At 50.0% G+C, this 56264-nt stretch carries 63 protein-coding genes, 1 other RNA gene, 2 pseudogenes and 1 riboswitch (1 of these 67 running past the window's edge); of the genes and pseudogenes, 26 read left to right on the top strand and 40 right to left on the bottom strand.

From position 1 onward, the window contains the following. Positions 1 to 135: the end of an HAD family hydrolase gene (locus V7723_RS07905; RefSeq protein ID WP_335683911.1), read on the top strand. Its footprint begins 570 nt before the window's first position; only the last 135 of its 705 coding nucleotides appear in the window; its start codon lies off the left edge, out of view; its stop codon occupies positions 133 to 135. Between the two features lie 30 nt (positions 136 to 165). Here V7723_RS07905 and V7723_RS07900 read toward each other — a convergent pair whose 3' ends face one another. Next, positions 166 to 969, bottom strand: a complete 804-nt coding sequence (locus V7723_RS07900) for a pentapeptide repeat-containing protein (protein ID WP_335683910.1) — start codon at positions 967 to 969, stop codon at positions 166 to 168. Positions 970 to 1166: 197 nt separating this feature from the next. Between V7723_RS07900 and V7723_RS07895 the strand changes: the two genes are divergently transcribed. After that, positions 1167 to 1808, top strand: coding sequence for an HAD-IA family hydrolase (locus V7723_RS07895; RefSeq protein WP_335683909.1), 642 nt, complete (start codon positions 1167 to 1169; stop codon positions 1806 to 1808). Between the two features lie 26 nt (positions 1809 to 1834). Next, positions 1835 to 2780, top strand: a pseudogene (locus tag V7723_RS07890) (NAD(P)H-dependent flavin oxidoreductase). 5 nt (positions 2781 to 2785) lie between these two features. Here the strand turns inward: V7723_RS07890 and V7723_RS07880 are convergent. Beyond that, the gene (locus V7723_RS07880) at positions 2786 to 5032 is read right to left on the bottom strand and encodes a CHASE2 domain-containing protein (RefSeq protein WP_335683906.1); all 2247 of its coding nucleotides are present in this window, start codon (positions 5030 to 5032) and stop codon (positions 2786 to 2788) included. A 283-nt stretch (positions 5033 to 5315) separates the two neighbouring features. Here V7723_RS07880 and V7723_RS07875 point away from each other — a divergent pair, with 283 nt between their 5' ends. Further along, positions 5316 to 9374 carry a VWA domain-containing protein gene (locus V7723_RS07875; RefSeq protein WP_335683905.1) on the top strand — a complete coding sequence of 1353 codons (4059 nt, stop codon included), beginning with the start codon at positions 5316 to 5318 and terminating at the stop codon, positions 9372 to 9374. Here the strand turns inward: V7723_RS07875 and V7723_RS07870 are convergent. The 16 genes from V7723_RS07870 to V7723_RS07795 form a co-directional block, all read right to left on the bottom strand. Beyond that, complete coding sequence (locus tag V7723_RS07870) at positions 9371 to 10234, bottom strand: adenylate/guanylate cyclase domain-containing protein (protein WP_335683904.1); 864 nt, start codon at positions 10232 to 10234, stop codon at positions 9371 to 9373. The two genes, V7723_RS07875 and V7723_RS07870, sit on opposite strands and share 4 nt — an antisense overlap. 26 nt (positions 10235 to 10260) lie before the next feature. Then, positions 10261 to 10605 (bottom strand): hypothetical protein, encoded by a 345-nt coding sequence (locus V7723_RS07865; protein WP_335683903.1) that lies wholly within the window; start codon positions 10603 to 10605, stop codon positions 10261 to 10263. A 21-nt stretch (positions 10606 to 10626) separates the two neighbouring features. Continuing rightward, a complete protein-coding gene (locus tag V7723_RS07860; RefSeq protein WP_335683902.1) occupies positions 10627 to 11505 on the bottom strand; it encodes a haloalkane dehalogenase in 879 nt (292 codons plus the stop codon). 129 nt (positions 11506 to 11634) lie between these two features. Next, complete coding sequence (locus tag V7723_RS07855; protein ID WP_335683901.1) at positions 11635 to 11790, bottom strand: hypothetical protein; 156 nt, start codon at positions 11788 to 11790, stop codon at positions 11635 to 11637. 114 nt (positions 11791 to 11904) lie between these two features. Further along, positions 11905 to 12117 (bottom strand): DUF4169 family protein, encoded by a 213-nt coding sequence (locus tag V7723_RS07850; RefSeq protein WP_335683900.1) that lies wholly within the window; start codon positions 12115 to 12117, stop codon positions 11905 to 11907. Positions 12118 to 12203: 86 nt separating this feature from the next. Further along, positions 12204 to 12434: a ribbon-helix-helix domain-containing protein gene (locus tag V7723_RS07845; RefSeq protein ID WP_335683899.1), complete on the bottom strand. Its 231-nt coding sequence runs from the start codon at positions 12432 to 12434 to the stop codon at positions 12204 to 12206. 16 nt (positions 12435 to 12450) lie between these two features. Then, the gene (locus tag V7723_RS07840) at positions 12451 to 14073 is read right to left on the bottom strand and encodes a fumarate hydratase (RefSeq protein ID WP_335683898.1); all 1623 of its coding nucleotides are present in this window, start codon (positions 14071 to 14073) and stop codon (positions 12451 to 12453) included. 56 nt (positions 14074 to 14129) lie between these two features. Next, positions 14130 to 14627: an SspB family protein gene (locus tag V7723_RS07835; RefSeq protein ID WP_335683897.1), complete on the bottom strand. Its 498-nt coding sequence runs from the start codon at positions 14625 to 14627 to the stop codon at positions 14130 to 14132. Between the two features lie 110 nt (positions 14628 to 14737). Continuing rightward, positions 14738 to 15069: a transfer-messenger RNA gene (gene ssrA, locus V7723_RS07830) on the bottom strand. Positions 15070 to 15089: 20 nt separating this feature from the next. Beyond that, entirely contained in the window at positions 15090 to 15614 is a 525-nt protein-coding gene (locus V7723_RS07825; protein ID WP_335683896.1) for a dihydrofolate reductase, read from the bottom strand. A 2-nt stretch (positions 15615 to 15616) separates the two neighbouring features. Beyond that, positions 15617 to 16411 carry a thymidylate synthase gene (locus tag V7723_RS07820; RefSeq protein WP_335683895.1) on the bottom strand — a complete coding sequence of 265 codons (795 nt, stop codon included), beginning with the start codon at positions 16409 to 16411 and terminating at the stop codon, positions 15617 to 15619. 249 nt (positions 16412 to 16660) lie between these two features. Beyond that, positions 16661 to 16999, bottom strand: coding sequence for a DUF1491 family protein (locus V7723_RS07815; RefSeq protein WP_335683894.1), 339 nt, complete (start codon positions 16997 to 16999; stop codon positions 16661 to 16663). A gap of 10 nt (positions 17000 to 17009) precedes the next feature. Then, a complete protein-coding gene (locus V7723_RS07810) occupies positions 17010 to 17219 on the bottom strand; it encodes a hypothetical protein (RefSeq protein ID WP_335683893.1) in 210 nt (69 codons plus the stop codon). Continuing rightward, the gene (locus tag V7723_RS07805) at positions 17216 to 17788 is read right to left on the bottom strand and encodes a DNA-3-methyladenine glycosylase I (RefSeq protein WP_335683892.1); all 573 of its coding nucleotides are present in this window, start codon (positions 17786 to 17788) and stop codon (positions 17216 to 17218) included. Before V7723_RS07805 ends, V7723_RS07810 begins: the two co-directional genes overlap by 4 nt. A 19-nt stretch (positions 17789 to 17807) precedes the next feature. After that, on the bottom strand, positions 17808 to 18536 hold the full coding sequence (locus tag V7723_RS07800) for an MBL fold metallo-hydrolase (protein ID WP_335683891.1): 729 nt from the start codon (positions 18534 to 18536) through the stop codon (positions 17808 to 17810). Between the two features lie 11 nt (positions 18537 to 18547). Further along, positions 18548 to 18919 carry a VOC family protein gene (locus V7723_RS07795; RefSeq protein WP_335683890.1) on the bottom strand — a complete coding sequence of 124 codons (372 nt, stop codon included), beginning with the start codon at positions 18917 to 18919 and terminating at the stop codon, positions 18548 to 18550. A 262-nt stretch (positions 18920 to 19181) separates the two neighbouring features. Here V7723_RS07795 and V7723_RS07790 point away from each other — a divergent pair, with 262 nt between their 5' ends. Both V7723_RS07790 and V7723_RS07785 read left to right on the top strand, forming a co-directional pair. Next, a complete protein-coding gene (locus V7723_RS07790; protein WP_335683889.1) occupies positions 19182 to 19673 on the top strand; it encodes a 2TM domain-containing protein in 492 nt (163 codons plus the stop codon). 326 nt (positions 19674 to 19999) lie between these two features. Then, the gene (locus V7723_RS07785) at positions 20000 to 21124 is read left to right on the top strand and encodes an aromatic ring-hydroxylating oxygenase subunit alpha (RefSeq protein WP_335683888.1); all 1125 of its coding nucleotides are present in this window, start codon (positions 20000 to 20002) and stop codon (positions 21122 to 21124) included. A gap of 21 nt (positions 21125 to 21145) precedes the next feature. Here V7723_RS07785 and V7723_RS07780 read toward each other — a convergent pair whose 3' ends face one another. Together V7723_RS07780 and V7723_RS07775 are read right to left on the bottom strand one after the other, a co-directional pair. After that, complete coding sequence (locus V7723_RS07780) at positions 21146 to 21928, bottom strand: HalD/BesD family halogenase (RefSeq protein ID WP_335683887.1); 783 nt, start codon at positions 21926 to 21928, stop codon at positions 21146 to 21148. A gap of 11 nt (positions 21929 to 21939) precedes the next feature. Beyond that, complete coding sequence (locus V7723_RS07775) at positions 21940 to 23220, bottom strand: tetratricopeptide repeat protein (RefSeq protein WP_335683886.1); 1281 nt, start codon at positions 23218 to 23220, stop codon at positions 21940 to 21942. Positions 23221 to 23373: 153 nt separating this feature from the next. Here V7723_RS07775 and V7723_RS07770 point away from each other — a divergent pair, with 153 nt between their 5' ends. Then, entirely contained in the window at positions 23374 to 23787 is a 414-nt protein-coding gene (locus V7723_RS07770) for a GFA family protein (protein ID WP_335683885.1), read from the top strand. Between the two features lie 8 nt (positions 23788 to 23795). Here V7723_RS07770 and V7723_RS07765 read toward each other — a convergent pair whose 3' ends face one another. Next, positions 23796 to 24293, bottom strand: a complete 498-nt coding sequence (locus V7723_RS07765; RefSeq protein WP_335683884.1) for a GNAT family N-acetyltransferase — start codon at positions 24291 to 24293, stop codon at positions 23796 to 23798. Positions 24294 to 24434: 141 nt separating this feature from the next. Between V7723_RS07765 and V7723_RS07760 the strand changes: the two genes are divergently transcribed. From V7723_RS07760 to V7723_RS07750, 3 genes are all read left to right on the top strand, one after another. Then, the gene (locus V7723_RS07760) at positions 24435 to 25304 is read left to right on the top strand and encodes a class I SAM-dependent methyltransferase (RefSeq protein ID WP_335683883.1); all 870 of its coding nucleotides are present in this window, start codon (positions 24435 to 24437) and stop codon (positions 25302 to 25304) included. 305 nt (positions 25305 to 25609) lie between these two features. Continuing rightward, complete coding sequence (locus V7723_RS07755; protein WP_335683882.1) at positions 25610 to 26662, top strand: DUF481 domain-containing protein; 1053 nt, start codon at positions 25610 to 25612, stop codon at positions 26660 to 26662. Positions 26663 to 26750: 88 nt separating this feature from the next. Further along, positions 26751 to 27950: a serine hydrolase domain-containing protein gene (locus V7723_RS07750; RefSeq protein WP_335683881.1), complete on the top strand. Its 1200-nt coding sequence runs from the start codon at positions 26751 to 26753 to the stop codon at positions 27948 to 27950. Here the strand turns inward: V7723_RS07750 and V7723_RS07745 are convergent. Further along, positions 27947 to 28534: a TetR/AcrR family transcriptional regulator gene (locus tag V7723_RS07745; RefSeq protein WP_335683880.1), complete on the bottom strand. Its 588-nt coding sequence runs from the start codon at positions 28532 to 28534 to the stop codon at positions 27947 to 27949. The genes V7723_RS07750 and V7723_RS07745 overlap by 4 nt on opposite strands. Positions 28535 to 28600: 66 nt before the next feature. On the opposite strand from V7723_RS07745, the gene V7723_RS07740 reads away from it, so the two are divergent. Next, positions 28601 to 29230 carry an NAD(P)-dependent oxidoreductase gene (locus V7723_RS07740; protein WP_335683879.1) on the top strand — a complete coding sequence of 210 codons (630 nt, stop codon included), beginning with the start codon at positions 28601 to 28603 and terminating at the stop codon, positions 29228 to 29230. Positions 29231 to 29261: 31 nt separating this feature from the next. After that, positions 29262 to 29771 carry an anthrone oxygenase family protein gene (locus V7723_RS07735; RefSeq protein WP_335683878.1) on the top strand — a complete coding sequence of 170 codons (510 nt, stop codon included), beginning with the start codon at positions 29262 to 29264 and terminating at the stop codon, positions 29769 to 29771. Between the two features lie 12 nt (positions 29772 to 29783). On the opposite strand, the gene V7723_RS07730 is transcribed toward V7723_RS07735, so the two are convergent. Next, on the bottom strand, positions 29784 to 30374 hold the full coding sequence (locus tag V7723_RS07730) for a LysE family translocator (RefSeq protein WP_335683877.1): 591 nt from the start codon (positions 30372 to 30374) through the stop codon (positions 29784 to 29786). Between the two features lie 140 nt (positions 30375 to 30514). Further along, the gene (locus tag V7723_RS07725) at positions 30515 to 31090 is read right to left on the bottom strand and encodes a flavodoxin family protein (RefSeq protein WP_335683876.1); all 576 of its coding nucleotides are present in this window, start codon (positions 31088 to 31090) and stop codon (positions 30515 to 30517) included. 145 nt (positions 31091 to 31235) lie between these two features. On the opposite strand from V7723_RS07725, the gene V7723_RS07720 reads away from it, so the two are divergent. Then, entirely contained in the window at positions 31236 to 31655 is a 420-nt protein-coding gene (locus V7723_RS07720) for a winged helix-turn-helix transcriptional regulator (protein WP_335683875.1), read from the top strand. A gap of 49 nt (positions 31656 to 31704) precedes the next feature. Here V7723_RS07720 and V7723_RS07715 read toward each other — a convergent pair whose 3' ends face one another. Further along, entirely contained in the window at positions 31705 to 32409 is a 705-nt protein-coding gene (locus V7723_RS07715; protein WP_335683874.1) for an SDR family oxidoreductase, read from the bottom strand. A gap of 116 nt (positions 32410 to 32525) precedes the next feature. Here V7723_RS07715 and V7723_RS07710 point away from each other — a divergent pair, with 116 nt between their 5' ends. Further along, entirely contained in the window at positions 32526 to 33386 is an 861-nt protein-coding gene (locus V7723_RS07710; RefSeq protein WP_335683873.1) for a LysR substrate-binding domain-containing protein, read from the top strand. Between the two features lie 6 nt (positions 33387 to 33392). Here V7723_RS07710 and V7723_RS07705 read toward each other — a convergent pair whose 3' ends face one another. Together V7723_RS07705 and V7723_RS07700 are read right to left on the bottom strand one after the other, a co-directional pair. Continuing rightward, entirely contained in the window at positions 33393 to 33890 is a 498-nt protein-coding gene (locus V7723_RS07705) for an RES family NAD+ phosphorylase (RefSeq protein ID WP_335683872.1), read from the bottom strand. 82 nt (positions 33891 to 33972) lie between these two features. Beyond that, positions 33973 to 34812 (bottom strand): SAM-dependent methyltransferase, encoded by an 840-nt coding sequence (locus V7723_RS07700; protein WP_335683871.1) that lies wholly within the window; start codon positions 34810 to 34812, stop codon positions 33973 to 33975. 221 nt (positions 34813 to 35033) lie between these two features. Here V7723_RS07700 and V7723_RS07695 point away from each other — a divergent pair, with 221 nt between their 5' ends. Then, the gene (locus tag V7723_RS07695) at positions 35034 to 35834 is read left to right on the top strand and encodes an ion transporter (protein WP_335683870.1); all 801 of its coding nucleotides are present in this window, start codon (positions 35034 to 35036) and stop codon (positions 35832 to 35834) included. 96 nt (positions 35835 to 35930) lie between these two features. After that, positions 35931 to 36548: a pyridoxamine 5'-phosphate oxidase family protein gene (locus V7723_RS07690; protein WP_335683869.1), complete on the top strand. Its 618-nt coding sequence runs from the start codon at positions 35931 to 35933 to the stop codon at positions 36546 to 36548. Between the two features lie 33 nt (positions 36549 to 36581). Here the strand turns inward: V7723_RS07690 and V7723_RS07685 are convergent, their stop codons facing one another. From V7723_RS07685 to V7723_RS07675, 3 genes are all read right to left on the bottom strand, one after another. After that, positions 36582 to 37265, bottom strand: coding sequence for an energy-coupling factor ABC transporter permease (locus V7723_RS07685; protein ID WP_335683868.1), 684 nt, complete (start codon positions 37263 to 37265; stop codon positions 36582 to 36584). 54 nt (positions 37266 to 37319) lie between these two features. Next, positions 37320 to 37527: riboswitch (cobalamin riboswitch) on the bottom strand. 120 nt (positions 37528 to 37647) lie between these two features. Continuing rightward, positions 37648 to 38358: an alpha/beta fold hydrolase gene (locus tag V7723_RS07680; RefSeq protein ID WP_335683867.1), complete on the bottom strand. Its 711-nt coding sequence runs from the start codon at positions 38356 to 38358 to the stop codon at positions 37648 to 37650. 55 nt (positions 38359 to 38413) lie between these two features. Further along, a complete protein-coding gene (locus V7723_RS07675; RefSeq protein WP_335683866.1) occupies positions 38414 to 39127 on the bottom strand; it encodes a cupin domain-containing protein in 714 nt (237 codons plus the stop codon). A 157-nt stretch (positions 39128 to 39284) separates the two neighbouring features. Here V7723_RS07675 and V7723_RS07670 point away from each other — a divergent pair, with 157 nt between their 5' ends. From V7723_RS07670 to V7723_RS07660, 3 genes are all read left to right on the top strand, one after another. Then, complete coding sequence (locus V7723_RS07670; protein ID WP_335683865.1) at positions 39285 to 39881, top strand: TetR/AcrR family transcriptional regulator; 597 nt, start codon at positions 39285 to 39287, stop codon at positions 39879 to 39881. Positions 39882 to 39961: 80 nt separating this feature from the next. Further along, entirely contained in the window at positions 39962 to 41209 is a 1248-nt protein-coding gene (locus tag V7723_RS07665; RefSeq protein WP_335683864.1) for a cytochrome P450, read from the top strand. A 287-nt stretch (positions 41210 to 41496) separates the two neighbouring features. Then, positions 41497 to 43395 carry a methyl-accepting chemotaxis protein gene (locus V7723_RS07660; RefSeq protein ID WP_335683863.1) on the top strand — a complete coding sequence of 633 codons (1899 nt, stop codon included), beginning with the start codon at positions 41497 to 41499 and terminating at the stop codon, positions 43393 to 43395. Between the two features lie 107 nt (positions 43396 to 43502). Here V7723_RS07660 and V7723_RS07655 read toward each other — a convergent pair whose 3' ends face one another. Continuing rightward, positions 43503 to 43889: a TIGR03067 domain-containing protein gene (locus V7723_RS07655; RefSeq protein ID WP_335683862.1), complete on the bottom strand. Its 387-nt coding sequence runs from the start codon at positions 43887 to 43889 to the stop codon at positions 43503 to 43505. 197 nt (positions 43890 to 44086) lie between these two features. Between V7723_RS07655 and V7723_RS07650 the strand changes: the two genes are divergently transcribed. Further along, on the top strand, positions 44087 to 44836 hold the full coding sequence (locus tag V7723_RS07650; protein WP_335683861.1) for an enoyl-CoA hydratase/isomerase family protein: 750 nt from the start codon (positions 44087 to 44089) through the stop codon (positions 44834 to 44836). A 6-nt stretch (positions 44837 to 44842) separates the two neighbouring features. Here V7723_RS07650 and V7723_RS07645 read toward each other — a convergent pair whose 3' ends face one another. The 4 genes from V7723_RS07645 to ygfZ all read right to left on the bottom strand — a co-directional run bounded on the left by V7723_RS07645 (position 44843) and on the right by ygfZ (position 48970). Next, positions 44843 to 46087: an MFS transporter gene (locus tag V7723_RS07645; protein ID WP_335683860.1), complete on the bottom strand. Its 1245-nt coding sequence runs from the start codon at positions 46085 to 46087 to the stop codon at positions 44843 to 44845. Positions 46088 to 46178: 91 nt separating this feature from the next. Continuing rightward, positions 46179 to 46652: a GNAT family N-acetyltransferase gene (locus tag V7723_RS07640; protein WP_335683859.1), complete on the bottom strand. Its 474-nt coding sequence runs from the start codon at positions 46650 to 46652 to the stop codon at positions 46179 to 46181. 64 nt (positions 46653 to 46716) lie between these two features. Further along, positions 46717 to 47571 carry an inositol monophosphatase family protein gene (locus tag V7723_RS07635; RefSeq protein ID WP_335683858.1) on the bottom strand — a complete coding sequence of 285 codons (855 nt, stop codon included), beginning with the start codon at positions 47569 to 47571 and terminating at the stop codon, positions 46717 to 46719. A 421-nt stretch (positions 47572 to 47992) separates the two neighbouring features. Further along, positions 47993 to 48970, bottom strand: a complete 978-nt coding sequence (gene ygfZ, locus V7723_RS07630) for a CAF17-like 4Fe-4S cluster assembly/insertion protein YgfZ (RefSeq protein WP_443024203.1) — start codon at positions 48968 to 48970, stop codon at positions 47993 to 47995. Between the two features lie 15 nt (positions 48971 to 48985). On the opposite strand from ygfZ, the gene pyrC reads away from it, so the two are divergent. Both pyrC and V7723_RS07620 read left to right on the top strand, forming a co-directional pair. Next, complete coding sequence (pyrC, locus tag V7723_RS07625; RefSeq protein ID WP_335683856.1) at positions 48986 to 50059, top strand: dihydroorotase; 1074 nt, start codon at positions 48986 to 48988, stop codon at positions 50057 to 50059. A 66-nt stretch (positions 50060 to 50125) separates the two neighbouring features. Further along, positions 50126 to 50371: a DUF6868 family protein gene (locus V7723_RS07620; RefSeq protein ID WP_335683855.1), complete on the top strand. Its 246-nt coding sequence runs from the start codon at positions 50126 to 50128 to the stop codon at positions 50369 to 50371. Between the two features lie 5 nt (positions 50372 to 50376). Here the strand turns inward: V7723_RS07620 and V7723_RS07615 are convergent, their stop codons facing one another. Next, entirely contained in the window at positions 50377 to 50694 is a 318-nt protein-coding gene (locus tag V7723_RS07615; protein WP_335683854.1) for a hypothetical protein, read from the bottom strand. Between the two features lie 182 nt (positions 50695 to 50876). Here V7723_RS07615 and V7723_RS07610 point away from each other — a divergent pair, with 182 nt between their 5' ends. Together V7723_RS07610 and V7723_RS07605 are read left to right on the top strand one after the other, a co-directional pair. Continuing rightward, positions 50877 to 51296: a hypothetical protein gene (locus V7723_RS07610; RefSeq protein ID WP_335683853.1), complete on the top strand. Its 420-nt coding sequence runs from the start codon at positions 50877 to 50879 to the stop codon at positions 51294 to 51296. 245 nt (positions 51297 to 51541) lie between these two features. Continuing rightward, positions 51542 to 52342: an endonuclease/exonuclease/phosphatase family protein gene (locus tag V7723_RS07605; RefSeq protein ID WP_443024202.1), complete on the top strand. Its 801-nt coding sequence runs from the start codon at positions 51542 to 51544 to the stop codon at positions 52340 to 52342. A gap of 158 nt (positions 52343 to 52500) precedes the next feature. Here V7723_RS07605 and V7723_RS07600 read toward each other — a convergent pair whose 3' ends face one another. Then, entirely contained in the window at positions 52501 to 52953 is a 453-nt protein-coding gene (locus V7723_RS07600) for an Lrp/AsnC family transcriptional regulator (protein ID WP_335683852.1), read from the bottom strand. 60 nt (positions 52954 to 53013) lie between these two features. Between V7723_RS07600 and V7723_RS07595 the strand changes: the two genes are divergently transcribed. Both V7723_RS07595 and V7723_RS07590 read left to right on the top strand, forming a co-directional pair. Then, on the top strand, positions 53014 to 53754 hold the full coding sequence (locus tag V7723_RS07595) for an AzlC family ABC transporter permease (protein ID WP_335683851.1): 741 nt from the start codon (positions 53014 to 53016) through the stop codon (positions 53752 to 53754). Further along, entirely contained in the window at positions 53751 to 54047 is a 297-nt protein-coding gene (locus V7723_RS07590) for an AzlD domain-containing protein (protein ID WP_335683850.1), read from the top strand. Before V7723_RS07595 ends, V7723_RS07590 begins: the two co-directional genes overlap by 4 nt. Positions 54048 to 54185: 138 nt before the next feature. On the opposite strand, the gene V7723_RS07585 is transcribed toward V7723_RS07590, so the two are convergent. The 3 genes and pseudogenes from V7723_RS07585 to V7723_RS07580 form a co-directional block, all read right to left on the bottom strand. Next, on the bottom strand, positions 54186 to 55301 hold the full coding sequence (locus tag V7723_RS07585; RefSeq protein WP_335683849.1) for a hypothetical protein: 1116 nt from the start codon (positions 55299 to 55301) through the stop codon (positions 54186 to 54188). Between the two features lie 65 nt (positions 55302 to 55366). Continuing rightward, a pseudogene (locus tag V7723_RS19775) lies at positions 55367 to 55588 on the bottom strand (glyoxalase); the annotation flags it as partial. A 94-nt stretch (positions 55589 to 55682) separates the two neighbouring features. Continuing rightward, positions 55683 to 56264: glutathione S-transferase family protein (locus V7723_RS07580; protein WP_335683848.1), on the bottom strand; the 582-nt coding region annotated here is incomplete at its 5' end.

Raw genomic sequence — 56264 nt, 5'->3', positions numbered from 1 at the left:
GCGGGAAGCTGGGGTGTGCACGTACCCCATGATTTAACATGGGCGCTGGAGCATGCCGCCGCACCTGTAACGGACCCAAAGTTCCACGAGATTACAGATTTGGGTAAGTTACCCGATCTTATTTATCAACTTTGAGAATATTGCTCTACACACTAAATGTCTTATTTACGGGCACATTTTGACAAGTAAGTCATTTGGTAAAACGGTTTTAGCGTCGCCGCAAGCAGGATCCAACTGTTCTTGTTCCAAGCCCTCAACATCGTCAAAGTTTGCACCAGACAAATTCGCCCCCCAGAATGTTGCATCTTCAAGCTCCGAGCCTGCCAGGTTAGCGTTGATTAGAATAGCCCTGTGAAAATTTGCACGGCGTAAATCGGCCTCTTGTAGGCGCGCATTTGTTAGATTCGCTCGGGAAAAATTGGCATCCCGCAACTCCGAATTCGTCATGGTTACATCGGTCATGTCGGCGCGTTTAAAGTTTGCCTCTGTAAGGTTGGCATCGCTAAAATTTGCTGCCTTCAAAAATGCTCTTTTAAAATTGGCTTTACGAATATCTGCTTTTTGAAACTTACCGCCTTCGATGTTCGCACTTTCGAAATCGGCACTTCTAAGATCGGTTTGTTTGAGGTTTGCACCTTTCATATTGGCTTTCTCAAGATCTGCACCCTGAACTATAGCGCTTTCAAGATCCGCATTTACCAAATTTGACTTTTCTAAATCAGCGCGGCGTAAATCGGCGTTGGTCAAATTGGCGTTTTCGAGAATGACTTCCTTAAGAATTGTATCGCGTAAATTAACGCCTTTTAAGTAAGCATCCGTGAAATTTTCGGATTGCAGCTTTGCGGCCCGTAAATCACAGCCTGCACAACTTCCTGTCTCCTTCAGCTTTTTAATATCATCAGAATCATATGCCATTGCTCCCGGTGCAAAAACGAAGAAACAAAATACAGACAGAACGGCGACTTTCATACGGATACTCCCGTTATTACAATTGTACGACTTTATACGATAAATCTTAACGTAATGAATTTTATTCGTATTTCAAAGCGTGATCATGTTTGACAAGGCATTTCACCGCTGTCACTATCCGACAAAATCAAGAATAACAGCATTTCACCGTATGATTTCGGGAGATTTGCACGCAGACAGAAAAGGCTCATTCCAACATGATTAAAGCTGTTCTCTGGGATTTCGGAGGGGTTCTAACGACGAGTCCATTCGATTCTTTTGCTCGATTTGAGAAAGAAAGAGGGTTGCCGGAAAATTTTGTCCGTCAAATTAATTCGACGAACCCGGATACGAACGCCTGGGCGAAGTTTGAGCGCAGTGATGTGACAATGGACGAATTCGACAAATTATTCGAACAAGAGAGTGAAGCGCTAGGGCATTCGATTGCGGGAATTGAAATAATCAAATTATTAGCCGGAAATGTTCGTCCTCGTATGGTTCAAGCTTTGAAGGCGTGTCGTGAAAAATTCAATTGTACGTGCCTTACCAATAATGTAGCCGCTGGAAAAGGACCCGGAATGACCCGCGACGCAATGGCGCAAGCTGAGGTTAGGGAAGTGATGGCATTGTTCAATCAAGTTATTGAATCAAGCAAGATAGGGCTGCGCAAACCTGATCCGAGAATTTATGAATTTGCTTGTTCTGAAATGGGTGTTGCCGCCGAAGAAGTTGTCTATCTTGACGATTTGGGCATAAATTTGAAGCCAGCTTCGGTTCTGGGAATGAAAACCATTAAAGTTGTCAGTGAAGATCAAGCCCTGAAAGATTTGGCAGAAGTTGTGGGACTCTCATTCGACTAAAGCCTACTCGAATTTAGGGGTAATAAATGAACCGCGTACTTGCACATACTGGCGCAAAATACCCGATAATTCAGGCGCCTATGGGCTGATCGCAAGTTCACCATTGGCTTCAGCTGTTTGCAATGCGGGTGGATTAGGGGTTATTGAAACATCTTTCGGTGAAACTGAGAACTGCATTCGAGAAATAAAAAATATGAAGGAGCTAACGGACGCTCCATTCGGCATAAACCTGCCACTATTGTTTCTCCGTGACGAAAGCATGATCAAGTTTGTCGCGGAATGTGGCGTAAAGTTCGTAACCACATCTGCCGGAAACCCAGCTAAATTAATCGAAATTCTAAAAGCTCACGACATCATTGTTTATCATGCGGTACCAACAGTTAAGGCGGCATTGAAGGCTGTAGAGGCTGTAGAGGCTGGAGTTGATGGTCTAATCGTCGAAGGGTCTGAAGAGGGCGGATTTAAAAACCCAGAAGAAGTTTCCACATTAGTCTTATTGCAAGCCATACGTGACAAAGTCGATGTCCCCATGGTTGCGGCAGGCGGAATTGTCGATGGTCGGGGCATGGCAGCTGTATTTGCGGTTGGCGCTGAAGCTGTGCAAATGGGGACAAGATTTGTGTCAGCTAAAGAAAGCCCGGTTCACGTGAATTATAAAAATGCGATTATCGATGCGGAAGACACTGGAACCTATGTTCTAAACAAAAAAAATGAACGCCTTGCATTCGTGCTTTAAAAACGGCACGAACTCTTTCCATTCATGAAGACGGGTTGATGCCAAAAGATACATTTGCACGCATTCAGGATTTATACTTCGGTGGAGATATGGAAGCGAGTGTCGGCTTGGCTGGCCAATCAGCAAGTCTTGTATTCGAACAGAAATCAGCAGCTGATATCGTCGAAGATACTGTTGAAGGGTTTCGTCAGATTACTGCGCGGCTTGGAGCGATGAATGCTGGGAATGGGTTTTAATTTTTCTATTTTTTCGTCGCTCGATAAACGCCATCCCAATCTGCGGGGGGCGGGGATAATATGAACTCGTCTATACGCGTTTTATACATTTCAGCGAATGTACTGAGCCTCGGATTGGATTCTTGCATAGCTTTTGTTAATTCTAGGGCTTCAACCCATTGTCGGGTGCGATAGAGCCCAAGAAACTCATCTATAAGTTTCTTGGCGTCAGCAAATTTCTGGTTATCACAATGCTCTTGATCACCAAGTAAGCCAAATATTCTCACGGCGTCCTGTTTGCCTTTAACGGCAATCAAATCAAGCTCTATCATTGCGTAACCCCCGAGACTTTGAGCGGTATTTTCGCCGATAATTATGCTGAAACCGTAATCCTTGGTTTGCCCTTCAAGCCTGGACGCCAGATTAACTGGGTCGCCCAATACGGAGTAGTCAAACCGTTGTTCCGATCCCAGGTTGCCAACAATGCAGGAGCCGGTATTCAAACCGATGCCAACTCGTAAGGGCTTAAATATGCGATCTTCTGCGACAGCTTCAATTTTAAGTTCAGCGTTGAGTTTGCTCAGCTGTGGGATCATCTGCAAAGCCGTATCAGCGGCATCTTTTGGATGCATTGGGTTATCGATGGGGGCGTTCCAAAAGGCCATAATGGAATCGCCCATATACTTATCAATTGTTCCATTGCGATCAAGAATTTCGCCTGTCATTGGCGTTAGAAATCGATTGATTAAATGCGTGAGGCCTTGCGGGTCGTTTTTATAGCTTTCGGATATGAGAGTAAAACCTCGAATATCGCAAAATAGGAAGGTCATTTCCTTTTCTTCTCCCCCCAGTACGAGACTTTCCGGCGAGGCAGATAGGCGATTGACGAGTTCCGGGGAAAGATAGAGAGCGAATGCCGTCCTAATTCGTGTGCGTTCCTGCTCTGTACTAAGATAAGTGGCGTAAACAAGCGTTATATATATCAACGTGGAAGCAAAAAGCGTGTAAGTGACATCAATTAAAACAGAGTGATAGATAAAGAAATAGGCCGAGGAAGACACAGCGATTGTACCCACGAGTAGGAGCAAGCCCAATGTCATTCGGGCGCCGGCAAGTGGGACGAGAATAATTAACGTTAGTCCGGTCAATAACGTTCCGATCCACTCGAAAAGCGCTACATATTCGGGGCGAAACATATAGGATTGAGTCCATATATTTTCGAGCAACTGCAAATGCATTTCTACACCAGGCAGGTTCGATGTGAGCGGCGAAGCCCGAAGGTCCTTCAAGCCAGTAGCCGATGTCCCAACAAGGACCATTTTTCCGGCAAGTCGCGCCGGGTCGACTGTATCATTGATGACATCTAACGCAGAAATGTACTGCTCCGGATCAAATTCCGAATACTTAATCCAGATACGACCTTTCGTATCTGTCGGCACCAGTGTCCCGGCAATTTTAAATCCAACAATGCCGTTATCATTGGTCTGAATGACTACATTTCGACCAGTTGCCACCCGCAACATATCAAGTGCCAGGGTTGGGATGATTTTATCGCCGACTTTGTTGGCCAGAGGTACCCTGCGGACGATGCCATCGAAATCCTGATCGAGACTAACCATGCCGCGACCGGCTGCGGCTTTATCCAGTATTTCAATATTTCCTATCAATGCAGGAAAGGTTTTCAAGAATGGCTTGGGATCTTTACCCAAAGCAGCAAAAGACGGAACGCGGTCCATACCGTAATTATTTGCGCCATCGATTTCAGGGCTTACTGAAATACCTAATACAACACGACTGGCCGCTATTTCGGTGGCGAAGATGTGATCAAAGGAAGGAAGTGTTGCAAGCTGCGCTTTTAACTCGTCGGAAAGGCCCGGAATACTCTGAGATACTTTGTCGGGTGATAATCTATCTGCCTCCGCAAATAAAATATCGAAACCTATAACCGCGGCCCCCTTTTGAGTAGCGTTCGTCACAAGCTGCGCCAGATACGATCGCGGCCAGGGCCATTGACCCAGATTTAACAAGCTATTCTCATCAATATCGATAACCACGACAGGACGTGGTTCTGTTGCTATTCGCGGCAACGATTGCTGATAGTAGTCAAACACGCGATCGCGGAAATTTGAGAGAAAAGGCGGATCATATATTTGAAGAAGCAACGCAGCTAACAAAACTAAAATCGCTGAAAAACGACCACTTCCCGCAAAAAACAACCATTTGGCAGGCCGGGTTATAACGTCGAATACTTGAGTGGTCGCTTCACTTGCCATAAATATTTGATCTCAATTGATATATACTACTTATTGCCTCAACTGATACTTTGCCACAATTAACTATAAAGTAGAAAAACTTTCATAAAATTTGTCCAAAATGTGGCGTATATCGAATATTCATGTTATAGTATTTATTATTACTAGTCTCTTGTACTTGCTATTTTATTGTAATCAAAAGAAATTTTATCTTTGAGAGACACCGCCGCGCCGCGCGTATAGCGTGGATTTTTTGCAACGAGACCAATTTGCGCGTGTGGGGCAAATTTGTAGGAATTTGATTGTGGACAATATTAATTACAAAATTCTGTCTGGAAAACAGCTTGCAGAATATGACGCACCCGACACAGGAAATCTTCGACTGGGTTCGGAAATTGCCCCGCTAACGGCAGAATTTTCCCGTGACGGTGTCGATCTTAAACTGTCCTCTGAAAATGGCGACTATATTACGATCAACGGATATTTCGCGTCTTTTCCCGGTGCAGACCTTTTGACAGAAGGGGGGGCAAAGATTACCTCAGACGTCGTTAGCAAGCTTGCAGGTCCGGGACCGCTAGCACAATCTTCGTCTTCGCAATCTGATGCAAACGGGCCTATCGGTGAGGTTACTGAACTAAACGGGACGGTAACAGCAAAACATATCGACGGCACTATAGATGAGCTGGTACCGGGGGCAGCAGTGTTTCAGGGAGATGTATTGGAAACCGGCTCGGATGGTTCCTTTGCCATCGTTTTTGCAGACGACACACAATTTTCAATGGGCGAGAATGGCCGGGCTGTCCTTGATGAAATGATTTACAATCCTTCGGGCGGTGATAGCACATTTGGTGTTTCTTTGTTGCAAGGTGTGTTTTCCTTGGTCAGTGGCCAGATAGCCAAGGACGATCCGGAAAATGTGAGCGTTAACACTCCCGTCGGAACAATTGGTATCCGCGGCACCAGTTGGTCCGGACATATCAAAAGTATCGGCGAAGAATCAGTCTTTACCTTATTTACCGGCGCCATTGTTTTTGCCAATGAAGGTGGTTCTCAACTCCTAAATATAGCAAACCAATCAGTCGCTGTAACGAGTTTTTCCAGCGCCCCAGGAAGCCCAGTTGTTCTAACGGCGGATCAGCTTTATACGATTTATGGCGATGCGCTACAGCTCGTTAATCCGAACTGGTTTGACGAAGAGAACAAATTTGATCCGACCCGGATAGAGCCAGAAGGCGGAAATCGATCTAACAGTTCAGGCGGCGGCGCTGACTTTCAACAATTTGCGGCGCTGGCTATTTCAGATGGTTTGGGTTCAAGTGGTCTTTTGGAATCTGCACCGCTTCTCGGCAATACCATATTGAGCCTGCAAGATATCGAAGCCATCGAGGGCGGCGTAAGTGACGGGCCTGACGCGAAAGTTTCAGTCAATACCATCAGAGATCCGGTGACAGGGAATATCATCTCTTACGAAGTTGTTATAGGCCTGGACGAGCCTTCCAACCTTCCAGTGACTATTACTTATGATGTCCGTCCGGGTACAGCGTCGGCAGATGATTTTGTTGTTGATGGTGACGGGACAGCGATCATTCCCGTGGGGCAGACTTCTACAAGCTTTACGGTGACAGTCTCAGATGACGACGTAATCGAAAATCTTGAATTTTTCGTTATCGAGCTTATCGGCGCGGACAATGCAAATATCAATTTTGCCTTTAAGGAAACAGTCGTTGTTATTGTAGATGATGATATTGGTGTCGTCCGGATCACCGGAGCGGCTTTGGATGGTGTCCCGATCAGTGGTGGCGAAGTAGGAGAAGGGGCCGGTATTCTTTCCTTTGAGCTAATATTGGACAAGGCCCTTGGTGCCGGTGCAACACTGGATATTGACTATATAATTTCGGGTTCAGCCTCTGATGGCAGTGACTATAGTGCAGATGCTATCAAAACGGTTACTTTCGATGGGGGAGAGGCCGGTCTTCCCGCCGGATCAACAGTCAGCGTCAATATACCGCTTTTGGATGATGATATTTTTGAAGGAACAGAATCTTTAACTATTTCAATAGTGGGAGCGTCCGACAATGTGGTCACGGACGGTGACGCAGATGTGCTTTCCATTGATATTATTGATGATGAGCCGGCGATAACAATAGAAAACCCTGACGTTGCGGATCTTGACGAAGCTGATACAGATGGCAATGTTGAAAATGGATCTCTCGGTGTCGTTGAAGGGACGCTGAGCGCTGTAGTTTTTGATGACCAGCAAACTGATTTTGCGGCATCAGAAGTATCTTCAGGCGGGTCACCGGTTGTCCTTACAGGACTTGGCACAGATACAGTTATCGGTACAGCCGGCGGTGCAACAATATTTACGATTGTGCTGTCTGAAGAGGGAACATATGACATGACCCTCGATGGACCTCTTGATCATGTGGATAGCTTCGGCAATGCTGTACCTCTTGTTGATTTTGATCTCGCTTTTACAGCATTTGATGAAATTGGAACGGCGGTTTCCAGCGTCCTTCGTATTGAAGTAAGTGATAGCGCTCCTGTTATAGGCACGGCAGAGAACGTTGTGTTGGATGAAGACGATTTGCCAGGTGGATCGGATCTCACGCCTGAGCCCTCAACAGCCACTGGAGTCGTCGATATCGATCTGGGATTAGATGGCGCAGGTTCGGTCACTCTAACCATCGATAATCTGCCAATCATAACCTCTCGTGGCGATGATGTGGAATATGATTTGACGACATTGGCTGACGGCGTAACGCAACGCGTGACGGCGGCGACTGTTCCAGAAGATGGAGCGCCGCGAAATGTTTTCACGCTTGATTTTGCGCCGAGTGGCGATGGAGATAACTACGGATATTCGATGACCTTGTTGGATGTTATTGACCACGGCAGCAATGGTGAAGACAGCCAATTATTCTCCTTTGGTTTCAATGCGGAAGATAATGATGGTACCAGCGCTTCGGGATCCTTTAGTGCGACAATTGTAGATGATGTTCCGTTGGCAAGTCCAGATGAGGTGGTTCTTGAGGCCCCTCAATTGCCGGCCTATAATCTCGTGTTTGTCCTGGATACATCCGGCTCCATGGGGCAATCCGTTAGCGGTGGAAGCGGCACGCGCATGGACGTGTTGAAGCAATCAGTGAGTAACTTACTCGGTGAATACGAAGACGTATCGCGCGGTGTTAATATTACGATTATTGGATTTGCCAGCGCGGCAAGTATTGTTTTTGAAGGTACATCAATTTCTGATGCTCAAGCTTTTATTAATGATACAGCCAATTTAGTTCCCGGGGGTGGCACAAGTTATGCTGCTGCAGTCGCGGATAATGAAACTGGGGCGCAAGGCATTTTGAATGAGCATTTGGCTGATTCAGATTTGAATGATTCAAATCATATCGCTTATTTTATTTCCGACGGCGCCCCAAATAATGGACAAGGCGTGCCAACTTCAGGCGGTAATGATTGGCAGACGTTTGTGGCAAACAACAATATTGAAGTTGTAGCGGTCGGTATTGGCTCGGGTACGGACACAGTCGAATTGGCCAAAGTTGAAAACGCTGGTGAAGAGCCCATTGTATTGATAGACCCAAACGATCTTGGAACTGTTCTCGTCGATACAATTCCAGTTGTAGAATCTGATAATGTTGTTAATTCTGGTGTTGTTGACCTTTTGGGGGCTGACGGTGGAACGCTGACGAGTTTGACTTACAATGCCGTGAATTATGACATCCCGCAAAATACCGACCCACTAGTAATTGAAACAGATTTGGGCGGAACCCTTTCCATCGATATGGCCGGTAATTATACTTATACGGCGCCGCAATCAGTTGATCCTGGCAGTGACGATAGTTTTGAATATTTCTTGACTGACGGGGATGGCGACACAAGTAGTGCTGTTCTTTCCGTGAATTTTGTTAATGAAGTCTTTGAGGGAAGTGGTGGTGCCGAGCTGTTGATCGGAAGCGCGGCGGATGACTTGATAATCGGAAATGGTGGGAATGACACCTTGCAGGGAAATGGGGGTAATGATTTCCTTGAGGGCGGTTCTGGCGAAGACGTATTTGCGATTACCGGAAACTATTTGAACGATCCCTCGGACCCAGGCTTTGAGATTACGATTTCAGATTTTGACACCGGTGAAGATACAGTGGATCTTGATCAGCTTTTTGATGTATTAGGAATCCTGACAGAAAACCGCGGGCAAGGCGATGCTTGGGATCTGAGTGAGATCGGCGGGCAGGCAGCATTAACATTTACAGCTGCGGACACGCCGATCGTCTTCTTCAGCAATCATCTAAATCCCGATAATCAGGTGCTGGATGATATCGCTAACAAAATTACAGTTGACGAATCCTAGGATAAGCCCTTGCGGTTCTTTTCTTTAAGTTCGGAAAATTTGCGTTCTTCCCAATCTTCTCCGACGGGACCTTTGCCGAAGACGGATATTGCGCGTATGGCAAGAACCAGTGCCATTGGCCCAGCGGCCCAGAAAAACCACCAGTAACCGCTTGAGGTGGCTGCATTTATAACGAACAAAAATACCGTTATGCTACCGTAAATCAAGGCAAGCCTGTAGAAAGCTGCTTGTTTCTTGACCATCTTACGAAGTCTCGTGTCCTCATCATGATCAGTGGCTGGACTGACGTTTTCGGGTTGTGCCTCAGTAGATATGGATGCTTGATTGTCGGCAGATTCATTGAGGGAAAGTGAGTAGACGGCTACGGGATCGGCAATATTCTTTACGGTCTTATTCCCCAGAAAGTCGAATGTCATGGGAAACTTGTTCTTAACTTGATCAAAAAGCGGACCAGAAATGCAGATCCCGCCGACTGGCGCCATCGCTTCTAGTCGAGCCGCTACATTAACACCCTCGCCAAAAATATCGTCACCTTCAATAATGACGTCGCCTAAATTAAGCCCAATTCTGTAGGGCATTTGGTCGGTTTTCGGAAGATTTGTGTTGTCCTTGTTCAATTTATTTTGAATTTCGATGGCGCATTGCATGGCTTTAACAGCGCTTGAAAAGTCAGCGACCAAACCGTCTCCGGTCATATTAACGATGCGCCCTGAATACTCGTTAATATATCGTTTGAAAATCTCTCGTGTTAGCTTCAGTCGATCTAGCGTCTTTTCTTCATCTTCGCTCATAAGTCGACTGTAGCCAACAACATCGGCGCATAAAATGGTTGTGAGCTTTCGATCCTGTTCAGATTTCATCGGAAATGATTCCTGCTGAATGTGAGTTAATGATCAGATGTTGATACAAACTTACTTTCAAGGCCAGTGGAAAAGGCAAGCCCTGCCGCTGTAATTATAATTTCTGTTTGCCAATTTTCGCGAACAAACCCTTTGCGTGACAAAGCCGTCCACACTGCTGGATTGTCGAGGCCGCTGGCATCTTTAGCTGCCACCACATATTGTCCGACATGCATATGGTTGCCATGACCATGTGGTAAACGAGTGACACGAATATCATTCGATTCAGCTATGGCTGCGGAACTGTCCGCATCCCGAGCCAGAATTTGAAGCAATACTAAAGTTTTACTTTGGAGTGGATTAAGTTTTATTTTTTTGGTCGGAGACGCCATGATTAGCCAATATTCCCTGGGTTAGATCTTCGTCACGAAATCGGCAATTGCCTGACCAATTTCGTCGGGACTGTCTTCCTGAATGAAATGTAGGCCTTTGACAGTTACTTCAGTTTGATTAGGCCAGCTGCGGCAGAATTCTCGTTGAGGCCCGACTAAAATAGACCCGGGATCTGCATTGATGAACAGCTTTGGGAGTTCCGTCTGACTGAGCCATTCGGAGTAGTTGTCGACGATCTCAACAACTTCTTCTGGCTCGCCAGCTATTGGTATTTGACGTGGCCAGGTCAATGTAGGCCTGCGGTCTTCCCCGGCATTGCGGAACGGCCGCGTATACTCCCGCTGTTCAGCATCATCTAATTTTCGGATAATAGAGCTTGGCAAAACCCGTTCAACAAAAATGTTTTTTTCAAGAACCAGCTCTTCTCCTGCAGGGCTACGGAATCCTTGAAAAATATTGCGGGCGGCTTCTGGCCAATTATCCCAGCTGGGGACAGAGCGGACAATACCCTCCATATAGGCAATGCCCTTCATGGCGCTTTGATTTTGATTTGCCCAATCGAAACCGAGTGCGGAACCCCAATCATGTATAACTAAAGTCACGTTCTGTTCGACTTCCAAATAAGCCAGTAACTCATGCAAAAAATTCCGATGTTCTATGAAAGTATAGCTATCCGGACCGCTGTCTTGAAGTTTTTCGGAATCACCCATTCCGATAAGATCCGGGGCAATTAGCCGGCCTTTACCTTCCAAATGAGGCATGATATTTCGCCACAAATACGAAGACGTTGGATTGCCATGCAAGAAAACAATCGGGTCGCCTTCGCCTTCTTCGATATAGGCCATTTTCATGCCACGGATTGTTGCAGATTTTTTCTTATATTTAGTTGCTGCTGTCATGATGCCCTGTCTTTTGGTTGTAGCGACGATCGAATTTAATTAATGATCATACCGCGACAGGACATTATTGCACAATAAAAGATGGCTTTAGATGTAAATTCGTCACGCTGATATTGGTTTCAGTCGAGCCTAATTCGAAGTTTTTTTGGCAGTTTTCTGATAAGAATGAACGACTTTTTTTACATCCTCAACTGTCAGCCCATCTCGTTTGAGGACAGCATGAATGATTGGGTCTTCCAGAATTTCCCGCAATGCAGGCTCTTTTTGATCTGGTTCGTTATTCATAAAAATCCCCGCGAGTTATTGAATTTGCTTTGCAATAACCACTTTGTAGACGAACGTTGAGTCAGCTTCGTGACAATATTTGTCTATTTTTAAGAAAAAAAAGTGAAGAAATGCCTAATTTTCAGCATTCGTATTGTCGTCAGTTTTTGGCTTGTTTTCCAGTTTCTTGTTATTAAGCTCTTTGGTATTCTGACGATACTGTTTTTCGTCTGATATGCGTTCCGCCTTCGTCCGGCCATGAGCCCGGCGGTTGTAGCTTGCTTTAGCTTTAGCTGCTTTTCGTTCCTGTTTTTTTCGGAATTGATTTAGATTGACGACATCGCCCATAGTGCTTGCAGCCTCACAAGAATTAAGCTTTCTAGATATATCTTAATATAGTGCTTGGGTAGAGTATTCCTACAAAAAATTTCGAGTCAATCAGGATTCGATAAAAGTCGGTGCTCCAAATCCTCAAGAACAAACAGCCGTATGGTACTGCTCATATTTCCCGATCTGGTTGCATCAATATTCGTGATCAGCTTATTCATGCTGATATTCTGGCGCAGGGCGATTTCCTGAAGGATATCCCAGAATTTATGTTCAAGTGAGATGCTCGTTTGATGGCCCGCTATGCGGACTGAGTGCTTTATAATGGTGCCGGGCATTGGCCCTTCTCATCTGTCAAAATTTTGGCCGTTTTGCTGCAAAAAAGTCGTTTCCTTTATCGTCCATGACAATGAAGGCTGGGAAATCAACAACGTCAATGCGCCAAATGGCTTCCATGCCGAAGTCTTCAAACTCCTGAACTTCAACTTTCTTGATGTTATCCTGTGCCAAAATGGCTGCTGGGCCACCGATGGATCCCAAATAGAATCCGCCATGTTTTTTGCAGGCGTCGACGACGGCTTTGCTCCGGTTACCTTTCGCCAACATAACCATACTGCCGCCTTCTGCCATAAACTGATCTACATAGCCATCCATACGGCCCGCGGTTGTCGGTCCAAAAGAACCTGATGCATATCCCTTCGGTGTTTTTGCCGGGCCGGCATAGTAGATAATGTGATCTTTGAAGTATTGTGGAAGACCTTCTCCATTTTCAAGCAGTTCACGCAATTTACGATGGGCCATATCACGGGCCACAATAATCGTGCCACTTAAGCTCAGCCGAGTTTTGATTGGATATTGTGATAGAGTCGCCAGGATTTCTTTCATCGGCTGGTTCAAGTCGACTTTAACCACATGGTCTTCTAGTTCTTCATTCGAGATCTCAGGTAAATACTGGGCTGGATTGGTCTCGAGTTGCTCCAGAAAGATGCCGTCCTTGGTTATTTTACCTTTGACTTGTCGGTCTGCTGAACAGGATACACCGATCCCCAGGGGAACACTTGCACCATGGCGAGGCATCCTGACAACCCGAACATCGTGGCAAAAATATTTACCTCCAAATTGAGCGCCAATACCGATGCCTTGTGCGACTTTGAGGATTTCCTGCTCCATTTCCACATCGCGAAAGGCGCGACCATATTCATTACCTGTCGTTGGCAGCTCATCATAGTATTTCGTTGAGGCTAGTTTGACCGTCTTCATGGTATCCTCCGCAGAGGTTCCACCGATGACGACGGCAAGATGGTAGGGTGGGCAGGCAGCTGTTCCAAGTTCGGTCATTTTTTCTTGGATGAATGGCACCAGCCTATCGGGAGTTAGCACACTAGGAACCGCTTGATGCAAGAAAGACTTATTGGCCGACCCACCGCCTTTAGCGATGAATAAAAATTCGTATTCAGCGCCATTTGTCGCGTATAAATCGATTTGCGCCGGAAGATTTGTCCCAGTATTTTTTTCATCAAACATGCTCAGTGGGGCGAGCATGGAATAACGTAAGTTAGTTTCAGTATAGGTTTTGTAAACACCGTGGGACAATTGTTCTTTATCAGTCCCATCGGTCCAAACAAACTGTCCTTTTTTCCCCATAATGATCGCATTGCCCGTATCTTGGCAGCCGGGTAGGACCATGCCCGCGGCAATATTCGCGTTTTTCAACAATTGTGTCGCCACAAATTTATCATTCTCCGAGGCCTCGTCATCCTTCAAGATACTGGCAAGTTGCTGAAGATGCTTAGGCCGCAATAGATGGGCCATGTCGCGCATGGCCTCGGCTGTCAGCAGTGAAAGAGCTTCGGGCTCAACTTTCAGAACTTCCTGTCCGTCGACAGTTATGGTCGAGACATGCGCGCTGCTCAGTTTGCGATAAGGTGTGGTATCTTCGCCAGTGGCGAACATTTCTTGATAGTGAAATTCGGGCATCAGGCAAATTCTCGATTAAACAAGAGGTCAGATATATATAGGTACTTTATTTTATGTCATTTCTTGCGAAAGGCATCAAGGGCAATGACTTCACCTTGTTTCTCAACAGGCTTGGTTTCGTCGTTGCCTGCATCGTCCGGTCTGTTCGTGGCATCATCGACGTGGTCATCGGCCGAGGTAATTTCTTCATTGGCCCCAGGCATAATTGACGTGAACTGCAATCCGAATTGAACGGAAGGATCTGCGAAGGCCGTAAGCGCATCGAATGGAATAGTCAGCGTCTCTCGCTTATGGTTAAAACTTAAATCTACGCTGAAATAGGTGGTCTCGACTTTAATGTCCCAGAATTGGTGTTGCAGAACAATAGTCATTTCATCTTGATAACGCTTCGATAAATGCTTGGGAATGGTAACGCCGGGGAACCGGGTTTTGAAAGTTATGTAGAAATGCTGGTCACTGGGAAGTCCATGTTCCGCGGCATATCTTAAGGATTCGCGAACAACTTCAAGAAGCGCTTTTTCAACCATTGAGTTATAATTGATGTCGTCTGCCATACCTTATCGTCGCTCCATTAGATTCGCGTCAACACTGAGGTCGTCTTTATTTGTTAATGCTACCTGCGATCTGTTCCAGATATCCTCCGGGTTTACAGGATGTCAATATAAGTGGAGGGGCTTCTGTTGCCAGGTGCCCCCCCGAACCCCGTGTAGTGCAATTAAGCAGCTACGGCAAATGCTTCGTTATTATCGTTAGCATTTATAAAATTGACCCGGTATCGGTGGTATCATGCCGAGCGAAAATAACATCTTTACTGCGCGCGTCGAGCCTATTTCGCCCCCATCAAAAATACAGGAAACCCGTCCCAATTCTGCATTTTTGGTGGAGGCGCCGGGTACCGCCCCCGGGTCCGCAACGTTTATTCCATGCAACGTTTATCGCCATAGTTGGTTACCCAACAGACGTAATATAGGGACTTTCTATCCTTTTTAAAAGAGGCCTTTTCACCAAATGACATGTTAAGGGTGAATTCGATCTAGAATTGTAAAACTATAATCAAACATGTCCTTTTCGGATTTTCCGTGAAATTCTCGAAAAACCTCTGCCCAATCGCTCTTTTCCAGCTCGGGAAGGTAAGTGTCCCCGCCAATTTCCGTGTGTACACGGGTTAAATAGAAGCGATCAATTTTTGGCAGGGCCAAGTGATAAATTTCAGCGCCTCCGATAACAACGATCTCTTGGGCATCTGCAGCTTGTGCAGCTGTTCTGCCCGCGGCGATAGCATCGTCAAGATTATGGGTGACAATACCGCCGTCTAGCTTGAATTCAGGATCTCGGGTGATAATTATATTCGCGCGCCCCGGTAGCAAGCCAGGAAGTGACTTAAAGGTTTTCCGTCCCATCAGGATCGGTTTGCCCAACGTTGTCTTCTTAAACCATTTCAAATCATTAGAGAGGCGCCACGGCAAATCATTTCCGGCGCCAATCACATTATTTTCTGACACGGCGACAATGGCAGAAAGGAAAGGATCGTCCTTGGTCAATGTTACACCGCGACTTTTGCTGGAATATGGGCTGCTGCCTCATATCCAATTAGATCAAAATCGTCATAGGTAAAGCCAAAGATATCTTGGATATCCGGATTGATCCTCATCGCCGGTAATATACCAGGAATACGGGCCAGCTGCAGGTTCGCTTGCTCAATATGGTTTGAATAGAGATGGGTGTCACCGAAGCTGTGAACAAATTCACCAGGCTCAAGATGACAAACTTGGGCCATCATAATCGTTAGTAAGGCGTATGAGGCGATGTTGAACGGTACACCTAGGAAGACGTCCGCACTTCGCTGGTACAGTTGACAGGATAATTTGCCATCCGCCACATAAAACTGAAACAGGCAGTGGCAAGGGGGTAGTGCCATGTTCTCCACTTCAGCCGGGTTCCAGGCACTGACAATAAGGCGCCGTGAATTTGGGTTGGTCTGTATCTGAGATACCAGGTTCTTAATTTGATCAATAGCACCGCCGTCAGCCGCGGGCCAGGATCGCCATTGCTGACCATAAACAGGACCGAGATCGCCATTCTCATCGGCCCATTCATCCCAGATACGAACACCGTTATCCTGCAAATATCGGACATTGGTATCACCTGCCAGGAACCAGAGAAGCTCATGGATAATTGATTTTAAATGTAGTTTTTTGGTCGTTAAAACGGGAAAACCTTTGGTAAGATCGAAGCGCATTTGGTGGCCGAAAATACTGTAGGTACCGACGCCGGTTCGGTCTGATTTTTGGGCGCCGGTGTCTTTCACTAGCCGAAGAAGATCGAGATATTGTTGCATCGAGATAGCGTTCCAAATCAAAGCAGTTCATGGGTCATGCGAAGATAGATCATTTCAGTCTTGAATGTCAGCCCTTAACGAAAATTTTCGTGAAAAAATCGAAATTATCTCAGTTGTAAATAGAAACCTGAACATAAGTTTACTTAACTTGATGAGTAAGATAATCTATGTAAGCTATTATAATGTATGTATTTTTACGTGCAAAGTAAATTAACCGGTTAAATAGTATTTGCCGTGACAAGAAGATATTTATTGAATTTTTTCATCGAGAAACGGCCGCCCATCCGGATCTTCGATTTCAAGTACCCAAAGGTCAGGGTCGTATTTGATTTGTTTTTCGATATAGCTATCAGCAACGGATTCTTCTACCCAATCTGGACCTGTACCTTTGAGCCATAGTCGACTGCCATCTTCAAAATTAGTGGCTGCAGAAAATACCATACAGCCGGGACCCAGGCGATTGACCTTGATCAGGACGGATCCGGCCGTTGAGTCGCCGCGACGGGTCACCATAACCGGGACATTAAAGTTGGCACATTTACGAATATGGGCTTTTACCCAAATTTCTGCTTTTAACCGAGGTTCCATTATGGATATCTTATTCAGATTTCAGCGGAGGTGCGAGGATCAATACTTCGTCACGCAGGCGAAGCATTTTATTGCGGCCATGAAGGTCGTCATTCTCTTCAAATCCTCGTGCCGCTTCTTGCAGGATCGAGGCAGCTTGCTCGCCATACTTCAAGACATAGTGATGAGCCACTAATCCGGTGAGGTCGTGTACTTCGCGGATTCTTTTCGAGGCACTCATGCCAGCAATTTCACTTCCGCGTGGCGAGGGCAAGTGACAACATGATCATTGATCATACCAACGGCCTGCATAAAGGCGTAAACAATGGTAGGGCCAACAAATTTGAAACCGCGTTTTTTAAGATCTTTAGAGATGGCCTGACTAAGCGGCGTTTCCGCGGGAACCTGATTCATGGATTTCCAGGAATTCTGGATTGGTTTTCCATCCAGATAGTTCCAAAGAAGGTTCGAAAAACCATCTTCTTTCTCCTCAATTTCCAAAAACAGTTTCGCACCGGCGATGGTGCCGAGGATCTTTGAGCGATTGCGAACGATACCGGCATCCTGCATGAGGGATTCAATCTTTGTATCATCATAGCGCGCGATCAGTTCGGGATTAAAGCCGTCAAAAGCGGCAATGAAATTTTCCCGTTTACGCAAAATGGTGATCCAGGACAATCCGGCTTGAAATCCGTCGAGGATAAGTTTTTCATACAAAGCCCGGCCATCATAAATCGGTACCCCCCATTCCTCATCATGATATGCCTTGTAAAATGGATCATCGCCATACCAAGTGCAGCCATCTGTCATTTGCATCCTCCTTTCAATTTCACGCGCCGTGAGACTTGAACCAGCTTTCTAACAGGATCCGGAAGCGGGCGCCATCGAAGCTTCTAAAATGTCCACCATGTACGACCCGCGGTTTCAGTGCTCGCAGTTTGACCATTGAAATATAGTAATCTTCTGTATTGGAGTGATAGACATTTTCTACAAGAGGTCCGTCATAGAGAGTGTCCCCGGAAAACAAAATACCCGTTGCAGCCTCAAACAAAGCAATACCCCCCGGAGAGTGGCCAGGTAAATGCAGGACCGTTAGCCGCCGATCTCCCAAATCCACCACATCTCCTTCGTCCAGATAACCGGTCACAGCCGCCGCCTTTACAACATAGCTTTCTGAACTGTAGGGAGCGGGCGGAAGTTGTTCGAAGATATCATCCGTCACATAGTCTTCAGCCAGAGTATTTTTCCGGGTTGGGTTTGCTAACAAATTAGCCTCATCCCGATGAGCGAGACGAGTTTCAAACTCGTGATGACAACCGATATGATCGAAATGGCTATGGCTAGCCACCGCCGTCAACGGTTTTTCCGTGACCAGAGGTACATGGGTACGGAGACTCACCACGCCCATACCACTATCAATGAGTAAATCCCGATCCCGCCCTCGCAGATGCCAGATATTGCACCGATAAAAGGGCTTGATAAAGGGTTCGCTGATTAGGGTGATGTCGTCGCCGAGCTTGCGTGTTTTGTACCAGTCATTTGCAGCTGTGCGAATCATAAATTTTTTCCCTACTCGACGTCGAAGCAGACAGCTTCAATCTTATTGCCATCAGGATCAAGGACAAATGCTGCGTAGTAATGTTCTTCATAGTCACGCTTTCCCGGCCCCCCATTGTCGGTGCCACCATTGACTAATGCTGCTGCATGAAATTTGTGAATAGATGCACGATCCGGTGCGCGAAAAGCCCAATGGAAACCCTGTGAATTGTTGGCGTCTGGCTGTTCCGACAACCAGAAAAATGGATTATCTCTGGAGGGGCCATAGGCGACAATTTCGCCGTAGTCGGCAACTTTCTTCAGGCCAATAGTAGGCAGTACCGCATCATAAAATGCCGTCGATTTATTCCGATCTGTAATACCGATGGAAACATGGTCAAGCATGGGAATCTCTCCTGATTAAATGTTCTTGTTTTGTTCTTTATACCTATCGTTCATTCTATTATTTTGCAAGCCAGTTTTTTGATTTTTATTCTGTGTTAGACAAGGCAGTTTTCAGAATTGGGCAGGGTAAAAGATATGAGGATATTCCATCGACAGGAGGGCTGGACAGCTGTTATTATACAGTCCTGTCACGACAGTGTCGTGGTCATTGGTGGCGCGGAACGCCTAGGTTCGGGCGCGGCATGCAGGAAACGGTGAACCCATGAATATTCAACAACGACGCCTTGATAAGGGATGGTCACAGGAATATCTAGCCCAGGTTTCGGGCTTAAGCGTACGAACGGTCCAGCGAATAGAAGGTGGACAACGTGCGGGATTGGAGACGCTGAAAAGCCTGGCTGCTGCTTTTGAAACTGATGTCGCCGATTTGGCGCAGGAGCCGAAACCAATGATTAAAAATAACCCCGAAAAATCTAAATCTAAATCTCAAACTCGAGACGACCAGCAGGCCTTGGAATATGTGGAAAATCTGAAAGGATTTCACCTTAACTGGATTATGGCTGCTATCCTCATTCCCTGCCTATATATATTCAACTTGTACGATTCTTCAGAATATCCCTGGATACTCTGGGTCATCGGTGGCTGGGGCCTTGGAATCGCCCTACATGCTGTTGTTGTTTTCGGGCAATACAAATTGCTCGGCCGCAAATGGGAACGTCAGGCACTTGATAAATACCGAAATCGCCAGGTGTGAACATCTGCACTACGCGGCTATGGACGAGGTGCCGACGGATAGGTGCATGGTAGGCAAAGATGTCGAAAGGTCACAAATAAAAAAAACGGCAGGGCCAGCATATGAATTTAGCGATGAATGACCATGATGTGATTGTTCGTATTTTAGCGTTAATAGATAACAAAACCACAGGTAAAGGTGAAAGCTATTGCCGGGGCCAGTTGGATATTATGGCTGTCAGGAACAATTTGATACAGAGGTGGTTATATTGCCGTACCAAGCTGCATGGACAGAAACTTTTCAACGCTGTAGAATTGGTAAAAATCACAAATAAGAAGAGTTAGTCCATGACCTATGTAATGAACGACCATGATGTAATCGACCGTATTTTTTCGCATATTGACAACAAAACCACGGATGTTGGTGAAAGTGTCTGGCGGGAGCCAGTTGAAAATTACGGCTCGCAAGAACGATTTGATGCCGAGATTGCGTTATTGCGACGTTTGCCGGTTCCCTTCTGCCCGTCCGCAGCGCTGCCTGAGAACGGCTCATTTGTGGCTCGCACAGCGGCGGGCACACCGTTGGTTGTCGTGCGTGGCGATGATGGTGTTGTCAGGGCATTCCGAAATAGCTGCCGGCATCGCGGTATGGCTGTTGCCAAAGATAGCGGCTGCACGCGGGCGTTTGTCTGTCCCTACCATTCCTGGACTTATGGTCTTGATGGAAATTTAAAGCATATCCCTGGTGCTGATGGATTTCCCGGTCTTGATCAGGCGACGCACGGTCTTGTGGCCGTCACGGCCGAAGAGCGGGGTGGATTGATTTTCGTCACTCAAGATGATCCGGTATCCAACGGCGCACTGGATGCTTTTCCTGAATTTTTTCAGCCCGAACAGGATATGTTCAGCCAAACGGAACATGTTGATGAAGCTAACTGGAAACTGATCGCGGAAACCTCAATGGAGGGATATCATATCAAGAGCCTGCATAACCGCACATTCTATCCTTACGGACTGGATAACATCAACATTGTGGAGAATTTCGGTACCAATTCGCGGATTATTTTCCCATTCCGCCGGATTAGCAAGTTGCGTGATATTCCGCGCGATGACCGGCGGATTAATGGCATGGCAACTTATGTGTATCAGCTGTTCCCAAATACCCATATGTCCATGCTATCCAGCCACACGCAGTTGATCATTTTAGAACCAATTTCACCCACGGAAACAAAGACATTTGTTTACCGTGTGCGTAATTTGAAAGCCGATGGTACACCAGTTGATCTGGAAGTGGCGGAGCGAGATGCAGAGTTCGTGAAATCGTCGGGTATTGAGGAAGATCGCGAAGCAGCACGCGCCATTCAGTTGGGGCTAGCGGCAAATGCCAATACTCATTTCACCTTTGGTCATTATGAGAAGGCCATTGTGCATTTTCATGAAAACCTGGACGCTAATCTGGCGAAGCTGGCATAAGGGCATTCGCGCGAGCAACTATTAACCTAGTCGACCAAAAAAAGTAAGCCGGGCTGATTCAGACAGAGCGATGTCCGGCTGACTGTTATATGCCAAAACAACCAGCATCCTTGTTGTTGATCCTTTAACCGGGGCGACGCGATGCAGGGAGTTGCGTCCGCGAAACAGCACCAGCGTCCCCGCAGGCATGGATAGAGTTTCTACTGTGCGTTCACCATCAAGAACTTTTCTGACGCCCTCGAAATTCATTTCCCCACTATCGGCGTCACGCAGATCTTTGACATATTCAAACGCACCACCAGCTTCTGGAGCCTGGATCATCAACGTAATCGCGAAGGCAGAATTATCAAAATGCCAACCCAGCTCTAGCCCGGCATCAGCATAATGCAGATTGATAGAGGACAGCGGGTCGGCGTACTCGTAGAGAGCTTCTTCACCTAGAACATCACAGAGAAAATCCTTAAACTTTTCGGCTTCATATAGAACGCGAAGTGGCGAGTCTGCTGGGACGACATCGTCGGAAATACATCCCTTGGAGGACAAAATTAACCGGTTGCGCGGATGATCCATGGCATAATCCGGATCCGGTGGCGTCAGGTAGACATTGTGGTGGTCATCGCAAAAATACGCTTGATCCCGATGGGCTTCTCCCTCCGCGGCGATGGTCTTGACGGTATCCGCCAATAAAAACTGCGGCATAACCAGTGCGCCGTCCTCGGCCAAAGTCGCCTTGCAACGAGACCTGAAATCTGAATCATCTAGTGGATAACGTTTCTGATCAATGAGGGTATCACTTAATTTCATATTGAAAATCCTTATCCGCCAGTGAGACCGGCAATATAGTCGGCGTTTGCAATATGTGGGCGGCGCATTGACAGGAGCCGCCGGGCTTCGTCTGCCTGACCATTCTTCATAAGGGCGATAAGGAGAGTGAATTCGACCAGATCGCGCTGAGCACGACTTCCCCCCAATCGTTCGTGCGAAGACATGATGGGAACCAATCCACTGATAACTGCGGGCCAGCTGGATTTAGCAAAATTAGCAAATACATCTGCTAGCACCTTGACCATATCACCGGCGGGGCCAGGCGGGTTATCCTGCAATTTTCGCAGCGCGATATCGTCCCCAGTAAGCGCATGAGCGATCGCCACATGAGCATCGGCGAAGCTGATGCCAGGATTGGCAAAAAAGGTAGAAGCGTACTGACTAAGTTCTTGCCATAAATCATCCCGCCGCGCCTCGCCTGCATATTCCGCGCGGAGCAAAAAGGCGGCCATATCGGTGACGACATTAACAGGTGGGCCCCACGCGAAGCCCGGACGGACGTCTGCTTCAACTATGCGCCACGCCGTTTCCGTATCCCCTGTTTCCAATGCCCAGAGGGCCTCATGCCAACTAAGGTGACAATGCAGGATACCTGCACGATCGTAGCGGGGGCGCCATTCCTTGAGGAAGGCAAGACCCGTGTCGATGTCGCCCACTTCATAATGGAAATGTGATTTATAATGGGCGGAATTGGCATTGTTGGGATTGGCCTGATAAGCCCGCTCCGTCGTAATTTCGGCCTGCGCCAGCTGGCCGATTTCTGTCTGGGCAAAGGCCAGGATGCTCTCGAACCACCAGTCATTACCATACGCCGGTTGCAGGGCAGTGAAAAATGCCAAACTTTCCGCCTCTCGTCCGGAACGGCCACTAAACCCGATCAGACTGAATACCCCGGCGCAGGGCTGGACCGCCATGGCATCGCGCGGATACTCCCGGATATGTGTATTGATTTCCGCGAAGGCCTGAGCGCCTCGCCCTTCAATCAGATGGCCAAGAATGGAGATATGGGCCTGTTCCCGGGCAGAAGCATCTGGTGCCAACGCGCGGGCGGTTTCCAGCGCGGCTCTGGCCTCCACAGGTCGGGCAATGGATTGTAAAAACCGGGCAAGCGCCACATGGGCCAAAGCAAAAGATGGATCTTCGGCGATAGCGCGCTCAAATGCCGCATCGCCACCCGCCTGTGCTTCCAGAAATAAATCAACACCGTCCACATAGGCGTCTACCGCCGCTTGCGAAGTTGAACTGACATTATTTCCGTACCGATCCTGCATATTTATTTCCCGTTCTTTTTCTGTCAGTTTCTCATTTTGATCCTAAATCACGGCAAAGTATATGTCACGTAATCTACATCCAGGGCGACATATTTGCCTTTTCCTGCCATCTTGATTTACACTCTGGAGAACGAAAAATCGGGAGGATGAAGAATGACCGAACCTTTTGACGGCGGCTGCTTATGTGGAGATATACGCTATCATTGTGAGGCGGAGCCCAAGACCATCTACTATTGCCATTGCAGCGATTGTCGGCGGATTAGCGGCACTGCCTTTTATACGGGCGTCGGGGTCGGCAAGGACGGATTTTCTGTGGCCAAAGGCACGGTCAAGCAATGGCATAAAAAGGCCGATAGCGGGAATGGCGTAACTCGATCCTTTTGTCCCACTTGCAGTGCGTCAATTTATCTTCAATTGGAGATGTTTCCCAATGTAATCTTTATTGCCGCGGGCAGCTTGGACGATCCGACGACACTCAAGCCGAATTTAGAACTCTGGACAACAAGCAAGGTTGACTGGGCAGAAATTCCGGGGGACATCATGAGTATGGAAAAAGCGGCTGGGTAAGACCTCCGTTAGCGATCGAGGACCCGCCCAAGCAATAATCCGTCTGTATACTCGCCGTTCGTAAAGGCATATTTGGGCATGACACCTTCTTCGACAAAACCGAATTTCTTGTAGAGACCGATGGCATTTAGATTGGTTGTCCAGACGGTCAGATGCAAACGGTTCAAGTTCATCCAATTATCCGCGAGATCGACAAGGTTTTGCATCATGGCGCTGCCGAGACCTTTACCATGAGCTTTATCATGCACCAACATCATATCTATCTCCCCTACATGGCGGTGTCTTGGAGAATGAGGATAGGTAATAAGTTCGGAATAACCGAAGACCTTGCCGTCCAGAAGCGCTACAAAGCGATACACTCCATCGTCAGGTTCAAGCCATTTTTCCGTATGCTGCCGCGATTGATGGGGCAGGCGCATGGTTCCTTGAATGGTGCCATTGCAAAGCATGATCTCATGAATGGCCTCAAGGTCTTCTGGAACCGCATGCCGGATTTTCACTTCCATAACGTTACCCTTTCTGTCAACGCCGCAGGCTATGCTGTGCAGGCGTTGAAGGCAATATTAAATCGGCGGGACAGGGCGGTATATGTCTGCCGAATTATCTGATAGGCTGCCGTTTCTTTTTTCCTTCCACAGGAGATCTGTATGTCCTCACCGACGCAAAAAAATGATTCAAATGCCATGGAAGACAGCTATTGGAATTCCGCAGCGGGTCAAAAATGGGTGGATTTTCAAGATGAAATGGACAGTCTTCTGGAAACGGTCAAGGATCAGCTTTTAGCGAAAACAAACATTGAAATAGGCGAGCATATTCTTGACATAGGGTGCGGTACTGGCGCGACAACTCGGGATGCGGCTGCTCTAGCGGGTGCGGGTGGGTCCGTAATCGGCGCTGATATCTCGGGTCTGTTGTTAGAATGCGCCCAGCAAGTTGCCATAGATCAGAACGCCGCCTCAATAGAGTATCTTTTAGTCGATGGGCAAACCCACGACTTCACGGAAAATAGTCTTGATGTGCTGATCTCACGGTTTGGCGTGATGTTTTTTAATGATCCTGTGGCGGCATTTACCAATATGACGAGAGCCCTAAAACCGGGTGGCCGGGTATCCTTTGTCAGCTGGTCTTATATGAATGAGAATCCTTGGTTTCGGATACCGCGAGACGTTGCCATCGATCGGTTGGGGGCCGTGGCCCCCGGGGATCCGCATGCACCTGGGCCCATGGCTTTCGCCGATTTAGACCGGGTTTCCGGGATTTTGAGCGATGCCGGGTTACGAGATGTAGTGGCATCCAGTGAAAAGATCGATCTTTTCTATCGGGGGACACTTGATGCTGCGACATATCTTGCCTGCAATGTAGGGCCGGTGATGCGGGTTGTGAAAGAACTGGGCGGCAGCCCGGATGATGTAAAAGCGATCAGCGAAAAAATTACGTCCGAGATGCAGAATTTTGTTGTGCCGGGTGGATTGTCCATACCGGCTAGCCTTAATTTCTTTTCAGCGCGCAAAGGCTGAAGCTTCAAAAGAGCGGATGAGTTTTGTTGACGATATATCGGCGCTGGAAAGCGTGAGGATTATACGATCCAAAAAAGTAGATTCGTGTGACGCACGACGTAGTGATTGCTGAAATCCGGCGACATCAAATTTATTGCTTCTTTTTTATCGTTGGCGCCCGAATGCCATCCGTAAGGGCAAGCTGCATTCCTGCGGCATCCACGTGTCAAGCGATGAGTTGTAATAATCATATTTGTCATCCGTCATGTTGACTTTCTTTTTTCATGCCATATTTTGCAGCTGCAACACTATTCCGTGGGGGGGATATGACAAGTACATGTAGAGGCGGTTTGTCCGCAATTTCACGCGCCGGGTTCTTTTCGGCAATTTTTTTGGCAACCTTGTTGAGTGTTTCAGCGGCGGCACAAGCTGATGAAGTCTTTCTGAAAAATGGCGACAAGCTTACCGGGACTGTGATCAGCAAAGCCGAAGACAAGTTGGTTTTCGAAACCAAATATGCCGGTAAAGTAGAGATCAACTGGGCCGATATCAGCCGTCTGACGACCGATCAGGCTGTTCGCATTCAGTTGGACGATGACAAGATGTTGGAAGGGCCGCTGACAGCCCCCGCGGACAACAAGCTCGAAGTGGTCGATACAGCCGCTGGCGCGAAAGCGATTGATCTGGATCAGGTCGCGGCCATCAATCCCCCGGATTTGTCCGGCCTCAGGTATTCTGGTTTTTTTAATATTGGACTCAAGAAGGAAGAGGGTAATACGGACGCCGAAACCTATCATGTTGACGGAGAAGGGACTTTCCGCTGGTCCGATGACCGGGTTATTATCGCGCTCAACGCTGATTACGAAAATAACGAAGGCGTTAACACCAAACAAACTTTCAATCTCTTCAACACCTATGATCACTTTATCGTTGAACAATGGTTTTGGAATAACGGTTTGTCGTTCGAGCATGACAAATATGCCGATTTACGGTTGAGGACGACCGCCACCACCGGTTTGGGGTATCAAATCTATGACACGAACAAAACCAGCCTGTCCATTCAGGCCGGCCCTGGTTATGTCTGGGAAGATTTTTATGACGGTGATAACTCTGACTATGCGGCGGCAATTTGGGCTTTGCGCTTTCGCCATGTGCTGAATGATGACTGGCAGCTGGAAGCCTTCCACAATCATCGTCTGACCCAGGGTCTGGAAAATACCGATGACTATGTATTCCTGTCGCAAACGGGTGTGCGTGTACCGATTTTTGATAATTTCCAAACCACACTTCAGGTGAATTTCGATCGGGATAATGCGCCGGGCGCCGGCGCTGAAAAGAATGACACAACCTATTTGTTGACTGTCGGTTACGCTTGGTGAGATAAACGGGCTGCCCGTTCGGCAGCCCGAATTTCCCCTGCAACGGATCCTAAGAAGAGATCTGAAGAACAAAATAGGCGAGATGCAAATGACCTCCCTCGACGTAGTTGATTCCCGGTTTGATTTCGGCCCCCTGCATGCGGCCATGCAGAAATATGTGGACAAGGAATTATTGGCGGGTGTGTCGTCGGCCGTGTTGGTGGGACAGGACCTGGTCGATGTTCAGTGCACTGGCTGGGCTGATCGCGAACAGCAAACAGAGCTCACCACCGATCATATCTTTCGCGTCTTTTCCAATACAAAATTGATGACGTCCATGGGTATCCTGATGCTGATGGAGGCAGGGCAACTGGCTCTCGATGATCCAATCGAAACATATTTGCCGCAGCTCGCCAACCGCCGGGTGCTGGAGCCGGACGCAACGGTTATCAGCCAGGCACGCCCGGCAACGCACGCCATCACAATCCGCCATTTGCTGACCCACCAATCGGGACTGACATACTCTTTCATGGATCCAGGCAGTTTGATTTCAAAACATTATACGGCGCTGGATATTGGCGGTCCGGATTATTCCAATTCGGACTTGATCGACATGCTGGAGGATGTTCCGTTGATGTTCGATCCCGGCAGCAATTGGGGATACTCTCATGCGACAGATGTGTTAGGGAGATTGATAGAAGTTCTGAGCGGGCAGTCTCTGGGCGCATTTTTAAAAGCCCGGATCTTTGATCCTCTCGCCATGATAGATACTGGCTTCTGGGTGCCCGAAGCTGATCAGGACCGGTTGGTTGCTCTGTACAAAGGGGCCGATTTGATGGCTCCCATGACACCGGGCCTGACCGCTGTAAAAGATTATCCAAAGCCGGATATTTATCTTAGGCCATACGCTCGGGAATCCGGCGGCGGGGGCTTAGTGTCTACCTTGCCGGATATGCTCCGCCTAATGAGATCTTTAATGCCGGGCGGTAACGCTCTTTTAAAACCGGAAACTCTGGCAATGATGACTGTTAATCAATTGCCGGAAGGCCGATTTATTCGGTTCGCGGGCATTGGCGAGATGGCTGGGAACGGCTTTGGTTTAGCCAGTGGAATCAGCCTGGCACCCCTGCGCTATCAAAATGATTCTGTTATCGGGGACGTCTGGTGGGGCGGGATCGCAGGAACCCAGTGGTGGTTTTCCCCAAAGCATAATTATGCCGGGCTATTGATGGCGCAGCGGAACATGGCCTTTCTCCATCCGTTTGCTGCCGAACTGAAGCGGGCAATTTCGGATGCCGTCGTCAATTAATCACAGACAAAAAGCCGCCGTACAGTCGCCAGCATCACGCGAATATATTGCTCTTGAGACCAGCCGCATTCAATCCGCATCTGTTCCCAGTTACGTAACGAGATCAGGGTCCAAAGAATGTCCGTCGCCTCTTCAGGGCTAAATTCGGGTCGTAATTGCCTGTCTTTTTTTAGAGCCAGAATGGCTGCCTCACAGCCTTCACGCATATCGCGCATGCGCTTATCCCAGGCTGTTGCCGCGGCCTCATCTTCTTCCCTCATGGCGATTAGGGCCTTACCTATTCCAAATATTTCAGGGATATAATTCGCCCAACCTTCGACAAAGGCCTCTAACCGTTCGATACCTGATTTGGCCGTCCGGCTTGGTATGAGCCGGTCATCGCTGCCCTTAAGTTCATCCAGATACAGTGTAGCCGCGATAAGTAAATCTGCGCGATTATCAAAATGCAGATACACCGCCTGTCGTGAGATGCCGGCCTGTTTTGCTATGTCGGTCATGCGCACGGCATGAGCCTTGCCGTCTGACAATAAGTCGAGGGTCGCTTGTAAAATTCTCGTTCGTGTATCCAAAATAGTGCTTGACATGGTGTAAAGTACCTCCTATTTGACATCATGTCAATTGACACGCTGTCAAGTAAAGAGGAGAAACAAATGAAAATTACAATTTTTGGTGCCACAGGCACTATCGGTCGACTTTTAGTGAATAAAGCCTTGGCGGACGGCCATACTGTGACTGCCTTCACCCGTTCACCCGACAAAATCAAACAATCTGCCCGACATCTTCACGTCATTAATGGGGATGTGCTAGATCCTTTGGCGGTAGCCGCCGCCGTCCAGGATCAGGATGCCGTTATTTGTGCGTTGGGGATGCCTTTATTGAACAAGGAAGGGCTGCGCGCCGCCGGAACCCGGATTATCGTTGCGGCCATGGAAAAAGCCGGTGTGAATCGGTTCGTCTGCCTCTCGGGGCTTGGGGCCGGAGACAGCTGGGATCTGCTGCCGTGGCACTATAAATATCTTATCGTACCTCTGTTGATGCATCGGCTTTTCAAGGATCATAACGCGCAGGAAGTATATGTCCGCGACAGTCCGTTGGACTGGATCATTGTCCGCCCTTCAAATTTTGCCAAAGGCGAAAGCTCCCGGTCTTATCAGCATGGCTTTCGCAAACTGGATTCGTCCTTCAAGCTTAAAATGGCGCCGCCCGATATTGCGGATTTCATGCTGAAACAACTCGCCAGTGACGCCTATCTGCATCAGTCCCCTGGCCTGTCTTACTAACCCTTGCTTCCCAATTTTTAGGAGAGAGAAAATGACAACAACCTGGTTTTTTTTAACCTGCCAGATATCCGTCATCGCCTATGCGCTGGTCAGCGGCGTTTTCATGACCTTTTCTGATTTTATCATGCGGTCTTTGGGCGGGGCGAAGACCGCCGCCGGTGTTGAGGTCATGCAGGTGATCAATCAAAAGGTTTATAAATCGCTTTTTATTGTTCTGTTGCTGGGTATGGCCGCGGCGTCACCTTTCCTCATAGGCTATGCTTATGTCCAGCTGACCGGGACAGCGGCTATGTTGCTGATGACCGGCGGAGGCATTTATCTGGGCGGTGTTTTTGTTGTCTCCTTGCTATTCAACGTGCCCATGAACCACAAGCTGGAAACATTCGACCATAGCGGCTCAGCGGCGGCGACCTATTGGCAGAAAACCTATCTTACGCGCTGGGTATTCTGGAACCATATACGGGCACTTGCCTCTGGCGCCGCGGCGGTGTGTTTTCTGGCGGCGTGTGTTTTGTTGGCACAAGAGGCGGGAATATCCTAAGCCCGTTAGGGGTTACAGCAGGTTATAGATGGCCAGCCCCACCACGACCAACATGGCCGTCGCCATCAGCATGTTGACCCGAAACTGGATAGCCGGGGAAAGTTCCATTTCCTTGACCTTGATCCCGGCCGCCAACCACAATAAATGCACGGGGACCCAGATGACATTGAGGACAATGAACTTGATGATGGTTTCTTCCAGTAGAGCGTCCCCGGCGAAAGCAAATCCGGTGAAGAACGTAGTGTTGACTGCATAGGCCTTGGGATTGATTCCCTGCAAGGCGAGGCCGGACAGAAAGCCGGGCTGGCTTTTGGCTTCAATAAAGGCAATCTTCGCTCCGGCTGAGGCGATGCGAAAGGCAAGATAACAGAGATAAATCACCGACAATACCAGCATGATGTTGCGCACGGCGGGTACAGAAAAGATAATCGCTGCCAGCCCGGAGACCACGGCAAGGGCCACCAGATTATTGCCGACAAATAATCCTGCCACATATTGAAATCCGGCGCGCTTTCCGAACGCAGCGCCGACCCCGGCGGTCGACAGGACGCCTGGTCCCGGGGTGATGATCAGTAAAAAGACCGCGATGGAAAAAGACAGCACCCTGAAAACTCTCTATGTGGGGGATAAGTTGGATCTGAGCCAGACCTTACTCTTCCCGCGGCCGTGAGGGCCAGTAGTTTTTTATGGGGGAGGGCAGGAGATCGCCGGTAAGGGGGAACGACGATCTCCTGTGGCAGGCACTAGCTGCGTGTCTTGACCGCATACTCGGCGATGCGGGCGCCATATAGTCGCGCTGTTTCCAGGTCGCCTGCGCGCGGGGCTTCTTCTGGCGACGCGTCAGAAGGAGAGATGGCCATGGCGCCAGAGGAGCCGGCAGTCCAATTAACGTCATCGGGCCCATGGGCCTTGGTGTTGGCCGGAAGCAAGCCTGTACCGATCCAAATCTGGCCATGCTGCTGCGATAACGTAAAGAAGTAGCTGAGGGTGGAGAATTTGTCCCCGTTGACAGAGGCGGAGTTTGTAAACCCGCCGGCAATTTTGTCTTTCCAGGCAAGGGCAAACCAGGGTTTGGAGCTTTCATCGGCGAATTTTTTAAATTGCCAGGCGGGGCCGCCCATATAAGTAGGACTGCCAAAGACGATGGCATCGGCGGCGGCCAACGTGTCCCAGACGCCGTCGTCGAGATTGCCGTCTGCCGGGATTTGGATAGAGATAACCTCGGCACCACTGACGCCTTCTACGCCGGCAATGACAGATTCTGCCTGTTTTGCCGTGTGGCCATATCCGCTGAAAAAGATGATTGCTACTTTCGCCATTTGGGACTCCTGATTTTTTAAAATTCTCTGTGTGGTTTGTTTGGTGGATTGGATTTATTTCCTTTACTTACTTTTAGCAAGTAGTTACCTTTTGGTAAGTAATGGATTTTACGTTGAATTGGCGTAACAAACAGGAAATATTGTGATGACCGTCATACAAAATCATAATCAATGCCCGATGGATAATATCTTGCGACAGATCATGGGGCCGTGGACGACCTATCTTCTTTGGGTGCTGGATAACGAAAAAGTCCTGCGGTTTGGAGAAATTGCGGCGCGCATGCCGGATATTTCCGCCAAGGTGCTGACCGATCGATTACGCAAACTGGAAGCCTCCGGCCTTGTCCATCGGGAGTACAAGCCGACAGTGCCGCCCACGGTCAATTATTCTCTGACCAAACGGGGCCGGGAATTACATGTGGTGCTGAAAGGCATCAACGAGATTGCGTTTCGCTGGGATGCGGAAGACCGCGATCAAGACCAGGACCCGAAACAGAATCAGACGGACGTTGCGGAACATCCGTCTATGGGATTACAGGATAGATTTCAAATGGCCCCGGACTAATTGGTCCGACCGATCAATCTGGCCCTTCTGCGTTGGTATTGCGGCGGCGTCAGACGCCCCGGGTCAGTCCGCCATCTATCCGCAGGTTCTGTCCTGTAATATAGGCCGCGTTGTCGGAGGCGAGATACCCGACCAGGGAAGAGACCTCTTCCGCCCGGCCATAACGTCCCATGGGGATGCGCGCCCGCCGATCTTCAGTTTCTGGCAGGCTGTCGATAAAGCCCGGCAGGATATTGTTCATGCGCACGTTATCGGCGGCGAACTTGTCGGAGAACAACTTGGTAAAGCTCGCCAGACCAGCGCGAAACACGCCGGATGTCGGGAAGAGAGGGTCTGGCTCAAACACCGCAAAAGTGGAGATATTGATGATACTACCGCCCCCTTGCTTGGCCATGATCGGCGCCACTAGGCGGGTCGGGCGGATCACATTCAGCAAATAAACCTCCATGCCTTCATGCCAATCGTCATCACTGATCTCCATGATCGGGCCCTTCGGCCCATGCCCGGCGGAATTCACAACAACATCGATGCGCCCCCAGGTGCTCATGGCCAGATCGACAAGCTTCTGTATGTCTTCAACTGATTTGTTAGACCCGGTCACACCAACGCCGCCGAGCTCCTGCGCCAGAGTCTCGCCTTTACCCGACGAGGAAAGAATGCCGACTTTGAAACCATCGGCCGCAAGCTTGCGGGCGGCATCTGCGCCCATGCCGCTGCCACCGGCTGTAATCAGAGCTGTTTTTGCCGTTGTCATATCTGGGTCTCCTTAAATGTCCGTTGATCCGAGTATGCAAAAAATTACCAGACTTGACTAATCATGTTTGCTTCTAGGAGACTGTAGAAAAACTACTGGCTCGTGAAAGGCGTTTTATGCGAACACCTAACCTGAATGCGTTAAAGATGTTTGATGCGGCGGCGCGGCATTTGAACTTTCGCCTCGCCGCGGAAGAGTTGAATGTCACGCAAGGCGCGGTTGCCCAAAAGGTGCGGCAATTGGAAGATGCGCTGGGCCGTCAGTTGTTCGACCGCAAGCCACGCGGGCTCGCCTTAACCGTTCTCGGGCGGCGGTATCACGGACCGGTGCGTCGGGCTTTCGCCATGATCGACGAGGCAACCGCGATCTTTCAACCGGCATCGACGCAACTAATGTTAAGTGTCACGCCGTCGTTTGCCACCAAATGGCTGGTGCCGAGACTTGCGGCTTTTGCTGAGACCTATCCCGATATTGAGGTTCAAACAGTTGCCAGCGAAAATCTCGCGAATTTCCAGTCCGATGGCGTTAATCTCGCTATACGGCAGGGCAGGCCGCCCACAGGGCAGGGATATCAATGCGAATTGTTGTCGCCGTTGGATCTTTGTGCGGTTTGTAGCCCGCGCTATGCGACGAGAGTAAAGCCGATCAAGCATGTCAGCGATTTTGCAGCGCTTGATCTTATACAGGACGCTCACGACCATTGGACAGCCCTGTTTGAAGCGGCAAATAGGAAACCGCCCCGGCGGATGCTGCGCTTTAACCAGACGGCTCTCGCCATGGACGCGGCGGCCAACGGACAGGGCATTGCGTTGGCCCCGAGATTGCTGGTGGCGGCAGATGTGGCAAGCGGTAAGCTCATTGATCTATGGCGGGACAAGCGGCAAGGTTTATGGGGCTACTATCTAATTTACCCGGACAGCAAAACGGTCCCGCCCTCTCTTCAATTGCTCATCGACTGGATTTTATCGGAAGTCTAGATGTGTTTATTGTCGGCGGCCCATAACCAGAGGTTCGGGATCGCCAACAAGGCGAACGTTGGGCGCAGCGGGCGCATTCCACTGGAACAACGTAATATGCCAGAGGCCGGGACGTTGCCGCGACGGATCGATCAAGCCCGCATGCCCGGCTGTTCGCAGTTCATCTGCGGCGTGCCACGATCGTGGCTCATCGCCGCGGGCCAGTGCCGGTTGCCAAGGTTGGGCCGCCAGCGCATAAATTGCCGCGGCGTTATCGGCGCGTAAATCAAACAGTTGGCAGGGCGATATCTCAAACCGCAACAGCACCCGCGGTTTGTCCGTCGCTTTGATATACTCACCAATGGCGACCCGGGCGCTTGCCTCGTTGGGGCTTAAATAAAGCGCATCTTGCCCCTGTCGGTTAAAGCGGGCCGCCGGACGATCTGGATCACCGCGATTGAGCGTTAGCGCAATTTCATCGGCGTAAACGATCCGGACAAATTCACCTGTAATCTCGGTTAGCATGTTGAGCCTCAGACAAGGATTTTTTTGGGCAATGGATTGGTCTTCGTCAAATGGCAAGATTGTCAGGGCAGGTTTCCATGTCCTAACGGCGGGCCAAGAACCGTCCGCCAGCTAATTCGCCGGTTTCAAACAGGCTGACAAAGTAACTGTAGGCGTCATCCCATTTGACGTAATGCGCGTCGCCAAACCGGTCGATGGTCTGATCTTTCAAGCTGCGGAACATTTCCAAACGGTCTACCAGAATTACCCGCCAATGATCACTGAGATCTTCGGTTTCCAGAACCGCACAGCCTTCGCCCTCGAGCGCACGGGGGTAGGAGGCTGCGGAGCCGAGTTCTTGAAACGTCAATTCCTGCTGCAGGCGCGCCTTTGTGTCGTCGCGCGTTTTGTCCGTGATCAGAATATCGGTGAAGGCTAGTCGTCCGCCCGGCTTTAACACCCGGACACATTCTTTGATGAGTTGGTTCTTGTCGGGAACATGGCAGAACGCCTCCTGACTGACGAGAACATCAAAGGTTTTTTCCGCGAACGGCAAGTCCAGTGCATTGGCGCATTTGAATTGCGCAAGGTTCTCAAGTCCGGCCATTTCGGTAAGCCGTGTCGCGCCGTCAATCCGGCTTTGAGTGAGATCAATGCCTGTCACGCGGCATCCATAATTCTGCGCTAAGTAGCGGGAGGGCCCACCCATGCCGCAACAAACATCTAGCAGATGACAGCTATCATCGAGACCGGCAAGGGTTGCCAGGGCATCATTGGCTGCGACACCGCCGTAATGGTCCTGATCATAATTTTGCAAGATATCTTGCGAAACTGATGCCGTGTCAAATCCGTCCTTACGTAGTTTTTCAAGGATTTGTTGCTCGTTGATCGGGTGGGTGTCGTAGAAATCCACGACGATGCCCTTCTGCGGAATTTGAGTCACTGAATATCCTCCGGTGTCGTTTCATTGCGACGAAGTAAGCAAATTTAACAGGTAACGGAATTGATGTCATCACGCGACGCATTGTGGTCTTTGGTTATTAGATGACGGAGCGAATTTTTTCTATTCCAATTATCCGGATAACATCGTTGACGCTGGCTTGTGACCTCCCTATATGCGGAGGGCATATGCCCGTATTCCTAACATGATGGTGAGATAGTGCTGTGACCCTACGACAGAAATTGCAGCAGGTATTGGCGAAGCCTGCCTTCGAGAAATTTATCCTGACCCTGATTGCCTTGAATGCGGTGACATTGGGAATGGAAACAAGCCCGACCATCATGGCCAACACCGGTAATCTTCTGCTGTATATCGACCGGCTTATTCTGGCGATTTTCGTTATTGAACTTGTGTCCCGAATGATCGCAGATTTTCGCGGGTTCTGGCGTGACCCCTGGCGTATTTTTGATTTCATCATCGTCTCCATTGCGCTAATCCCCACATCCGGTGCGTTGTCCGTCTTGAGGGCGTTCAGGATCCTTCGGGTGCTGCGCCTGGTCTCCTCCGTACCGGCCATGCGGCGGGTTGTCAGCGGATTATTGTCCGCCTTGCCGGGCATGGGATCGATCCTGTTGCTGCTCGGCCTGATTTTCTATGTGTTCGCCGTTATCTCGACCAAGCTATTCGCGGCGAGCTTTCCCCAATGGTTTGGCTCCATTGGCGAGTCCTCCTACACACTGTTCCAGATCATGACGTTGGAAAGCTGGTCCATGGGAATTGTCCGACCGGTAATGGCTGAGTATCCCTATGCCTGGATGCTGTTTGTGCCGTTTATCATTGCGACCGCGTTTACGGTTCTTAACCTGTTTATCGGGGTGATCGTCGATGCCATGCAATCAGAGCATGCGATTGAGGCCCATGCGGAACGGGATGCCATGAAACATGAAACCGGGCTGATCCTGAAAGAAGTCCGCGAGCTTCGGGCTGAACTGGCCGCCCTGAAAATCGAGGGCAGCTCCAGCTAAAAAACCGGTCCCCTCATATTGCGCTTCTCGGCTAATGCACTACTCTGCCAACCAACGATCCACATAAGTGGGCGGCAATAAAAGCGGAGAAACAGGATGGTCTACTATCACGACGGCATGCGGCAGCTTCAGGATAAATATGAAGGGCGCAAGGTGGCCGATCGGCTGGAAACCCATCGCATGCGGAAAGTTTTCAATTCGGCGGACCGGGAATTCATCAATAGCACGCCGTTTTTCTTTTTGTCGACGGCGACCCCCGACAGCGTCGATTGTTCGTTCAAGGGCGGGGAGCCGGGTTTTATTCGGGTGATCGGCGACAATGTCCTGGCCTGGCCCGATTATGATGGCAACCGGATGTATCGCAGTCTTGGTAATATCTCGGTTAATCCGCGGGTGGGCTTGTTGTTTATCCGCTTTGATCAGGTTCAATTCAATAACGCGGCGCGGCTGCGGATAAACGGCCTTGCGGAAATAGACGAGAGCGCGGAAGCGCTGGAAGGATTGCCCGGCGCCAAACGGTTGATCCGGGTGACAGCCGAACATATTTTCCCAAATTGCCCGCGATATATACCGACACTGGCGTCGGAGGAGGCGTCGGTTTATGTCCCGAAGGACGGGTACACGCCGCCAGACCCGGACTGGAAGTCCATGGATTTTGTTGAGGATGTGTTTGCAGCAGAAAAGCTGTCCGCACAAAAAAAGAAGGACGACTGACGCCGTCCTTCAGGGTCGCTGATCAGCTGCTGATCAAACGCTTGGCTGATATAGCCGTTTTTGGAATACGCCGCTGTCGCGGAACTTGTCGATATTCTTGGCGACGGCAAGGACGCCGAGATCGGCCAGAGGCTCGACCACAATCACCAGCATATAAGCGGCGCTAAACGCACTGATCTGTGCCAGATTTTCAGCACCGAAGCCATTGCCATAGAAAGCCCAAAAGGCAACCCAGACAACGATACCGCCTTGATAGGCTGTTGAAAGTGCAAGCGCCTGTTTATATGTCACGTCTTTATAGGCGATATTCGCCGGGATAATCTTCTTGGCAATCAGGCTCATGGCAAACAGCGGCAGAATCAGCGTCGTGATGTTCATGCCGTATTGCGGCAGATCGATGGGCGCGAAGAAAACGCCTTGAAGGAGCAATCCCGCCATCAGGCCAATGGCGGCCGGACCGGCCCCAAAAATAAGGAACAACGTAGATCCAAGAATGAAATGCACTTCTGATACGCCAACGGGATAATGCGGCAAGATCTGAAAGAAACTGAAAACCAGGACAGTGGTGATCACCGAGCGGACCGCGAGAGGCGGTAGCCCGCCGTCTTTCCTGACGGTGTCCATGGCCATTTTTGCAGCCAGTCCAAGGGTGCCTAAAGCGGTTGCGTAACTGAGGGCAATTTTGGCGCCGTCAACAACTCCGGGTTCGATATGCATGTCATTTCCTTCTCTCTTGCACCCATCGTGCAGTGAAGGCGCCAAATAAGGCGCCGGGTCGGTTGCTGTCGGGCAGGTCTCCTGACTCACGCTTTAGCACCGACATTCGCCTTCCCGGATTGCTCCAGTGGCATGCTGAATGCGGCTCGCGTTCACAGTTGCGAGGGCAGTCACGGATCAGGGCAACTAGCAAGCTCCCTACCGTGTTCCCTTTTAATTCCGAAGGCGTCGCCTTCTTGAAACCCGACCCTAAATCTATAGTCGCCCCATTCTGCAAATACAATCAGAAAGAGCGAAGCACTCTTGTTTTTAAGATGACGCGAAAAAGCCGGTGCTGCAGTGTGGCAGCACCGGCTTTCGGTGGATCTCTTGCGCACCCTGTTTACATCATAAATCGGGCGACTTTTTCAGGCACAGATAACGTCGGAAAATGCCCGGCATCCAGATCAAAGACCTGGTCGACGTTCCAGTTGCGTATCATTTGATCCTGCGCCGCAGGGGAGATCATCTTGTCAGCGGTAGTGCGCAAATAGATTTTCGGGACCGAGCCGAAATTTTCTTCGGTCACGGTGATGCCCGCGACAAAAGGCGCCGTGGCCTGTTGCGCCGCCATCAACGGGAGAGAATGCTGAATTCTCGCTTCCTCAACATCATGAAAAGCGAAGGCGCGCACGGTTTCCTCCGACGCCGACGCGTAGCTCTGGTCGTCGGAAAAGGTAATGGCGGAGAGAAACTTACTTTCCGTGTCTCGCTGCATCGCAGCCAATGCATTATCGCCATTTTTTAGCAGAAACGCCGTCACGTAAATCAGTTTCTCGACTTTTTCCGGTAGCTGCTCCGCCGCCTCAGAAATAACGGTGCCAGCCAGGCTATGTCCGGCAAGGATGGCCTTTCCATCAACATCTCGAAGCGCTTGAACGACCGTATCAGCATAGCTTGCCAAGGTGACTTTGGAAATTTCCTGAGGATTGCCGTGGCTTCCGGGAAGATCAACTGTGGTAACCGTATGACCTTTTGCTGTCAGGTAAGGCGCTGTGAATTCCCAGGCCCAAGACCCTTCCCACGCACCATGAACCAATATGTAATGTGACATTTTTCTCTCCAGTCCGGGCTCAAGGGCCCGGGATAAATAAGGTTGTTGACCTCTGCTAACTCAAATGAAAGGTGACGATTTTTGCCGGAATCTCGTCAGAGACATTAACGATTTGGGCTTCCGTTCCGGCAACGGGCACCGCGAAGCTTTTTCCAGCAACAATGCGTTGAGTGGGCTGTCCCTTGACGCGAAGCTCGACAATTCCTTCGGCAACGACACCCATGACGGGCTCGAACGTATCAAGGAGCAAGCTGCCGCTTTTGGCAACGTCGTTGGTATATACATCGACCCGGTCAAACATCTCGTTGGCGATTTTCACTGTTGGCAGGCTGCGGCGATCGATGGCTTCTGTCGGTTTTTTCTCGAAGACGATAAAGGGCTCGCCCTGTTGCTGCAGATTGAAATCGATGAAGATAGCTTCTTCCGTTGCCGAGGCATTATCGAAGCGCAGGATCCGTTTGTCCGTCGGCTCGAAAAACGCATCACCTTCGCGTAAAATTTGTGGCTTTTCGCCTTCCACTTGATAGATGATCTCACCTTTCGCCACATAGCCGACGGCGGGCGCTGTATGGGTATGGATCGGGGCCACTTGGCCCGGCTTGAAATGAAAGTCACCGACTTCCACCTGCACGACTTGCCGGGAGGCGAAGTCTGCAGACAAAAGCTTGACGGAGTTTTCACCGGCATGGGCTGGGGCCGCGCCGACAAGCAGCGCGGCGACAGATGTGGCAATTGCGATATCGCGAAAGGTTTTGAACGTTCTGGTCATTTTTCTAGTCCTTTGTTTGGCGCGGGAACTACTCCCTAATGCCTCATTTTCACGGTCGATTTCTTTTAAATAACGATCGTTATGTAAAGAGATATAATTAGCCATTGCCTTTTTGTCAACAATAAAATAACGTTCGTTATTCAATAAGGAGAAAACCATGCGCTACAAACCCGGACAAAAGCAGGAAACCAAACGGAAAATGACCGTCGCGGCCAGTCAGACTTTCCGTGAATTTGGATATGCTGGCGTCGGCGTTGATGGCCTTGCCAAAGCGGCGGGGGTGACGTCGGGCGCGTTCTATACGCATTTTGGATCAAAAGAAGCCGCCTTTGCTGCGGCGCTTGATTTGGGCTTGGATGAGGTGATTGAGGCCGTTCCGCAATTTCAGCGCGACCATGGCACCCGATGGATACAGGCCTTTGCCGACTATTACCTGGGTAAGGCGCATCGCGAAGACCTGGGCGGCGGCTGTGCCATGACGGCACTGACACCGGAAGTGATCCGCAGCGCGTCGCCATTGCATGAATCATACGAAGAAAAAATGACGCAGATCGCCGCCCTCATGGCCCGCGGGCTAGCCGAAGATGCGGCGGCGGATCGGGTGAATCGGGCCTGGGCGGTATTGGCTGTTTTGATTGGCGGGTTGAGCCTGGCGCGGGCAATGAGCAGCGCTACGGTCATCGACGCCATATCCAAAACCGTGATTGACGCTGCGTTAGTTGCGGCTGGACCCGCTGTTTCTGTGGCGTTCTAAGATAAAGCGTTTAGAATTGTGCCGTTTTTCGCTATGCTGATCGCAGGGAAATGGTCTGATCATCAATAAGGGGAAAACCCATGAGCGAAGTGAAGCAACCTGTCGGCATCGACGTGTCCAACATTCCGGTTAACGAAATTGATGTCAGCGATCCATTGCTCTATCAGGACGACAGCTTCTATCCGTTATTCCAGCGATTGCGCAAAGAAGACCCGGTACATTTCTGCGCGGAGAGTTTCTTTGGTCCGTTCTGGTCCATCACCAAATATGATGACATCATGAAAGTCGAGCTGGATCACGAGACCTATTCATCTGAAGCACAACTGGGCGGCATCACCATTCGGGATAATCCGTTCGGCAATCAGATGGCCAGCTTTATCACCATGGATCAGCCGCAGCATACGGCGCAGCGCAAAACTGTCGCGCCGGCGGTCGCGCCCATGAACTTGCGTAAGATGGAGGAGATGATCCGCACCCGGACCATCGAGGTGCTGGACAGCTTGCCGCGGGGAGAGACTTTCGACTGGGTCGACAAGGTGTCCATCGAACTGACTACCATGATGCTGGCGACGCTTTTTGATTTCCCGTTCAATGACCGGCGATTGCTCACCTATTGGTCTGATGTGGCGACGGTGAATTTCGATGCCCCCGACGCCATGGTCAAGGATGATGAGGAACGCATGGCGGTCTTGCAGGAAATGGGCGCCTATATTGTCAAACTATGGGCGGAGCGGACTGAGGGTGAGGTTGGCCATGACATGATCTCTATGATGGCGCAGGGCGAGGCGACCAAAGATATGGATCATATGAATATCATCGCCAATTTCGTGCTGCTGATCGTTGGCGGCAATGATACGACCCGTAATTCCATGAGCGGCGGCCTGTTGGCGATGATCGACAACCCCGATCAATATGACAAACTGCGGGCCGATCCGGCGCTGATGAAGACCCTGGTGCCGGAAATTATCCGCTATCAGTCCGCCATTATCCATATGCGCCGGACGGCGTTAAAGGATACCGAGCTTGGCGGCAAGAAAATCTCCAAAGGCGACAAGGTCGTCATGTGGTATGTGTCCGGCAACTGGGATGAAGAGGCGATTGAGGACCCGGATAAATTTATCATCGACCGCAAAAAAGCCCGCCGTCATCTGGCTTTCGGTGCCGGTATCCATCGCTGCGTCGGCGATCGGTTGGCCGAGCTACAATTGCAGATCCTGTGGGAGGAAATCCTCAAGCGCGACATGAAATTCGAGTTGATGGGCCCGCCGCAGCGCATCTTTTCCAACTTTATCCGCGGCATTAAAAGTATGCCGGTAAGGATCATGTAACGGCACTTGCGCGAAGAACCAATTTTTCTGGCACGTCGGGCTGAGCGTTAAATTGGTCATAAGGCGGTAGTTTTGCTAACGAAATACCCGTCGGGTAAAACACACCCTTGCGCCGCCGGTTGGGCGACCTGGTAAAATTATCGATAATTATCTGATATTTGTCTCCATTAATAATATTTTAATTATCTTATTCTTAAATGAGCTCCTCGACGCCAAATCATTTTACTGCTTCCGAGCCGTTTTGTGGGTGGTGATAACGGTTCGTTTCTAAGTATGGAGTTAGTAGTATGTTGAAGTTTCTTTCAGGCGGTAAATCCGTTATTTCCAATCAAAATAAAAGCGGTAAAGTTGACAAGCGAGAAGTTGAGGCAATGCTCTCGGCCCTCGACAAATCACAAGCAATCATTCATTTCAAAAAAGACGGCACGATCCTCGATGCCAACGAGAATTTCCTGAATGCCCTGGGATATGCCCATGAGGAAATTGTCGGCAATCACCACAGCATGTTCGTTGCCCCGGAAGAAGTGAATGGCGCCGAGTATGCCAATTTCTGGGCAGCTCTAGGACGCGGAGAATTTCAAGCCGCAGAATATAAACGTATTGCAAAAGGCGGAAAGGAAATCTGGATCCAGGCATCCTATAATCCGATCGTTGATAAATCCGGCGCTGTTTCAAGAGTGGTTAAATTCGCGACGGACATCACCGAGCGAAAGATGCAGAACGCCGACTATGAAGGACAGATTGACGCGGTGAACAAATCACAGGCTGTCATTTCCTTCAATCTCGATGGCACGATCATCGACGCCAACGAAAATTTTCTGAGTACATTGGGCTACAGTATTGATGAAATTCGCGGCGAACATCACCGTAAATTCGTCGAACCCTCTTTTGCTGGCAGTTCTGAATATAAGGAGTTCTGGGCAGCGCTTGGCCGGGGTGAATTTCAGTCTGCTGAATATAAACGTCTTGGAAAAGGCGGTAAGGAAATCTGGATTCAGGCCTCCTATAACCCTATTTTCGATCCCAGTGGCAAACCGATAAAGGTGGTTAAATTCGCAACGGACATTACTGATCGCGTCTTGCAGAATGCCGACTACGAAGGCCAGATTGACGCCGTGAACAAATCACAGGCCGTAATTTCGTTTAATCTTGATGGCACGATCATCGACGCCAATGATAATTTCCTGGGCGCCGTGGGTTACACTATTGATGAAATACGCGGCGAACATCACAGTAAATTCGTCGAAGCCTCTTTTGCCGGCAGCTCTGAATATGCGGAATTTTGGGCCGCGCTCGGCCGGGGTGAATTCCAGGCTGATGAATATAAACGCATTGCAAAAGGCGGCAAGGAAATCTGGATTCAGGCGTCCTATAACCCGATTTTTGATCCGAGCGGCAAACCCTTTAAAGTCGTCAAATATGCGACCGATGTAACGGCGCAAGTGATCGCCCGCCATGAAGGAGAACGGGTTGGCAAGATTGTCGATGAAAATCTTGGAAAAATTCTGTCTTCTGTTGGCGATGCCAATTTGCAGGCGACATCTGCGGTGACCGCATCCGGTCAGGCCTTGCAGACTGTGCAGTCCGTTGCTGCCGCCGCTGAGGAATTCCAATCCTCCGCGCAGGAAATTTCCCGCAGCATGTCAGCGTCGAAAACCGAAGTAGACAAGGCCAATCAAGAAGCCGCCAACGCTGATAACTCAACCAAGGAATTGTCGACAGCAGCGCAAGCCATGAGCAGTATCATCGAGGTTATTCAAGGGATTGCGGCACAGATTAATCTGTTGGCCCTGAACGCAACGATCGAATCTGCCCGCGCCGGTGAAGCCGGTAAAGGATTTGCCGTTGTGGCCACGGAAGTTAAATCACTGGCGAGCCAAGTTGCCAATGCCACGGATCAGATCTCCACGGAAATCAATGGTATGCAGTCCATCAGTGATAATGTGGTCGAAAATCTAACCAGCATTCGAACGGCCATCGTTGCGGTGGAAAGCAGCGTGACGTCCGTTGCCGGTGCGGTGGAAGAACAAACCGCCACCACTAAGGAAATCACTCAAAGCATGCAACAGGCCGCATCCGCAGTGGGTGAGATTAATGATAATCTCAGCACGATTTCAACGTCTGTGGATGATGCCAATAAATATGCTAAAGAAGGCACGGAATTGTACCGCAGCATGAACGGCTAGTTCTTATCAGTCCCCCCGGCTCGATACATCGAGCTGACGCCTGGCGGTCTTGTCCCTAGCAAGACTGCCAGGCATTTTTATGTCTCATGTGACCGATACCGACCTGGTTAGTCGGCGACACGGCGGTACTGGATCAGGATACAATTCTGTCTTTCCCCGTCCGTAAAACCTGTTGGCCGAGGCAGGGACATATCCCGGGCATTATCGCAAATGGTCAAGTGATCATCAGTGACTTCATAGATGCCGAGCCAGTAACCAGCCATAAATTCGGTTTCAGATTGCTCAAAATCAATATGAAGTGGATCGTTGGCATTGGGCACGTGGTATTGCCCGCCAAAAATCTGCGAGCCGCCCTTGTCAATCCGGAAATGGTCACCTTCGAAGTTGAGGCGCTGGCCGACGACGGGAACGATTGTTTCTCCGTTGACGGAAGCGGTTTCGACACGCCATGTGCCCTGGAGTTTCTGATTGTTGGTTTGTGTTAGAGTGCTCATCTTACCCTCCTAACGCTGCTTTATGTAGCAGTTCCATATTCTTTAGTTAAGCAGCTGGAAAGCTGCCCGCAAGGGGCCAATTGGGGCAATATTAGGGCGATTTTTCCGGGCGAATGTTTGCCCCTGTTTGCAGAAGATCCAAATTCCGCTAGTCTGATGTCTGCCAATAAAGAACCCCATAACAAGGAGGCACCAAGATGAGCGCATCACCGACATCTACCGTTACCTATGAAAGCCGCGACGGCGTGGCCATTCTTACCCTGACGGGGCCGAAGGATCTGAATATTCTCACCCATGAAATGGTCGACGCCTTGCGCGCCGCCTGGCACCAGTTTAATGCCTCCGACGACAAGGTGGCGATCCTGACCGGCGGCGGGGACAAGGCGTTTTCCGTCGGCGCAAATCTTGCCGATCCGCCTGACCTGTGGAAATTCGTTCCCGGTATCGGCGTACCGGTGGAGAAACCGGTGATCGCCGCCGTTAATGGTATTTGTGTGGGCGGTGCCGCAGTCCTCGTTCAGTTTTGCGATCTCTGTATCATGTCAGAGGAGGCGAAATTTACCTATCCCGAAGCCAAGGTTGGTTTGTCCGGCGGCCTGATCACCTCGCTGGCCGCCCGTATTCCGCACAAGGTGGCCATGGAATTTATCTATGGGCTGGCCGATATGGATGCGGCCCGCGCCTATGAGGTTGGCATGGTCAACAAGGTGGTGCCGAAAGCCGAGGTGATGGATGCTGCCATGGCCTACGCCGTTGAGCTGCGCGACAGTGCGCCGATGGTGCTGACCATGGTCAAACGTTTTGTGGGCGAGGTGATGGCCAAGGGACCGTCGGAGCGGGCCGGTATTTCTCTTAGCCAAACCCGTTCCGTGCTGGAAAGTGAGGATTTCGCCGAGGGCGCCGCCGCCTTTGCCGATAAGCGCGATCCGAAATTCACCGGCACCTGAGTCCGGTTATTCTCGGTCCAGCAATTTCGCCATGTCGGGCCCGCGCCAGAGAAGCGCGATCAAGGCCATGGCGACCAGCGCGCTGATAACAGAGACGATAAACGGCAGGTGAATGTCCACAGACATCAGCCAACCGCCAAGCAGTGAGATAATCCCGGCTCCCAGCGTAAACAACGCGACGCCGACGCCCATAACCCAGCCCTGCTCGGTGTCGTCCACAGCCTTTGAGAACAGGGTTAGCATGGTCGGGTAATACAGCGCGAAGGGAACAAAGAAGGTGGCAATCAGCACATAGGCCAATATCGGGGAGGGATTAAGGATGGAAAGTCCGGCACTGAGCGCCATGATGCTAAGGCTGCCATACAGAACGGGAAGCCGGCCCACTCGCGCGCTGATCGGGCCGACCAGAAACGCACTGACCGTCCCCATGGAGAGGCCGAGAACAACCATGGTAAAGGCGTTTTGCAGGGTATCAAATTGAAACTTGCTAAAGAAATACGTATCCATGAAAACGTAAAACCCGGACAGGGTTAGCTGCGCGAAGAAAAACACCGGCGCCAGTTTGAGAACAAGCGGCCGGTCCACCATATGCCACATGGTGATAAAAATCTCAGCCGGTTTGAACGTGAAGGGCGGCCGTTCAACGGGGAGTTCGCGATAAAAGAACAAGATCAGGATCGTCCCGGCCACCACCATTGCTGCGACCAGATAAAAGGGGAGGGCGGCGGACGCAAAACGTCCGAATATAGCTGGATCAGACATCAGGCCGCTGATCAACGGACCGGCGACCATGCCGATACTGACCGCCAGCAACACCAGCCCCATAAAGCGAATTTTCTGTTCGTCATTTTCACTCAGATCAACCAGCGCGGCTTGCGCGATAGGCTGGTTTCCCGCAGTAAATCCGGACAGGATCCGGGCAATGATCAGCAAGGTCAGGCTGTTGGTATCAAGGGCGATAATGGTCAGGATATACGCCAGTAACGCGCCGACAAGGCAGATCAGCATCGCCGCTTTACGGCCAATATAGTCGGAAATTTTCGAGATATAGGCGGCACCGAAAAACCAGGCAACAAAGAAAACCGCCATGGTCAGGCCAAAATTAAATTGTCGGGCCGCTGTGGTGGTCTCGCGTGGCAAGAAATCCTGCGCCGGGCTCATAATGATCGTATTCAGGATCGGAATGACAAGACCCTGACTCATGATGTCGAGGAAAACCACGGACAGCAGCGCGAATTTTGTAAGGTTCATACCGATGCCATCCACTTTCTTAATGAGTAACTGTGCTCTCTTTTATAATGAAGCGCGGGAAAAGGGCAAGTTGGGGAGATGAGGTATCCCTTCATTCAGTCTCTAGCCGGTATTTGAGAAACATCACCCCGTCATAGTGTACCTCGCCCATATATTTGGCACCGAGCCTGTCAAGCGCGCCTCGGTTTTTACGAGAGGGCGGCAGCAAAAAAGTCACAAACGGAATGCGCTCATCCGCAATCGCGAAATCAAGTGCCTTTTTTACGATGCGCGGGCCGAGTCCAAAAGTGTTGGGTTGCAGAACTAGCCCCAAATCCCATTCCTCGCCTTCCTTTTGAAAGCCGCCCCATCCAATATATTGTCCTTCCGCCAGTATAGCCCAGTGCCCTAGTCCGTCCCGGCGCCAGCATTCTTCCTTTGCGTTGACGAATTCGGTCACAGTTGTTTCGGTCCAGTCACCTGTCAGAAGGGGCATATGTTTTGCGACCCGTGGATCGGACATGTGAACAATAATCAAACCCGGATCGATTGTTGGCAGTCTTGTAAACGTAATTTCCTGCGTCATTTGGGTCTCGGTTTTTAGGTGGTTTAAAGGATCAAGCGTTAAAACAGGGGAAAAGGTTGGGAGCTCAGAGGACAAATGACCTCATATTTGCAATTTTGGGTGACTGCGTGAGAGGGGTGATAATTTGGGTCATCACCTGCGCCATGATTGTCTGATTTCGAGCGACAACCAGTCCTTCATATATGTCCTGGTACTGAAACTCTGTGCCGTCCCATCTGTTAAAAACGGCTCCCTGATTGGATAGCAACGCTAGCCCGGGAAGATGATCCCAAGGATAGGTTATCTTATAGATGAGAAAATCCAACTCACCCTCCAACATGCGGTGGTAGGTGATAATCGAAGGCTGGCTGGCGATGTCGAGGGAGATATCAGGGGCGTCGATTTTCAGAGTTTGAACTTCTGGAAATTGGAACAGCTTTTTACCAATTGTCCCGGTGATCTTTTTCCTGGTGTGATCCTTATACCGGATCGGGGCATGGTTGATCGTGATCCCGTCGCCTTTATGAAAAACGGTTAGTTTTTTTTTGCAAATTTCGTAGAAAAAACTGGATAGGATTTCCTCGGCTACTATCAAACAACACATAATGCCGAAGCCTTCTTTGCCGGCTATGAAATTATTCGTGCCATCAATGGGATCGACAACCCAAACCGGTCGATCCGGTTGGCTGAGATGGTCAAGAATTTCCGGTGTTTTTGCATAAAGTTCCTCACCGATAAACAGACTATCCGGGAGAATGGATACAAGTCCCTTATGCAATAAGTCTTCAGCTTCCTGATCCGCAATGGAAACGGGATCCTGTTTTGAGTCCTTATAGGATATGTCGGTGGCTTGCAGGTTTTTGAAATACGGAAAGATACAGTGATCCCCGGTTTTTATAATGAGGGATTCCACGGCAGATTTCTGAGCGTCATTCAACATGAGTATCTGTCCTGATAATGAGAATAGCCGGCAATGGCAGGTGACAGGCGTAAATAAACAGAAGGTGAGGTTATTCGTCCCAATACCCGAGGTTTACTATGCTGCAAATAAGCATGTGAATAAAGTTCAGTCAACTCTGATGGGAATGGCCGCAAAAGGCGAGCCCGCGATCAAGCGGCAAACGCCTGCAAAACGGGCACCCTCATCAATGAGGCGCACTCGTGCGGCAAGATTAGACTTGACTTATGTATCTTTGTATGCTAGTAATAAGGGTAAGATGAAAAAGCGTTCGGGGGCAGCTACGGACTGACGGGCGCGATTTCGAATTCTGAACTTACCCGTATTTATGAGTTATTAAGGTGTTATGCGCACGGATTTCGGTCTCCTGCGAGAGGGTAGGGCATTTCCGTGACGGTTAGGGTCAGAGGGCGGTGAGATAATTCGGTTTCGTAAATACAATTCCTGCGGGTTCTAGTATGCCCTCAATACCGTCGACAAACCGGTCGATACGGGTGAGGGCGAGGCCGTGGCCATTTTGCACGGAACGGACGACGGCGATCTCTTTGCCATCCAGCGTGATGCTTTGGCCGGGGGTCAGCTCTCCGTCAAAACGGATCTGGAACAGGCGCTTCTTAATTTTCGCCCGATGTTTGGTGCGGGCGGTGAGTTCCTGTCCTACATAACAGCCTTTGCTGAAACTAACGCCGTTCAGTTCCTCGAAATTGGCTTCCAGCAGGAAGTTCTTTTCCGGAATGATATCGGTGCCGCCTTCGGGGACACCGTGGGCGATGCGATAGGCGTCATAGTCGGCAAACGGAACCTCTGTTGCCGCCGTTGCGGGTTTACGGCCGCGCGGGGTGAGGAGGCGCGTGCCCATGGCATTGAGCCGCGGGTCGACATAGCTCAGACCATCGCCGGTTTCGGTGACGGTGCCGGCTGCCGCATCGGGGGGCGTGCCGAACAGGGCGTAAATATCAAACTCACCGTCGGCAAGGGTTACGTCGGCGCGAAGTTTATACATGGTCAACCGCCGCAGCAGGTCGGCTTTGCGATCCGTCGCCACATCGAGGAGTATCTGGTCCCCCCATTTGATAACCATGAAGTCATGCAGGAATTTTCCCTGCGCCGTTAGCAAAGCCGCATACATGGCGTGGGTGTCGGTGGCCTCAGCCATATCATTGGTGATCAGGTTTTGCAGGAACTCGACCACATCGGCGCCCGTCAAAGTCAGGATCGCGCGAGTGTCAAGAAAGGTTATCTGCTGCGTTGTCATGAAGTGATCCCGTTGTTGCCGCGCCCCGGCAATTATTCGATAATTAACAGGTAAGCGAGGTTCGCCCCCTTGGCAAGAGGGGAGCGGAGTATTATGAACTATCAGGATATCTTTTTTTAACGTCACAAAATGGGTTTTTCAATGACTGCTTCCGATTTTGCCGCTGCGTCCGGGCCTCTGGTCATCCGGCGGCCCGATGATTGGCATGTGCATTTACGGGATGGTGAGATGCTGAGCTGCGTCACCGGTTATACGTCGGCGCAGTTTGCCCGGGCCATTGTCATGCCCAATCTGGCCCCACCCGTTTCAACGGTCGCGGCGGCGACCCGCTATCGCGATCGGATTTTGGCGGCGGTTCCGGCGGGACATGACTTCACACCCTTGATGACCTGCTACCTGACCGACGGGTTGGATCCGGCAGAAATTGAGCGCGGGCATAAAGACGGCGTGTTTACGGCGGCGAAACTCTATCCTGCCCATGCGACGACAAATTCGGCCCACGGCGTCACCGATATCAAGAAAATCTATCCGCTGCTGGAGGCGATGCAGCGCCTGGGCATGCCGCTGCTGGTGCATGGCGAAGTGACCGATAAGCATGTGGATATCTTCGATCGCGAAGCTGTGTTTATCGAGACAATTATGGCGCCGTTGCTGGCGGACATGCCGGAATTGAAAGTGGTGTTTGAACATATCACCACATCCGAGGCGGCAGATTTTGTCGCCACCGGCGGGTCCAATCTAGCGGCGACTATCACCCCGCATCATCTGGCCTTTAACCGCAACGCAATTTTTGAGGGCGGCATCCGTCCGCATTTTTATTGCCTGCCCATCGCCAAGCGCGAAACCCATCGATTGGCGCTTCGCAAAGCCGCCACATCGGGATCGTCAAAGTTTTTCCTCGGCACCGACAGCGCCCCCCATGCGGCGGCGGATAAGGAAACCGCCTGCGGTTGCGCCGGTCTGTTCAATGCGCCTTACGCGCTGGAAAGCTATGCAAGAACCTTTGAGGAAGAAGGCGCGCTGGATAAGCTTGAGGCGTTCGCGTCTGAAAATGGTCCGCGCTTTTACGGCCTGCTGCTGAATGAAGATTTTGTCACCCTGACCCGTCAACCTCAACAAACCCCGGCAACCATCGACGGCCCCAACGGACCGCTGGTGCCGTATCTCGGCGGCGAAGAACTGGCTTGGAGCTTCACCGGAAAGTCGGTAAGCTAAGCCAGTAAGAGGCGATCGCGCACATCGATCGCCATCACGAGGCCCAGATAATAAGGAATTTCCGATATGGTGGAATTAACTGGTTTAACAAGTTTTTTCGGATGGATGTCCGCGATTAATATCCTGGTGCTGATCATCATAGCCTTGGCGTTGATGACCCTGCGCGGCGTGATCGCACCGTTGCATTCGAAACTGCTGGGCGTGCCCGAGGCCGATTTGCCGGGGCTGTATTTTCGCTATGTGGCCAATTACAAAATCGCCGTCATTGTGCTAAATCTGGTGCCGTATGTGGCCCTTAAACTGATGGCATAGAACCCTTATCCAAAGGCCGGGACGGTCTGTTTCAGGTCCGGATCGTTATGGATAAAGGTGAGGGAAATGCTCACGCGGATATCGCCGCCGTCACCCGCTGGCGGCGGGGTTTCTGTTTTTGGGGAATACCCCGCCTGCTCCAGCGAGGTTATAAAATCCGCGAGGGAGACCATCGGCAGTTCCACATTCAAGGTTGCCGCCATATTGGAAAACAGCGTGTGATCAACACTCCAGCCACCCTGTTCCGACACATAATCGCGAACCTGCGATAGCGCCGTGTTGCGCTCGATCTTTGTGACAATGCTCAGCCGGAAAAATTGCATCTCATCTCGTTTCAAGAACCCGCATGGCTGCCACAGAGTATAATTCCCGCGCGACAGAAAAAGAAGCTAATTTTGACCGTCCCGCACCTGCACTTTTCATAAAAATATGACCTGTGAGGTAATTGTCGGCTTTCACAACGCCTTTTAAAGACGGGGGACTGAAAGAAACAAAGGAGCGTTCCATGTCCCAACAGGCAACCATCATCTGGCTGAAAACCGCCACCGTCCTTCTCATCATATTTGGCCTTCTTGGTCTGACCGGCACAATGGCCGTGACCCTGTGGCCATCGCAACTGTTTATTGACCTGGCCTTCTGGCCAGTGGACGGCGGCCCAGATGGAAGTGGCCCGGCAACCCGGTTGATGTTTGGAATTTTTGGCGGTGTCCTGACCGGTTGGGGCGTGCTGATCTGGCTTGTGGTGACCCGGCTTTATGCGCGCGAGCCGGCGCTGGCCCGACGCATGATCCTGATCAGTGTCTGCAGCTGGTTCGTGCTGGACAGTCTTGGCTCCATCTTGTCCGGCGGCGCCATGAATGCCGTCTATAATATCGGTTTCCTGCTGATGTTCGTCATCCCCCTCTGGCGCGCGCCGGCGCCTTGACGGTGCGGTGGATTGCGCAGCATTAGCCGTATTTGACAACCGAGAATATCCGCGAGCACAAGTTGAACTTTCGAGAAAGCGACGATCGGATCGGGGTCGGTTTTGGGGCGTCAGCACTTCGTCTTTTTTATGCCAGAAGCAGGCATTAGCGCAATTTGAAGCGAACGACAACGCCGAACCTTTATTGCACTTTGGTTCGGATGCTGCGAATGTCCGCTTAGATCAAATTTAACAGGAGCGTACTTTTGCAGATCATGTGCTTAAACGGTTGGGGTGGAAAGCTGCACAACGAATTATTGCCATATGTCGCGTCATCAGCCCCCGATGTTCTATGTCTTCAAGAGGTGGTACACAGCCCCGAAAGAGACAAAGATTGGCTGACCTATCGCGACGGCGACCACGTATTGCCCCAGAGGGCAAACTTCTTTCGTGATGTATGCAATGCTTTGCCAGATCATGTCGCAACTTTCTGCCCTGCTTCTCAGGGTGTTCTTTGGGACGACGAAACATCGGTCTCGTCGCAGTGGGGACTTGCCACATTCGTCCACAAATCCACTCCAATTATTGAGCAGGCGCAGAGCTTCGTTCATAAAGAATATTCACCCGTGGGATATGGCGATCATCCACGTTCGCGCAGTGCACATGGCGTCAGGGTCTATGATTACAAACACAATCGTCCAGTTAGCATCACCCATATGCACGGATTGCGCGACCTGAACGGAAAGATGGATACTCCAGAGCGTGCTATTCAGGCACAAAGACTCCTTGGCCTATCTAAGCAAGTTTCCAAGGCCGGTGATTTGTCGGTGATATGCGGGGATTTCAATGTCAAACCGGACAGCGCAACTTTGACAACGCTCAAGGAAGCCGGAATGGTTGAGTTAGTGACACATCGCGGTTTCACCAGCACCCGAAATTCTCACTACAAGAAGACCGAGAAGTTTGCGGATTACATGCTTATTAATCGGGAAGATGAAGTTCAGGACTTCCACGTGGTTTATGATCCAGAGGTGTCAGACCATTGTCCTCTGATTTTAGAGCTGTAGTTTTTTTCAAACTGACATGATTAAAAGCGGACATAACGCAGTCGCACCGGTGATGGCTGCTTCGTGCCAGTAGGCGACATTGAGGAAAGATGTCGAAGGTCAGCTCCGAGCCTATTTTACTTCTTTGCTGCGATGTGGCGACTGACGGGTTTCGGAAGTCAGATAGGAAGTTCCAGAGTCGCTTTCTCCGTCGAAATCACAATCGAAGTCCGAAATTTTCTGACGTTCTTGTCTGCGAAAAAGAACCGATGTGTGAAAGCTTCGTAGTCTCCAATGTCTTTGGCAACTACGATCATCATGAAATCGCCGTCCCCAGCAATGCAATAGAAATTCATCACTTGTCGATCCTGTCGGGCTTTCCTTTTGAAAGCGTCAATCTGGTCTAGGCGGTCACGCTCCAGTTCAACTGAAACCACCGCTGTAATGCCAAATCCCAGTTTTTGCTGATCTAGAACAGCAACTTCCTTTTTGATGACACCATCATCGCGCAAGACCTTCAACCGTCTTTGAACCGATGCAGTGGAAGCCCCGATATGATCCGCCAATTCTTGTATTGAAGTCCGCGCATTTTGTTGCAGAACCGCCAATAACTTATAGTCAGACTGATCCATGATCGCCTTTCTTCCAAAACTGAATAATTTTGATATAATTCAATCATATTATAGAAAAATTTGGCGTATAGTCTATCACTAAAAGCCGCTAACCTGCTCGTCATGAAACATGGTGCTATCGCAATCCTTCCCCTCGCTGCCGGTGCAGCCGTCTATGGCTTTGCATTTGGTCTGTTGGCGGCTCAAGTTGGTTTTCCGTGGTGGGGCGTTGCTCTTATGAGCAGTCTTGTTCACGCAGGATCATCCCAGATTGTTGCTGTCGAGCAATTTTCGGGAACATCTGCGGTGGTCGGCGCGGCACTTGCAGGTGCAGCCCTGAATCTTCGTTACATTGGGATTGCTGCATCGCTATCGGAAGTGCTGGGTGGGCTTTCTCTTCGAATGAAACTGTTTACGATCCATATTACGGGCGATGAAAACTGGGCTTTAACGATGGCCGAACGCGCGAAAAACCCAGAAATCGGTGCGGGTTTTCTGATCGGCTCAGGCCTTGTGATGATCTCTGTTTGGACTGCCTCAACAGCGCTCGGAGCGGTTGCAGGTTCAACATTACCAAATCTTGAGCAGTTTGGGTTGAGCTTCGCATTTACTGCGGCCTTCATCGCAATGGCGCGAGGCCTATGGCGTGGCCATGCAAACCTTGTTCCGTGGGTCACCAGCTTCGCCATCACAATAGGTGCTGTCACCTTGGGCGCACCGAAGGCTTACGCAATCGTTGCAGGGGCTGTCTGTGGCCTCGCCATTTCGCATATCGTCAGAAGCAGAAGCAGCAGTAGAAGTAGACGAAAACTCGCATCATGACGTTTCCATTTTGGATGTTAATCCTTGTGCTTGCCATAGCTGCGTTCTCAATCAGGGTGCTGGGGCTTTTTGCGGGTGATGCGATCAAGTCGTCCCGCTTCTCATGGATGCTGGATGATATGCCCGGTCTTATCGTCGTCTCACTGGTGGCCTCGTCGCTTGCGGATCAATCTATCGGAACCTGGATCGCAGCAGCCGCTGCGCTCGCTGTCGCATATGTCACCAACCACGTGATATGGACCATGTGCGTTGGTGTTGCTGCATATGGTGGGCTGGTGTGGGCCGGATTGTGAGATCAGCGCAAGCCAACATTTGGGATGCTGTTGCTACAAGTTTGCTAAGTGCCAACAGCAGACATACTGATCTTTGCCAGTCATACTTAGAAATTCGCTACCTTGTTCATATTTAGACTGAAGCGATTACCGGTAATTTTAATACCGACGCAGGACTAGTGTCATCGAATGGTTATCGAAGATATACCGGTCCGGTTCAGCAACAAACAGCTGTTCAAGGCGGGCAAAAAAGGTTTCCGTCAGCCGGTCCACATCATTGATATTGGAGGCCGACGGTTCGAAAAGCCCTTTGCGAAAAGAAGATTCCGAAAAACCGCGCGCAAACGCCGCATAGGACTTCGCGTAGCCAGTTTTATCACTATTCTCCTGTAACAACTGTGCATACGGGTTGAGAACGAGCTCGTTGACGAGTTCCACAATCTCGAACGCCGCTTTAAGATCCGGTTCGCTTTCGAGAGGTGCCCTTATCTCTTCTACCTCCCTAAAATAAAGCGGGAAGACAAACATTTCCAGGCTCTTCGAGTCGATCAAGCCCTCCGCCGCCATATTTTCTGCGATATGCCAGAAGGCCCGGTAAAGCCGATGTCCACCCGCCGCAAGCCCGCTGGGGTCATCAGGGTTTTTGATGGCGGACATAGCCTCTATGACAAGCAGCCCACCCGATCTCACTTCCTCGGCCCGTCGACGCAAAAAAAGGCTCCAATCCTGCTTCGCCTTTTCCCGAATAGCATCGCGAGCTGGCCCGATCATATCAGCATAAAACAATGTATTTGGAGACGACAGGCGGATGCCCCCGTCGAGCCAATGAGAAGCCATGAACGACATGCCCAGATCAATCGAACCGGTGCTGGCAACCAGATCAAAAAAACTACCAACCGACGCCTCAGGACGCACCTGGTCGATATCTCGTAGATACCCTTCCGGACCATTGATGTTGGAAAACAGGTCGTTCCAATCGTTGCCGATCTGATCGTTGTGCACAGTAACAACCGGCATATCCGGGCTGAGTGTCCGGATCTCCTCCAATACAGCGTGAAACGCCGCCATCGAATTTCTTCCAGGGCCGCAGCCATAATCAATTACGCGGAGTTCCGGCCGGTTCAAATCAAGCTCTTGAACTGACCGTCTAAGCCGTTCGATCTGCGCAAATACGGCATTGCGTTGGATAGCGGAATAGTGGTCGTAAAAGCCTTGGCCGCCCATACCTTCGGTCGCACGGGAACCTTGACTACTGGATAATATTTTTTCGGTCATGACAAACCCCCTTCTTTCAAGTCGCTCAAAGCCCGATCTACATGTTCTTTGGAAAAATGCTCAGCAATTTTATCTCCGGTAGACATATGAGCAACTTTGAATGCCTCCCCAACCCTTACCAAAAACATCGATACACATTTGACCTATTGGTGTATCTGATTCTTCGGTAATTACAGCGGGCTCCATTATGTGATACCAGCCCATGACTTCACTGTAAACCGGGCGGCTTTCTCTACATCAGGAACAGAAATTCCGATGTGTGAGAATGTTCTTGAGTAGGTACTCATCGTAATTCTTTTGCTTAAAATTCGAAGTCTATGGTTGAAAAGGTTTTTACATATTATGCGCGACAAACAGCTAACTAAGACACATTCATACTTGTCACGCGGCAACAAACCGATTTGGATCCGGAAAATGGGTCGGTAACTGCCTTTGCAAAACACTGGCGACATCAATCACATACTTATCACCTGCCATTGGATAGCGTTGCTTGGACTGCAGATAGCCGGCAATTCCTGGGGCGCCCAGAACGCGCTCATGCAGGGTTGCTAAAAGTGGTGTGTCCGCAAGAATATCCGGCGCCCAGTCCAGATAGGCGGTCAGTGCTTCGGCAAGTACAACATCGGCGAACGTAAGGCGCTTGCCGACACAAAAGCCCGAAATGTTCTCGGCCAGCCGTGCCTCGAACCTCGGTCCGAATTTCTTAAAGCGGTCCCTCAGGGTTGCCAATGCAATCTCTTTCGTCGGTTGGAATGCAGCCTGCATTGCCGTCTCGGCAAAGTCGGCGACGGCGCCAGCGATCATGTCACACCAAAGCGCGTCTATATTGGTATCGCCATAAAATTCATAACAGCGCGCCAGGTAGCGGATCATCCCAGTCGATTGGCTCAGGTTCAATCCATCGATTTCAAGAAGCGGCATCTGATCGAATGGCAGCTTACCACTAGCACGCAGTGCAGCGAG

It is taken from the genome of Sneathiella sp. (genome assembly GCF_036960985.1).
Lineage (GTDB): Bacteria > Pseudomonadota > Alphaproteobacteria > Sneathiellales > Sneathiellaceae > Sneathiella.
The sequence above is the reverse complement of the archived record's forward strand: the minus strand, read 5'-3'. Positions and strand labels throughout refer to the sequence as shown.

Coding starts and splice junctions, on each gene's coding strand:
- V7723_RS07900 (WP_335683910.1), bottom strand. CDS start 969: ATGAAAGTCGCCGTTCTGTCTGTATTTTGTTTCTTCGTTTTTGCACCG.
- V7723_RS07895 (WP_335683909.1), top strand. CDS start 1,167: ATGATTAAAGCTGTTCTCTGGGATTTCGGAGGGGTTCTAACGACGAGT.
- V7723_RS07880 (WP_335683906.1), bottom strand. CDS start 5,032: ATGGCAAGTGAAGCGACCACTCAAGTATTCGACGTTATAACCCGGCCT.
- V7723_RS07870 (WP_335683904.1), bottom strand. CDS start 10,234: ATGAAATCTGAACAGGATCGAAAGCTCACAACCATTTTATGCGCCGAT.
- V7723_RS07865 (WP_335683903.1), bottom strand. CDS start 10,605: ATGGCGTCTCCGACCAAAAAAATAAAACTTAATCCACTCCAAAGTAAA.
- V7723_RS07860 (WP_335683902.1), bottom strand. CDS start 11,505: ATGACAGCAGCAACTAAATATAAGAAAAAATCTGCAACAATCCGTGGC.
- V7723_RS07855 (WP_335683901.1), bottom strand. CDS start 11,790: ATGAATAACGAACCAGATCAAAAAGAGCCTGCATTGCGGGAAATTCTG.
- V7723_RS07850 (WP_335683900.1), bottom strand. CDS start 12,117: ATGGGCGATGTCGTCAATCTAAATCAATTCCGAAAAAAACAGGAACGA.
- V7723_RS07845 (WP_335683899.1), bottom strand. CDS start 12,434: ATGCCCGGCACCATTATAAAGCACTCAGTCCGCATAGCGGGCCATCAA.
- V7723_RS07840 (WP_335683898.1), bottom strand. CDS start 14,073: ATGCCCGAATTTCACTATCAAGAAATGTTCGCCACTGGCGAAGATACC.
- V7723_RS07835 (WP_335683897.1), bottom strand. CDS start 14,627: ATGGCAGACGACATCAATTATAACTCAATGGTTGAAAAAGCGCTTCTT.
- V7723_RS07820 (WP_335683895.1), bottom strand. CDS start 16,411: ATGCAACAATATCTCGATCTTCTTCGGCTAGTGAAAGACACCGGCGCC.
- V7723_RS07815 (WP_335683894.1), bottom strand. CDS start 16,999: ATGGAACCTCGGTTAAAAGCAGAAATTTGGGTAAAAGCCCATATTCGT.
- V7723_RS07810 (WP_335683893.1), bottom strand. CDS start 17,219: ATGAGTGCCTCGAAAAGAATCCGCGAAGTACACGACCTCACCGGATTA.
- V7723_RS07805 (WP_335683892.1), bottom strand. CDS start 17,788: ATGACAGATGGCTGCACTTGGTATGGCGATGATCCATTTTACAAGGCA.
- V7723_RS07800 (WP_335683891.1), bottom strand. CDS start 18,536: ATGATTCGCACAGCTGCAAATGACTGGTACAAAACACGCAAGCTCGGC.
- V7723_RS07795 (WP_335683890.1), bottom strand. CDS start 18,919: ATGCTTGACCATGTTTCCATCGGTATTACAGATCGGAATAAATCGACG.
- V7723_RS07790 (WP_335683889.1), top strand. CDS start 19,182: ATGAATATTCAACAACGACGCCTTGATAAGGGATGGTCACAGGAATAT.
- V7723_RS07785 (WP_335683888.1), top strand. CDS start 20,000: ATGACCTATGTAATGAACGACCATGATGTAATCGACCGTATTTTTTCG.
- V7723_RS07780 (WP_335683887.1), bottom strand. CDS start 21,928: ATGAAATTAAGTGATACCCTCATTGATCAGAAACGTTATCCACTAGAT.
- V7723_RS07775 (WP_335683886.1), bottom strand. CDS start 23,220: ATGCAGGATCGGTACGGAAATAATGTCAGTTCAACTTCGCAAGCGGCG.
- V7723_RS07770 (WP_335683885.1), top strand. CDS start 23,374: ATGACCGAACCTTTTGACGGCGGCTGCTTATGTGGAGATATACGCTAT.
- V7723_RS07765 (WP_335683884.1), bottom strand. CDS start 24,293: ATGGAAGTGAAAATCCGGCATGCGGTTCCAGAAGACCTTGAGGCCATT.
- V7723_RS07760 (WP_335683883.1), top strand. CDS start 24,435: ATGTCCTCACCGACGCAAAAAAATGATTCAAATGCCATGGAAGACAGC.
- V7723_RS07755 (WP_335683882.1), top strand. CDS start 25,610: ATGACAAGTACATGTAGAGGCGGTTTGTCCGCAATTTCACGCGCCGGG.
- V7723_RS07750 (WP_335683881.1), top strand. CDS start 26,751: ATGACCTCCCTCGACGTAGTTGATTCCCGGTTTGATTTCGGCCCCCTG.
- V7723_RS07745 (WP_335683880.1), bottom strand. CDS start 28,534: ATGTCAAGCACTATTTTGGATACACGAACGAGAATTTTACAAGCGACC.
- V7723_RS07740 (WP_335683879.1), top strand. CDS start 28,601: ATGAAAATTACAATTTTTGGTGCCACAGGCACTATCGGTCGACTTTTA.
- V7723_RS07735 (WP_335683878.1), top strand. CDS start 29,262: ATGACAACAACCTGGTTTTTTTTAACCTGCCAGATATCCGTCATCGCC.
- V7723_RS07725 (WP_335683876.1), bottom strand. CDS start 31,090: ATGGCGAAAGTAGCAATCATCTTTTTCAGCGGATATGGCCACACGGCA.
- V7723_RS07720 (WP_335683875.1), top strand. CDS start 31,236: ATGACCGTCATACAAAATCATAATCAATGCCCGATGGATAATATCTTG.
- V7723_RS07715 (WP_335683874.1), bottom strand. CDS start 32,409: ATGACAACGGCAAAAACAGCTCTGATTACAGCCGGTGGCAGCGGCATG.
- V7723_RS07710 (WP_335683873.1), top strand. CDS start 32,526: ATGCGAACACCTAACCTGAATGCGTTAAAGATGTTTGATGCGGCGGCG.
- V7723_RS07705 (WP_335683872.1), bottom strand. CDS start 33,890: ATGCTAACCGAGATTACAGGTGAATTTGTCCGGATCGTTTACGCCGAT.
- V7723_RS07690 (WP_335683869.1), top strand. CDS start 35,931: ATGGTCTACTATCACGACGGCATGCGGCAGCTTCAGGATAAATATGAA.
- V7723_RS07685 (WP_335683868.1), bottom strand. CDS start 37,265: ATGCATATCGAACCCGGAGTTGTTGACGGCGCCAAAATTGCCCTCAGT.
- V7723_RS07680 (WP_335683867.1), bottom strand. CDS start 38,358: ATGTCACATTACATATTGGTTCATGGTGCGTGGGAAGGGTCTTGGGCC.
- V7723_RS07675 (WP_335683866.1), bottom strand. CDS start 39,127: ATGACCAGAACGTTCAAAACCTTTCGCGATATCGCAATTGCCACATCT.
- V7723_RS07670 (WP_335683865.1), top strand. CDS start 39,285: ATGCGCTACAAACCCGGACAAAAGCAGGAAACCAAACGGAAAATGACC.
- V7723_RS07665 (WP_335683864.1), top strand. CDS start 39,962: ATGAGCGAAGTGAAGCAACCTGTCGGCATCGACGTGTCCAACATTCCG.
- V7723_RS07660 (WP_335683863.1), top strand. CDS start 41,497: ATGTTGAAGTTTCTTTCAGGCGGTAAATCCGTTATTTCCAATCAAAAT.
- V7723_RS07655 (WP_335683862.1), bottom strand. CDS start 43,889: ATGAGCACTCTAACACAAACCAACAATCAGAAACTCCAGGGCACATGG.
- V7723_RS07650 (WP_335683861.1), top strand. CDS start 44,087: ATGAGCGCATCACCGACATCTACCGTTACCTATGAAAGCCGCGACGGC.
- V7723_RS07645 (WP_335683860.1), bottom strand. CDS start 46,087: ATGAACCTTACAAAATTCGCGCTGCTGTCCGTGGTTTTCCTCGACATC.
- V7723_RS07640 (WP_335683859.1), bottom strand. CDS start 46,652: ATGACGCAGGAAATTACGTTTACAAGACTGCCAACAATCGATCCGGGT.
- V7723_RS07635 (WP_335683858.1), bottom strand. CDS start 47,571: ATGTTGAATGACGCTCAGAAATCTGCCGTGGAATCCCTCATTATAAAA.
- pyrC (WP_335683856.1), top strand. CDS start 48,986: ATGACTGCTTCCGATTTTGCCGCTGCGTCCGGGCCTCTGGTCATCCGG.
- V7723_RS07620 (WP_335683855.1), top strand. CDS start 50,126: ATGGTGGAATTAACTGGTTTAACAAGTTTTTTCGGATGGATGTCCGCG.
- V7723_RS07615 (WP_335683854.1), bottom strand. CDS start 50,694: ATGCAATTTTTCCGGCTGAGCATTGTCACAAAGATCGAGCGCAACACG.
- V7723_RS07610 (WP_335683853.1), top strand. CDS start 50,877: ATGTCCCAACAGGCAACCATCATCTGGCTGAAAACCGCCACCGTCCTT.
- V7723_RS07600 (WP_335683852.1), bottom strand. CDS start 52,953: ATGGATCAGTCTGACTATAAGTTATTGGCGGTTCTGCAACAAAATGCG.
- V7723_RS07590 (WP_335683850.1), top strand. CDS start 53,751: ATGACGTTTCCATTTTGGATGTTAATCCTTGTGCTTGCCATAGCTGCG.
- V7723_RS07585 (WP_335683849.1), bottom strand. CDS start 55,301: ATGACCGAAAAAATATTATCCAGTAGTCAAGGTTCCCGTGCGACCGAA.